Origin of the sequence: Actinoplanes missouriensis 431 (genome assembly GCF_000284295.1) — a bacterium.
Lineage (GTDB): Bacteria > Actinomycetota > Actinomycetes > Mycobacteriales > Micromonosporaceae > Actinoplanes > Actinoplanes missouriensis.
On sequence record NC_017093.1, the window covers coordinates 4,073,566 to 4,131,236 of the forward strand.

The following is a 57,671-nucleotide window of genomic DNA, read 5'->3' on the forward strand; positions in this document are numbered from 1 at the left end:
AGGACCTGCGCGAGCCGGAGAAGATCCTGGCCGGGCTGGAGATCCTCGACCTGTCGAAGCCGGTCGGGCTGATCCTGGTCGCCGTCGTGCACTTCCTGCCCTCGCAGGAGCAGGCGGTCACGGCGGTGCGCACGCTGCTCGACGCCCTGCCGCCCGGCAGTCACCTGGTGATGACGCTCGCCACCACCGACCTGCTGACGCCGGAGCTGAAGGCGAACTGGGACGAGTCGCTGCGTACCGGCCGGTCCGACGTCCATCCGCGGACTCGCGCCGAGGTCGCGCAGTTCGCCGACGGGCTGGAGCTGGTGGAGCCGGGCATCACCGCGATCAGCGAGTGGCGACCGGACCCGGCCGACGAGGAGCAGCCGAGTCCGGTGGAGGCGTCCCTGTTCGGGCTGGTGGCGCGCAAGCCCTAGCGGAACTCGTCGAGGAGCTTGTCGAGACGGACCGGCAGGTCGCGGACGCGGATCCCGGTAGCGTGCCAGATCGCGTTCACGATCGCCGCCGGTGACCCGACGATGCCGATCTCGCCGATGCCCTTGCTGCCCATCGGGTTGATCTGCTCGTCGTGCTCGTCGAGCCAGGCGGCGTCGATCTCCTCGACGTCGGCGTGCGCCGGGATGTGGTAACCGGCCAGGTCGTTGTTGACCCACTCGCCGAACGCCGGGTCGAGCACGCCCTCCTCGTGCAGCGCCATGCCCATCCCCATGATCATGCCGCCGAGGAACTGGCTACGGGCGGTGCGCGGGTTCAGGATGCGGCCGGCCGTGTACATGCCGAAGAGGCGGGACACCCGGACCTCGCCGGTGACGGCGTCCACCCGTACCTCGGCGAAGTGGGCGCCGAAGGCGTGCCGTCCGTCTTTCTCCTGCTGCTCGATGAGCTCGGTGGTGTCGAAGACGGCCTGGTCGCCGCCGTTCTCGCGGAGCGCGCGGCAGGCGCCGGTCACCGCCCAGCCCCACGACGCGCTGCCCGACGAGCCACCGGCGACCGAGGCCTGCGGAAGGCTGCTGTCGCCGATCCGGATCGCGATCCGGTCGACGCCCACGCCGAGCGCGTCCGCGGCGATCTGGGTGAGGATGGTCCGCGCGCCGGTGCCCAGGTCGGCGGCCCCGATCGCCACCTCGAACCGGCCGTCCGGCAGCGCGCTGACCCGCGCGGCCGACGGCTGCGCCATCGTCGGGTAGGTCGCCCCGGCCACCCCGGTGCCGATCCACCAGTCGCCCTCGCGGCGCTGCCGGGGCCGCGGGTCGCGACCGGCCCAGCCGAAACGTTCCGCGCCCTGCCGCAGGCAGTCGACGTAGTGCCGGCTGGTGAACGGGGTGCCGCTCTCCGGCTCGGCGGACGGCTCGTTGCGGATCCGCAGCTCGATCGGGTCCATGCCGAGTTCGGCGGCGAGCTCGTCGACGGCGCATTCGAGGGCGAACATGCCGGGCGCCTCGCCGGGCGCGCGCATCCAGCGCGGCGTCGGCATGTCGAGACGGACCAGGTGGTGACCGGTGCGGCGGTTCGGGGCCGCGTACATGTGCCGGGTCGACACCGCGGTCTGCTCGGCGAACTCGAGAAGACGGCTGCTCTGGGAGTACGCCTGGTGATCGATCACGGTCATCGTGCCGTCGCGGTCAGCGCCCAGGCGGATCCGCTGGACGGTCGGCGTGCGGTGCCCGACGATGCTGAACATCTGCTGCCGGGTGACCACCACTTTCACCGGGCGCCCGGTCACCTTCGCGGCCAGAGCGGCGAGGACGGCGTTCGGCCGGGCGGTGCCCTTGGAGCCGAAACCGCCGCCGACGTGCTCGGTGATGACCCGGACGTTCTCCACGCCGAAGACCTGGCCGAGGGTGGCGGCGATCCCGGACGGATGCTGGTTGGAGTCGAAAACGGTCAGCTGGTCGCCGTCCCAGCGGGCGATCGTGGCGTGCGGCTCCATCGGGTTGTTGTGCAGAGCCGGAGTGGAATAGACGACGTCGACGAGCACCTCCTGATCCGGGTCGCCCATCATGCTCTCCGCAGGGAACGCGGGATTCACCTTCTCCGGCGTGTACAGATCGGGATGATCGATCCGGAGCACGGCGTCGTGCTCCTCCGCCTCGATCTCCAGCCGCAGCGTCCGCGCCGCATACCGCGCCGCCTCCAGCGTGTCCGCCACGACGAGCGCCACCGGCTGGCCGCGATAGCTGATCCGCTCCGACTGCAGAACCGCCAGCTCCGGGTCGTCGGCCGCGGCGATCTCCGGCGCGTTGCCGTGCCACAGCACCGCGACGGCGTCATCGGTCGGATCGGTGATCACGTCGATCAGCCGCCCGCGCGGCACCGGCGACGGGACGATCCACCCGTACGCGATGTCGTCCTGCGGATACTCGGCGGCGTACTTCGCCGCCCCGGTCACCTTCAGCGGCCCTTCGAGCCGCGCCAGGGGCGAGCCGACGGCACTCGGCACGGTCGCGCTCATCGGGTCACCCCCGCCAGCTTTTCCAGCATCCAGGCGGTCAGGTTGCGCATCAGACCGATTTTGTACGCGTTGTCGCGCAGCACCCGGGAGTCCTCCAACTCGATGTCCGCCGCCGCCAGGAACGACTCCCGGGTCGCCGGCCGTCCGCGCAGCTGCTCTTCGGCGAGCCGGGCGCGCCACGGTTTCGGCGCCACCGCTCCCCACGCCAGCCGGACGTCACGGACCACCCCGTCCTCGACGTCCAGCGCGGCCGCCACCGAGCCGACCGCGAACGCGTAGGAGGCCCGGTCCCGCGCCTTGCGGTAACCCGAGGTCGCGGCCATCGGCAGGGCCGGCAGCGTCACCGCGGTGATCAGCTCGCCGTGGTCGAGAACCGTGTCGCGTTCCGGGGCGTCACCGGGCAGCCGGTGCAGGCCGGTGAGCGGGATCCGGCGGGCGCTCGTCTCCACGACGGCGTCCAGGGCGGCCAGCGCGACCGCCATGTCCGACGGGTGGGTGGCGATGCACGCGTCCGAGCCGCCGAGGATCGCCAGGTTACGGTGGTCGCCCTCGCGCGCCGGGCAGCCGCTGCCCGGCGTGTGCTTGTTGCACGGCTTGGTGGCGTCCATGAAGTACCGGCACCGGGTGCGCTGCAGCAGGTTCCCGCCGGTGGTGGCCATGTTCCGCAGCTGACCGGACGCGCCGGCGAGCAGCGCCTCACTGAGAACCGGGTACCGGGTCCGCACCCGCGGGTCGGCGGCGAGGTCGCTGTTGCGCACCCCGGCGCCGATCCGCAGCCCGCCGTCCGGCAACTCGGTGATCTCGTCCGGGACCAGCCCGCGCACGTCGACGAGGACGTCCGGGGTGGCGATGCCGAGTTTCATCAGGTCGACCAGGTTCGTGCCGCCGGCCAGGAACATCGCGCCCGGCTCCAGCCCGTCGCCCACACCCGTCGCGGCGCGGTACTCGAAGGTCTTCATCGGCCGGCCGCCTGCCGGATCGCCGGGACCATGTTCGGATAGGCGCCGCAGCGGCACAGGTTCCCGCTCATCCGCTCCCGGATCTCCGCGTCGCTGAGCAGGTCGCCGTCGCCGGTCACCGCGCTCGGCCGGCCCTGCGCCACCTCGTCCAGCATCCCGACCGCCGAGCAGATCTGGCCGGGCGTGCAGTAACCGCACTGGAACCCGTCATGGTCCAGGAATCCGCGCTGCACCGGATGGTCGCCGAGGCCCTCGATCGTGGTGATCCGGGCGTCCTGGCAGGCGACCGCGAGCAGCAGGCAGCTGTTCACCCGGCGGCCGTCGAGCAGCACCGTGCAGGCGCCGCACTGCCCGTGGTCGCAGCCCTTCTTGGCGCCGGTCAGGTCGAGGTGCTCACGCAGCGCGTCCAGCACGGTGGTCCGGGGATCGAGGTCAAGCTCGTGTTCGACCTCGTTGACGGTGAGACGCATGTGCGCCCGGTACCCGGAGCCGGAGTGATCAATCCTCGGAGTTTCCGGCCCGGATCGGGTCGGGTCCGGGTTTCCAATTCGGGTCGCGGCCGATGAAGCCGAGCAACTTCGTCTGCGCGTCGGCGTCGTCCGGGACGGCCACCCGCGGACCGTACTGCCCCGACGAGCGGATGATCTGTTCCATCGACTCCATCCCGCCGAACAGCTGCGCGCTGAACTCCGGGTCGAGCCGGTCGTCCTGGCCGGTTGCCCGGGCCAGGTCCCAGGTGTGCATGAAGACGTCGGAGGTGTAGAACCGGTCGATCGCGTACGCCAGCGGCATCTCGCCGATGTGCGGGTTGGTGAACGTGCGCTGCGCCGCAGCCGGGTCGTCGAGCAGCGCCTGCACCCCGCCGGCGTGCGCCTGCCAGGCGCCGGCCGGGTCGTCGTCCACGCTCGGGCCCGGCGGCAGGGTGGCCGACGAGCCGAGGAACCCGGGCAGCCACTCGACCAGGTGGCGGACCACGTCACGCGCGGTCCAGCCGTCGACGGGCGCGGGGGAGTTCCAGTCCTTCGCGCCCTGGACGCGGGCGGTGAACCCGCCGGCGATCTGCCGGTGGCGGTCGGCGGGCGTCAGATCGGAAAGCGGCATCGGTGGCGTCCTTCCAGGGCGGGCTGCACGGTTTTCGCTCTCGAAGGACTGTAGCGATGCCAGCAGCCGGGTGACCGGGGATGAACGGCGCCGCCATTCCGGCGCCCGATCGGGAGTGGGAGGAGGCTGCGGCCCACTCGTCAATCGAGGCGTTCGGGACGGTCGGGGAGCAGCAGCAACAGTGACGCCACGAGCATCGCCCCGAGCGACACCACATTGCCGACCTTGTCAACGGTGGGGAAGACGTCCAGGTGCAGCGCATGCCAGACGAGATGCTCCGCCGTGAAGATCAGCCACGCGCCTCCGGTCATCCGCAGCACCGCCGGCGACGGCCGGCGGATCGCCCACACCGTCATGACCAGCAGCGCCAGGAACAATCCGCCGACGTCGCGGGTCAGGTGTTCGTTGTACGGCCCGAGCGCCGACACCCAGTTCCGCCCCGGAAACGGGAAGTCACGGTAGAACGACAGCGGGAACGCCGCCGCCCACACTCCGATGACCGCGGCGGCGACCGCGAGCAGCGCGGCCACCGCACGCTTGGCGGAGAGCGTCACGGCTTCGCCAGCCACTGATCAAAAGTGGTCGTGCCCCGCGGCCCGGGACCCGTCGGCAGCAGCCCGCCGCCCGCCATGGCCCGTCCCGTGGCACCCGGGAGCGGCAACCCGATCACCAGCTTCCGCGGCCCGTGCGCCTTCGCGACACGGCGGGCCATCGCGGACATCTCCAGCACCTCCGGGCCCGCCATCTGCGGGGCCAGACCCCGCGCCGGACCGGCCGCCAGCCGTACCAGCTCGGCTGCCACCTCGGCGGCCGCGACCGGCTGGCCGGACATCCGCGGCACCACGGCGACCGGTCCCGGCACCCGGGCCAGCGACTGGCCGGCGAACTCGAAGAACTGGGTGGCGCGCAGCACCGTCGCCGGCACCCGGCCGGCCAGAGCGAGCTGCTCCTGGCGGAGTTTCCCCTGGTAGTACCCGAATCCGACCCGATCGACGCCGACGATCGACAGCACCACGTGGTGGGCGACCCCGGCGCGTTCCCCGGCGTCGGCGAGGGTACGGGTGACCCGCTCGAAGAACTCCACCGACACCCTGCGGCTCAGCGTATCCACGTTCGTCACGTCGATCACCACCTCGGTCCCGCGCAGGGCATCGCCCAGGCCCGCGCCGGTCGTCAGGTCCACCCCGTGCGAGCGGGACAGGATCACCACCTCGTGCCCGGCCGCGCGCGCCTGCTCCACGATCAGCCGGCCGATCAGCCCGGTTCCTCCAGCAACGGCCACTCGCATGTGTCAGCCCTCGTTTCGTCGTGGCGTACCGTGTCGTGGTCTTGGACTACCGACGCCCGTGAGATGTGACAGCGGGTGACCTACGCAACAGGGGATCTTGTGGAGCTCGCTTCGCTGCCGTACGCGAAATACCTGCAGCCGTTCACCGCAGAGCTGGAGATCGGCGAGGACTACAGCGAGGCGCACGTCGACGGCGCCGAGTTCGACGGGGTGCAGGCCGGCGGGATCCGGTTCTCCGAGAGCGCGCTCACCTCGGTCACCTTCACCGGCGGCAATTTCGATCGGGTACGGCTGGACGACGTCTACGTGTCACGCTGCCGCTGGATCGGCGGCAGCTGGGGCGAGACGTCCTTCCTCAACGTCTCCGTGCTGGACAGCGTTCTCGCCGGCGTCCAGTCTTACGGGGCGCAGTGGCGTCGCGTGGTGCTCAAGGACTGCAAGATCGACAGTTTGAACCTGCGGGGCGCCCGGCTGCAGGACGTCGAGTTCCGCGACTGCGACCTGACCGAGGTCGATTTCTCCGACGCCACCCTGGTCGGCGTCACCTTCCCGGGTACCGCGATCCGCCGCGCCCGATTCGCGAAGGCGACCGTGAAGAAACTGGACTTCCGCACCGCCCGCGAACTGGACGTGGCTCTCGGCTGGGAGTCGCTGCGCGGCGCCGTGATCGGCGGCGATCAGCTGGCGGAGGCGGCGCCCGCCCTGGCGCAGACCCTGGGACTCGTCGTCCGGTAACGCCCGGCGGTTCACCGGAGCGGCTCACGTCACACAATCCCCGGTTCGCCGGAAAAGATCGAATCGGGTCGGTAGCGTCCTTCGGCTGTGCCCGTCGACCGTACCCGAAGAATCTCCCGCCGAAGGCTGGGCCTCGTCCTCGCCGCCGTTGTCGCGGTGCTGGTCGCGGTCAACGTGGCGACCAAATTCGGCCCGGCCGGCACCGGTCTGGTCGCCGGCCCGGTCGTCGCGATCGGGCTGTTGCTGCTCGGCCGCCGCGCGGGGCTGACCTGGCACGACCTGGGGCTCGCGCCGCACACGCTGACCCGGGGCATCAGGTACGCGGTGGGCGCCGTGCTCGCCGTCGCGGTCGTCTACGCGATCGCCGCCGCCATCCCGGCGACCCGGCCGGCGTTCCAGGACGGCCGGTACGACCTGCACCTGAGCGCCGTGCTGCAGACCGCCTTCGTGGTGATCCCGTTCGGGACCGTGCTGCTCGAGGAGATCGCCTTCCGTGGCGTGCTGCACGGCCTGGTGAACCGGCATCGCGGCGCGGTCTGGGCCAGCGTCGTGTCGTCGGTGCTGTTCGGGCTCTGGCACATCCTGCCGTCGCTGCGGCTCGCCGAGGCGAACCGGGCGGTCGGTGACGCGGTGGGCGGCGGCACCACCGGGCAGGTCCTGGCCGTGGCCGGTGCGGTCGGGTTCACCGCGCTGGCCGGACTGCTCCTCTGCGAGCTGCGGCGGCGCAGCGGCAGCCTGCTGGCGGCGGCCGCGCTGCACTGGGCGACGAACGGGATGGGCCTGCTGGTCGGCGCGGCCCTGGCCACCGTGCACTTCGCCTGAGCGCCCCGCCGTCATGATGGGATGTCTCCATGACGTTGGTGACTGGTACGGAGATCACGGCGGCGGACACGACCCATCTGGAACGGTCCGTCGCGCTGGCCTGGGACGCCCGCAACCGGGGAGACCACCCGTTCGGCTCACTGCTGGTCACGCCGGACGGCACGGTGCTGGAAGCGGTGAACACGGTGGTGACCGCATCGGATCCGACCGGGCACGCCGAGACCAACCTGGTGCGGCTCGCCGGCCGGCTCGACCTCGCGACACGGGCCGGCAGCGTGCTCTACACCAGCACCGAGCCGTGCGCCATGTGCGCGGGCGCGATCTACTGGGCCGGCATCGGGCGAGTGGTGTTCGCGTTCTCCTCCGAGGAACTCAGCAAGCTGGTCGACGAGGAGGAAGGGGTGCCGCCGCTGAACCTGGCGTCCCGTGAGGTGTTCGCGCGCGGCGGCCGCCCGATCGTGGTCGACGGGCCGGCGCCGCTGCCCAGCGCGGCAGCGGTCCACCACGGGTTCTGGGACTAGTATTCGCTGGTCGTGGCGGTGTGGGCGGGGATCAGATCGAGGAACGCCCGGACCGCCCGGCTCGGCGGGATCGCGGCCGGCCGGGCGACCGCGAGGGTCCACGGGGTGGCGGGCGGGTCCAGGTCGACCGGGACCACGCGGGCCCCGGCCTCCGCGCGCAGCGGCGGGACCACGGCCACGCCCAGGCCGGCCGCCACGTAACTGGGCACCGTCGTCAGGTCGGTGACCTCGACGACTATCGAGCGGGTCAGGCCGGCTCGGCGGAAGTCGTTGTCGGACCGTACCCGATTGCAGTAACCGGCCGGCAGATCGATGAATTGCTCGTCGGCGAGCGCGCCCGGGTCCACCGTCGCGGCGCCGGCGAGGGGATGATTCTCGGACACGAGCAGCCGTGGCTGGAACGTGGCGAGGGGCGTCAGGTCGATCCCGTCGACGGCCGCGGTGTCCACCCCCACGAAAGCGACGTCGAGCTGGTGGGAGCGGAGCTTCTCCAGCAGGCCGGAGCTGCCCTCGGCTGCCACGGTCATCGTCAGCCGTACCCCCGGATGGCGCTCGCGGAAGTCACCGACCAGCCCCGGCAGATCGACGGCCGTCAGGCCGGAGAGGGTGCCGACGCGCAGGCTGCCGCGCAGGCCGAGGCCGGCGCTCCCGACCGCGGCCCGCGCGAGATCCAGCGATTCCAGGGCGTTCTTCGCCTCCGGCAGCAGCGCCCGGCCGGCGTCGGTGAGCGTGACGCGGGTGGTGCTGCGGTCGAACAGCGGCGTTCCGAGATCGCGCTCGAGCGCGCGGATGCTCGCCGAGACCGTGGACTGGACGGCGTGGGTGCGTTTCGCGGCGCGGGTGAAGTTGAGCTCCTCGGCGACCGCGACGAAGAACTCCAGCTGGCGCTGTTCCATACGCCGACCTTATCGCCATCGCCGATTGCCCTTATGAACAGCATTCGTTGGACACGATCGCCGGGTGGGGAGAAGCTTTCCCCGTGAAGATCTTTCTTACCGGTGCGACCGGTTACATCGGCTCCGCTGTCCGCTCCGCCCTGATCGCCGGCGGACATTCGGTCACTGCGCTCGTACGGGCGGAGAGCGCCGGCCGGGTGACCGGCGACGGGCTCGACGTGATGATCGGCGACATGCGGGACGCGGCTCTGGTGCGCGACCTCGCCGCCACCAGCGATGCCGTGATCCACACCGCCAGCCCGGGTGACGCCTCCAGCGCGGCCGCGGAGGCCGAGTTCGCGGACGCGGTCCTGGCCGGGCGACCGAAAGCGTTCATCCGGACCGGTGGTGTCTGGGTGCACGGGGCGGGCGCCGACATCACCGAGGAGACACCGATCGCCGCGCCCGCGCTCGTGGCCTGGCGCGACGAGATCGACAAGCGGGTGCTGGGCGCGTCCGGCATCCGGTCCGTGCTGATCGAGCCGGGGATCGTCTACGGCCACGGTGCTGGGATCGCGCGGATGGTGGTGTCCGCGCCACAGGTTGATGGTGCACTGCAGTTGATCGGTGATGGACGTCAGCACTGGACGACCGTCCATGTTGACGACCTGGCGGCGCTGTATGTGCTGGCGCTGGAGAAGGGGGATGCCGGGTCGGTGTTCCTGGGTGTCGGTGGGGAGAACCCCACCGTTCGGGAGTTGGGGGAGGCGGCCAGCCGGCGGCTGGGGCTCGGTGGGCGGGTCGTTCCGGAGGAGCCGTCGGAAACGGTCGCGCGGCTCGGGGATTTCGGGGCTGCGCTGCTGGTGGATCAGCAGGCTTCGGGGGAGAAGGCGCGGCGGGTGCTCGGGTGGAAGCCGGAGCGGGCGTCGCTGCTCGCCGAGATCGCCGCGGGCGGGTATGACGGTGGGGGCCGTTCCGCATGAGGTGACGGTCGGGCCAGCCGTAGCTCAGGCAGGTTGTTTGGCTGGTTTGGCTGCGTGGGCTACGGCTCGGGGTCCCGGGCCGTCGGTCAGGCAGGTTATTCGAGCCGGGTTGCCTGTGCGGGCTACGGCTCGCGCCCGCGGCCCGCCCGCCGCCCGCCGCGCGGCCCGCCCGCCGGGCCGCACCGCGCCGGGCGCACCGCGCCGCGCCGGCCGCACCGCACCGCGCCGCGTCGGCTGGTGGGCCGCGGAGTGGCTCAACCTCTCGGAAACAGTTGTGGTGTGTGTCGTGGAGATTGCAGGATGTCATGGGAGCGCTCCCGAGTCCCCGATCCCCGCGCTCAAGGAGTCCACCGTGCACACCCACCGAGCAAGAAGACGCATCCTGGCCGCAGCAGCCGGCCTGGCCCTGGCGATCACCGGCGCCGGCATCCCCACCGCCACCAGTGCCGCCCCACCCCAGAACACCAGCGCCACCACCCAAGCGCAGGCCACCACCCGCGCACAGGCCGCCGCCCCGGCCACCGACTGGCTGCACGTCGACGGGAACCAGATCGTGGACTCCGCCGGCAACCCCGTCTGGCTCACCGGCGCCAACTGGTTCGGCTTCAACGCCTCCGAACGTGTCTTCCACGGCCTCTGGTCGGCCAACATCACCGAGATCACCCGCTCGATGGCCCAGCGCGGCATCAACATCGTCCGCGTCCCGATATCCACTCAACTGCTGCTGGAGTGGAAAGCCGGCACGTTCAACACGGTCAACGTCAACACGTACGCCAACCCCGAACTAGCCGGCAAGAACAGCCTGCAGATCTTCGACTTCTGGCTGGCGCTCTGTGAGCAGTACGGCATCAAGGTCCTCCTCGACGTGCACAGCGCCGAGGCCGACAACTCCGGCCACATCCACCCGGTCTGGTACAAGGGAACGATCACCCCGGAGCTGTATTACCAGGCTTGGGAGTGGGTGACGGCCCGCTACAAGGCGAACGACACGATCGTCGCGATGGACCTGAAGAACGAGCCGCACGGCACGCCCGGCACCACCCCGCGCGCCAAGTGGGACAACTCCACCGACGTGGACAACTGGAAGCACACGGCGGAGACCGCGGCGAAGCGCATCCTGGCGATCAACCCGGAGGTGCTGGTCCTGGTCGAGGGGCAGGAGGTCTACCCGCGCGAGGGTGAGACCTGGAACTCGCCGAACACCGACCCGGACCTGTCGCCGAACTACTACTACAACTGGTGGGGCGGCAACCTGCGCGGCGTCCGCGACTACCCGATCAACCTGGGCGCGAACCAGGATCAGCTGGTCTACTCGCCGCACGACTACGGGCCGCTGGTCTTCAACCAGCCGTGGTTCGACAAGCCGTTCGACAAGACCACATTGACCAACGACGTGTGGCGGCCGAACTGGCTCTACATCCACGAGAACGACACCGCGCCGCTGCTGATCGGCGAGTGGGGTGGCCGGCTCGGCCAGGACGAGCGGCAGGACCGCTGGATGACCGCGCTGCGCGACCTGATCGTGGAGCACCGGCTGCACCAGACGTTCTGGGTGCTGAACCCGAACTCGGGCGACACCGGCGGTCTGCTGCTGGACGACTGGAAGACCTGGGACGAGCAGAAGTACGCCCTGCTCAAGCCCGCGCTGTGGCAGCAGGGCGGCAAGTTCGTCAGCCTGGACCACCAGGTGCCGCTGGGCGGGGCGGGCAGCACCACCGGGATCAGCCTGAGCGCGGCCTTCGGCGAGTCGGACACGGTCGCGCCGACCGTTCCGGGCCAGCCGTCGGCGAGCGGCGTCACCGCCACCGGTGTCACGCTGAGCTGGACGGCGTCCACCGACGCCGTGGGCGTGACCTCGTATGACGTTCTGCGCAACGGCACGGTGGTGGCGACGGTCTCCGGGACGAGCTACATCGCGAGCGGGTTGACGGCGTCCACCACGTACACCTTCAGTGTCCGGGCCAGGGACGCCGCCGGGAACGTCTCCGCGGCGTCGGCGGGACGCAGCGTGACGACGGCGGCGACCGGTGGCGACACGGGTGGCGGGTGCACCGCCACCTACAAGACGACCGGTTCCTGGTCCGGGGGTTTCCAGGCCGAGGTCGCGGTACGCAACACCGGCACCGCGGCGAGCACCGGCTGGGTCGTGAACTGGACCTATCCGAGCGGGACCACCGTGGCGTCGCTGTGGAACGGCGTGCAGGCCACACCGCCGGTGACCGTCCGCAACGCCGAGCACAACGGCGCCCTGGCGGCCGGAGCGTCCACCACATTCGGCCTGGTCGGCTCCGGCCCGTCGGCGACTCCCGCCACGGTGAGCTGCACGCTCTCCTGACGGACCACCGCCCGATCTTGGCAGTTCGTGCACGGACGGTGCGCACGAAATCGTCAGGATCGGGCGGTTACACGGCACCGGCGAACCCGTTTATCCCTATGCCACCGGGTACATCACGTTCGACCCGACGTGAAGGGAACGTGCTGTGACCCGTACCGGAAAGGTGTTGATGTTCGCCGTGCCGCTCGCGGCCGCCGCCGCTGCCACCGTCGCAGCGAAGAGCCGCGCGAAGCAGCCGGATCATCAGCGCCGTCACGTGATAACGATCTACCGCCCGCTGTCCGAACTGGAGTCCGAGCAGCTCCCCGGCTCGCTCCGGGAGATCACCGGCGACGTCGAGATCACCCTGCGCCCCGCACCGGGCGACCGGGGTACCGAGATCGCCGTCCGCATCCCCGAGGGCTCCACGATCACCGAGGGCCAGGTCCGGGCGGCGCTGCGCGAGACCCGCTCGCTGCTGGAGACCGGTGACGTGCTGCTGCCGTCCGGCCCGCCGACAACGGTGACAACGTTGACGAACCGGCCGCTTCAGGCGGCCACCCGGCACGGCCGCGAGGGAGGACTGCTGTGAAGGCGCTGCAGTGGCAGGGCGTCAACAAGCTCGCCGTCGGCACCGTGCCCGACCCGGAGCTCCGCAACCCCGGCGACATCATCGTCCGGGTGACCAAGTCCGTGACCTGCGGTTCCGACCTGCACCTGCTCGGCGGATACATCCCGTTCATGGAGAAGGGCGACGTCCTCGGCCACGAGTTCCTCGGCGAGGTCGTCGAGGTGGGCCCGGACGTGCGCACCCACCGGATCGGCGACCGGGTGGTGGTGTCGTCGTTCATCTCGTGCGGAAACTGCTGGTACTGCGACCAGAAGCTCTACTCGCTCTGCGACAACGGCAACACCAATCCGGCGATCACCGAAACCCTGTGGGGTCACGCGCCGAGCGGCTGCTTCGGCTACTCGCACGCGATGGGCGGCAACGCCGGAAGTCACGCCGAGTTCATCCGCGTCCCGTTCGCCGACGTCGGGGCGTTCGCGGTGCCCGAGGGTGTCAGCGACGAGCGCGCGCTGTTCGCCTCGGACGCCGCGTCGACCGGCTGGATGGGCGCTGACCTGGGCGGCGTCCAGCCCGGTGACGTCGTCGCGGTCTGGGGCGCCGGTGGAGTCGGCCAGATGGCGGCCCGCGCCGCGATGCTGCTCGGCGCCGGCCGGGTGATCGTCATCGACCGCCTGCCGAACCGTCTGGCGCAGGTCGAACGCCACATCGGCGCCGAGACGCTCAACTTCGAGACCACCGACGTCTCCGCCGAACTGCGCGAACGCAGCGGCGGCCGCGGTCCCGACGTCTGCATCGAGGCAGTCGGGATGGAGGCCCACTCCCGCGGCTACGACCAGCTCAAACAGCAGCTGCGCCTGCAGACCGACCGCCCGGTCGCGGTCCGCGACGCCATCCACGCCTGCCGCAAGGGCGGTTCCGTCTTCGTCCTCGGCGTCTACGCCGGATTCGTCGACAAGTTTCCCCTCGGCGCCCTGATGAACAAGGGCCTCACCGTCCGCGGCGCCCAGATGCACGGCCAGCGCTACATCCCGATGCTCCTCGATCGAATGGCGAAGGGTGAGCTGGTCACCGAGCATCTCGCCACGCACGTGATGCCGCTCGACCAGGCGCCCGAGGGCTACCGCATGTTCAAGGAGAAGGACGACGATTGCGTCCGGGCCGTTTTCTGTCCCTGACCTTTCCGGGTACGCGTCCGATCCGTCCCCAACCGCACGTCAGGCCCGTTCCGGGCCTGACGTCGCGACCACGGGTGTGCCGTCCAGGCCGTAGCGCGGCCATCGCTACGGGTGCGCCCCCACGCCCCGAGCCGTCCCGCCCGCGCCGTGGTCCTGGGTCGGGCCCGCATGGAGCCCGGGCGCTGCCCGCCCTGCTCCTGTCCCGGCCCGCTCCTGTCCCGCCCTGCTCTCGGCCTGCCCTGCTCCCGTCAAGCCCGGCCAGCCTCGCCAGCACGGGCAACGCAGTGCCAAAGTCGGACAAATATGACAAAGTGACGTCTGGGCGGGCCCGCAGGTTCGCAGATCTTGGAAATGCCGGTCCCGGCTGGCGCCCAGTGCGGACAAACCGGGCACCCGACAGCACTGATAACCAGCCGGCCGAGACGAGCTGGTTACCAGTGCTGTTTCTAGCGTCTCGGACAGCACTGTGAACCAGCCGGACCAACTGGTTCACAGTGCTCCCCAGCAGCTGTGATCACGCGAACGGGTGTCGCTGGCATACGGCCGTGTCGCCAGCATCCGGCCGCGATGTTCAGCGAAGCGTTACGCATCCGCCGGTCGCCCCGTATCCGCGTGATCAGGAGCCCTGCCCGGCGCCGCTCTGCCCAGCGCCGCCTTGCCCCGAGCCGCCCGCGTCGCTCGGCCGGTAGAGCGCAATCGCCAGCTCAGCAGCCGGGGAGCCGTCAGTGGCGCGGGCGGCGAACTCCCGCGTCAGCGCATCGAGCCGTGTAGCGAACTCATAGAACGTCGCATCATCCAGTGGAACCCGCCGAACCTCCGCAAGCCGGGGCCCGAGATCAGTGCCTACACCAGCTCCCACCTCAAACGGAAAAACCGGCTCAGCCCCGCCAACCATCGAGGGCCTCCCTCCGCCACCCTGACGAGGAACCGCCGCAGCAGACATCCCAACATCGCCGGCCCCGTCACCGGAATCTCGTTCGTCCCGCCCCTGCGTCGTCGCAGCAGGTGACAACCCAAAGTCTTGCGAGTCCCCAGCCGGCGAAGCCAGTGCGGCTTCGAACCCCGGCGGGTTCCCGGCCGGCGCACCAGCGGCGGACATCTCCGGTCGAGCCGGCACCGATCCGGACGCGCCGATCTCGGAATGGGCCGGCGCGGATCCGGACGCGCCGATCTCGGGCTGGGCCGGCGCGGAACCGGATGCTCCGATCTCGGGCTGGGCCGGCGCGGATCCCGATGCGCCGATCGCCGCGTCCGGTCCACGGTCAGCACCGACCGTCCACACCGGAATCGGGAATTGGCCCGTCCCGGTCCAGGTGAGTCCCGGCAGCGGTGCCGGGATCCGCAGCGGCGGTGACGCGACCGCGGCCGTACTGACATACCGCAGAACCGCCACTCCCTGCACCATTCGGGGAAGGCCCGCGCGCACCAGCCCACCCTGCTCCAAGATCTTGAGGTGATAGTTGACGACCCCGCCCGGCAACCCGAGCCGCGCGGAGAGACCCGCCACCGTGGCGGGGCCGGCATGCAGCAGCCCGAGAATGCGATCACGAACGTCGTCAGTCATGGCACACATTGTCGACCTTGACCCGGCGTGACAGAAACCGACCGTCCGAGCGAACAACAGCTGGATTCTTGCAAGGTGGTCAACACATGCGAGTTGCCGGTCTGGCCAGGCGCAGTCCATGCGAAAGGGCCGCCACTCCAGCAGGAGTGACGGCCCATATCGGTCGACTCACACAGCGCGACTCATACAGCGCGGATCGAACAGTGCGTGTTGACTAGAGCAATCAACGCGTCAGTCTGTCGACGCTTCGTGTTGAGTTGTCACTTCAACATGTCAACTCAACGTGCCGGATCAATGCGTTGTGGTGTCAGCGTTGCTTCGTGGATGTGCCGCCGTCGACCTGATCGATCGGCGGGGCGCCGTCGATCGCGTCGGCCGCCACGGCTGCCGCCTTCAACTCGGCGGGCAGATCAAGGCTGTCGCGGAGCGTCACCTGCTTCAACATGAGCGCAGCCACCACCCCGACGATGCCGATGAGCGCCGACAACAGGAAGATGTGACCGGTGGCGTCACCGTATGCGGCCCGCACGATGTGCTGGATCGCCTCCGGCAGCGCGCCCAGATTCAAGCTGCTGCTCCCGCCGCTGCTCGATGCGGGCACCCCGGCCGCCGCCAGATCATGGGTGATCTGGTCGGTGACTTGACGGGCCAGCACGGCGCCGAGAACCGACACGCCGATCGTGCCACCGAGCGATCGGAAGAACGCGACGGTCGAGCTTGCCGCGCCGATGTCCTTGAGCGCGACCGTGTTCTGCACGGCGAGCACCAGGTTCTGCATCGACATGCCGACACCGGCGCCGACGGCGAACATGCCGACACCGACGTACCAGAGGGCTGTCGCGTGGTCGATCGTGCTCAGCATGCCGAACCCGGCGACCAGCACGATTGCGCCGGCCACGATCCACGGCTTGATCTGGCCGGTCTTGGTGATCATGCGGCCGCTGATGATCGAGGAGAGCAGCACGCCGGCCATCATCGGGATGGTCAGCAGGCCGGCCTCGGTGGGGCTGTATCCGCGGCCGATCTGGAAGTACTGGCCGAGGAACACGGCGCCGCCGAACATGGCCATGCCGACCGCGAGGCTGGCGAGGATGGCGAGCGCGGTGTTGCGTTCGCGGACGATCGGCAGCGGGACGATCGGCTCGGGCGCGCGCGACTCCACCCGGACGGCGAGGGCGAGCAGGATCAGTGTGCCGCCGACCATGCTGCACGTCTGCCAGGACAGCCACGCGAACGTGTCGTCCACGAACGAGATCCAGATCAGCAACAGGCTGACTCCGGCGGCGATCAATGTAGCGCCCAGGTAGTCAATCTTGACGTTCTCCCGCCGTACCGTCGGAAGGTGAAGAGTGATCTGGAGCAGCACCAATGCGACGATCGCGACCGGCACGCCGACGAAGAAGCACCAGCGCCAGCCGAGCCATGACGTGTCGACGATGAGGCCGCCGAGCAGCGGACCGCCGACCGTGGCGAGGGCCATCACGCCGCCGAGGTAGCCGTTGTACCGGCCGCGCTCGCGGGGCGGGATCATCGCGGCGATCGCCACCTGCACGAGGGCCTGCAGGCCGCCGACGCCGATGCCCTGGAAGGCGCGTGCCGCGATCAGCTCACCGGCGTTCTGCGCCATGCCGGCCACCACGGATCCGACCACGAACACCACGATCGAGATCTGGATCAGCAGCTTCTTGCTGAACAGGTCGGCGAGCTTGCCCCAGATCGGGGTGGTCGCGGTGGCGGTGAGCAGGGTGGCGGTGACCACCCAGGTGTACTGGGTCTGCGACCCGTTCAGCGATCCGATGATCTTCGGCAGTGCCGTGGAGACCACGGTGCTGCTCAGCATGGCGACGAAGAGGACCAGCAGCAGACCGCTGAGTGCCTCCAGGGTCTGCCGGTGGTTCATCTGCCCGGGTGGGGATGCGCTCACTGCGCCGCCTCCATGAGAGTGTCGTTGGTGGAGAGTGCGGTATCGATGGCCTCGGTGAACCGGCCGAGTCCGCGGCTGAACGCGGCGAGCTCGTCCGGGCTCCAGTCGGCGAGCGCCCGGGCGAGCGTGCGTTCGTACCACTGGAGGGTGTCGGCGAGGGCGGCCTTGCCGGTGGCGGTGACGACCAGGACCGTCGCGCGCCCGTCGTGCGGGTCCGGCTCGCGCGTCACCAGGCCGTGGGAGACGAGGGCGGCGACGGCACGGCTCACCGTCGACGGGTCGAGTCCGCTCTGGATCGCCAGTTCACGGGCGTGTGACCCGGTGGGGAGACGGTCGATCTCTGAGAGCAGGACGAAGAGTCCGATCGGGATCGCCGACCGTTCCGCCGACCGGCGCTGTTTGAGCATCCGGCTGACCCTGATCAGATCGTGCAGACGGGTGCCGATCTCGGGCACGGCGCCGTCCATGGCATGCCTCCTGAGGCCACTGTTGGTTGCCACAGACAAGTATCCGCAAAGCTTGCTCAGTGGGCAAGTTTGCGCAAAGCGAAGGGGAGGCGTGCGGAGAGTGACGCTCGGCTATTCCGTCACTGTGGACAGTCCGGCGAGCGCGAGATTCACCATGCGGGCACAGTCAGCATCGGTCGCGGGCGTGCCGCGGTTCTGCTCCCACATCACGATGCCGGCATAGGCGAGATGTGCCGCGATCCCGGCCAAGGCCCGATCGCCGATCTCACCGCGCGCCGCCGCCCGCTCGGCGGCACGATCAAAAGGCGCCAGGGTACGGGCACCGGCCCGTACCGCGATCTCCCGCAGCTCGGCCGCGCTGGATTTGACGGCGTCGCCGAGCGCCCGGCCTTCGGGTCGCGCGGCGTTGTCCCGTAGCCGTCGCATGAGCACCAGCAGGTCGCCACGGAACGACCCGGTCCCGGGATCGGCGTCGAACTCCGCGAGCAGCGGCTCGACGGCCGCGCCGAGCAGGTCGGCCTTCGTCGGCCAGCGGCGGTAGATCGTGGTCCGGTTGACCCCGGCGGCCCGGGCCACCCCGTCGATCGTGATGCCGGCGAACCCGTGCCGGGTGATCTCGGAGAGAACCGCGGCACGGACCCGCTCGACCACCTGGGTGCTGCGCGGACCGTGCCGCACGCCGGTGGTTCGTCGAGGGGCCGCGGTCACCGGTTCACCCTAAGGCATCGTCCCGTTATGGCATCACAGTGTTGCCGTATGATCCGCGCCGTGAGTCTCGACTGGATCTATAACGCCATCTCGTGGATCCTCCTGCGCTGGCACGAGCGGTGGGAGGCGGCCGGGGTTCCGGACGGTCTCGTGCTCGGCACCAACTGGACGTGGATCCTGGCGATCGTCTTCCTGGTCGTCACGTTGCGGGCGCTGCTCTTCCCGGTGTTCGTGAAGCAGATCAAGTCGCAGCGGGCCATGCAGGCGCTCGCGCCGAAGATCCGGGAACTGCAGGAGCAGCACAAGAGCGATCCGCAGAAGCTCCAGGCCGAGATGATGGAGCTGTATCGGGCGGAGAAGGCCAACCCTCTGATGGGGTGCCTGCCCATGCTCGTACAAATCCCGGTTTTTCTTGGTCTGTTCCACGTGCTCAATAGGTTGAGCCCGGACAATCAAGGCACCACACGGTACGGGTGGACCACTGAGCAGTTCGCCGGCGCCACCCACGCGACGCTGTTCGACTCACCGCTCCCGGCGAAGTTCGGCTCCACGGCGTCCGAGCTGGCCGCGTTCGGGGCGAGCAGCGGCACCGTGAAGGTCGTCGCCGGGGTGCTCGTGCTGGTCATGATGTTGACGACGTATCTGACCAGCCGTCAGATGATCCTCAAAACCGGGTGGGCCGAGGACCCGCAGCAGAAGGTGGTGCAACGGCTGATGCTGTACGGCATTCCGGCGTCACTGTTGATCTCCGGTGCGCTGTTCCCGATCGGTGTGGTCATCTACTGGGTGACCAACAACCTGGTGACTCTGGCGCAGCAGCAGTGGGTGTTGCGCAAGTTCCCGCCGCGGCCGATGACGAAGGGCCCGGAACAGCCGGCCGTGGAGGCGCCTGCCTCGTGAGATCACGGCGTTGAGCGGACGTGTTGACTGCCCAGCCACGCAGTCAACACGTCGACTTGATTTGTACAGTCAACACGTCAAGTGAAGCTGTCTCGCTGAGTTGGCCGATCAGCCTTGATCAGGCGCGTTCGGCTGTCTTCTCGTAGTCGATGGCGTCGGGGGCGCCGCCGAACTCGTCGGCCATCTCGCCCGCCACCTCGTCGGCCGCCTCGCCCGCCACCTTGTCCGCCGTGCCGTGCGCGCCACCCGCTGCCAGCTCCGCGTCCGCCGCGGCGAGTGGCTTGCGGCCGGTCGTCAGCACCGCGACGCCGAGCAGGATCGCCGCCGCGCCGACCACGAACGGGACGTGCATGTTCCAGTGGTCGACCATCTTGCCCGCCGCGAACGGGGCGAGGCCCCCGCCGATGAAGCGGACGAACCCGTACGCCGCGGAGGCGACCGGCCGCTCGACCGGGGCGACCAGCATGACGGCCTGGGTGGTCAGCGTGTTGTTGATGCCGGCCGCGACACCCGACGCGATCACGCAGGTGATCACCACCCAGCGGGTGTCGGTGAAGACGCCGATCAGGAGCACCAGCACGGCGAAGACGGTCAGTGCCCCGTACAGGGATGGCGCTGTTCCGAATCTGCGCTGCAACCACGGGGCTCCGGTGATCGAGAAGAAGGCCAGCAGCAGTCCCCAGGCGCAGAAGACGAAGCCGAGCTGGATCTCGTTGAGCTCCATCGGGTACGGCGCGTATCCCAGCATCGTGAAGAAGCCCCAGTTGTAGAGCAGCGCGGTGATGCCCATGGTGAGCAGGGCCCGGTGACGCAGCGCCTTGATCGGGGCGAGCAGGGGAGTGGGCCGTTCCGGCTTCGGCGTCGGCTCGACCAGTGCGACCGTCGCGAGCAGGGCGATCGCCATCAGCACCGCGACGCCGAAGAACGGGCCGCGCCAGCTGATCTCGCCGAGCAGGCCGCCGATCAGCGGGCCGGCCGCGATGCCGAGGCCGAGCGCGGCCTCGTAGAGCACGATCGCGCCGGCGAAGCCGCCGGTGGCGGAGGCGACGATGACGGCCAGGGAGGTCGCGATGAACAGGGCGTTGCCGAGTCCCCAGCCGGCCCGGAAGCCGACGATCCCGTTGATCGAGCCGGACAGCCCGGCCAGGGCGGCGAACACGACGATCAGGGCGAGGCCGGTGATCAGGGTGGCTTTGGCGCCGATCCGGCTGGCCACCCAGCCGGTGAACAGCATGGCCACGGCGGTGACCAGCAGGTAGCTGGTGAAGAGCAGGCTGACCTGGCTGGGTGTGGCGTTCAGCTTGGTGGAGAGCGCTGGAAGGATCGGGTCGACGAGACCGATGCCCATGAAGCTGACGACACAGGCGAATGCGACGGCGAAGACCGCTTTGGGTTGTTTGAACAATGACTGGCTGCTCACGGTGACAACTCTAGATACATAATGAGGTTATGCAAATGGCGGGCGGGGAGAGTCGTGGGTCACAGCTGCTGCCGGTGCTCGGGCGGCTGGTGCGGTTCCTGCGGCAGATCGAAGGCGCGGAGTACCCGAGCTCGGTCGCGTCGGCGGTGCTCCGGCAGCTGACCGACCACGGGCCGGGGCGGATCACCGATCTCGCCCGGATGACCCGGGCCTCGCAGCCCGGCATGACCCAGCTGGTCGGCCGGATGGAGAAGTCCGGCCTGGTCCGCCGGGTCGCCGACCCCAACGACGGCCGCAGCGTGCTCGTCGAGGTCACGCAGGAGGGGCGGGATCTTCTGGTACGCACGTACGCCCACTACGCCGCCACGATCGACGAGCTCTTCGACCGGCTGAGCCCGGAGGACACCGACGCGATCGTGCGGGCCTTGCCGGCGCTGAACCGTCTCGCCGAGGCGGCCGAGGATCCGCAGTAGAGCCCGGGGTCCGGACCAGGGCCGGTCCCTGGGGTGCCCGGCGGCGTCCGGCGGCGTCCGGCGGAAGAATGTGAGGCCGGGCACCGGGGGTGGGAGGCTGCTGGCACGAGCCCATCAGGTGTACGGGGAATGGCTGCGCTGATCTACTCGGTGCTGGGCTGGCGATCTTCGTGGGCCCGATCGTCATCGACTTCCAGAGACTGCGCCGGTCGTCGGACGTGGAGTCGGCGCCGTTGCTGGCCGCCTCCATCTTCCTGGACATCCTGAACGTCTTCCTGTTCTTCCTACAGATCTTCTCCGGCGGCCGCGACAACCGCTGACCGCGGCGGCAGCGTCCCCTCGGACGGCCGGCAGGTGGGACAGAAGCCCACGCAGACCGGTGCCGGCCCGGGCGGGCGGGGGCACACGGTGAGCCGGCGCGGGCTGGGGCGGGGGCACACGGTGAGCCCGCGCACGCCGGGGCGAGGGCACACCGAAGCGGTGCGTGTGCCGGCATCCCGGCCCTGGCGTTGATGAGGGCACACGCAGCTGTTGCGTGTGCCCTCACCCGCGCTGCCGGGGCGCTCCGGGGCGCTGACCTCGTGACCCCGCAACCTCGTGACCCCGCAACCTCGTGACTCCGTGACCTCGTGACCCCGCGGGGTCGTGACCTCGTGACCTCGTGACCTCGTGACCTCGTGACGTCGTGACGTCGTGACGTCGTGACTGTCCGGGCGTCGCCGATCCGGGGCCACCGGCCCGTGGGCTCGCCGTCAGGGGTATATCGACTGGGGGACGGTAGCGTGCGCAGAAGCGGAGACCGCCGCCGGACAACCGCTCTTGAGTGATCATTTCAGTCCTCCGATCGTTGGGCTGTCATCGACGATCGCGAGGGTTTAGGGTGGTCGCGCCAGGGTCGGATACGGGCGGTCAAGGCCGGTGTCGCCTCGGTGTTGCCGATCACAACGAACTTTCCGCTTTCGTCAGCGTCGTCTCCAGCGGACGGATATCGATGCCGATTAAGCGGTAGGAGCGGAAAAATGGCGATTTTTGAGGAATTGGCGGGTACGTTGAGCGGGGCGTCGAGTGACCAGCCGCCACTGCTCCTGCTGCACGGGCTGACCTTCGACCGCCGCCAGTGGGCGCCGCTGCTCGCCGAGCTGCCGGGCCGCCGCGTTCTCACGCTCGATCTGCCGGGGCACGGGCAGTCGCCGAGTCAGAAGTCGTACCGGATGCCCGTGGTCGTCGACCTCATCCAGCGGGCGGTCGACGCGGCGGGACTCGACGCGCCGATCATCGTCGGTCACTCGATCGGCGGACTGATCGCGACGACGTATGCCGCCCGGTTCCCCGCCCGTGGCGTCGTCAACCTGGACCAGCCCCTGCTGCCCGGCCCGTTCGGCCGGGTGATCCGGGACGCCGAGTCCACGCTGCGCGGCCCCGGCTGGCGTGCCGTCTGGGAGGGTCTGCTCGACGGGATGGGCGTCGAGGCGCTGCCCACCGCCGCCTGGTCCCTCGTCGAGCGCACCTCCCGGCCCCGCGCCGACCTGCTGCTCGGGTACTGGGAGGAGATCCTGCGCAGCAGCGACGAGGAGATCGAGGAGCAGCGCCGCAAGGACCTGACCGCCCTCGCGGACAAGCAGGTCGGCTATCGCTGGGTGACCGCCCGGCAGCCCGCTCCGGAGTACGAGCAGTGGCTGCGCGGCCTGCTGCCGGACGTCGACGTCATCGTGATGGAGGGCGGGCACTTCCCGCACCTGGCGTACCCGGAAGAGGTCGCCAAGCTCTTATGAGAATCGGTCAGGGCAGGACGACGCAGCGGCGGCAGCGCGCCTCGTAGGTGTAGGTGCCGTCGTCCGGCAGCGCGGTCGACGGCGCGAGCTCCCGGATGAACGGCTTCCCGTGTTCGAGGACCTGCGTGTGCGTGGCGTCCAGCGAGCGGCAGACGTCACACACCGCCCGGCGGTAGATCACCTTCTCCGGCGCCAGCTCGAACAGCGCCCGGACCGGCGCGAACAGCTGCCCCCGATGGTCCAGGTCGATCCCGGCGACGACCACCTTGATCCCGGCGCGCACCGCGACGCCGAGTTCGGCGATGTCGTCGACCGTGAACATGTGGATCTCGTCGACGCCGATCCACTCGACGTCCCCGGTGGCCGCGCCGGCCAGCGAGTGGACCTTCACCGTCTGCAGGCTGCCGCCGGACCGCGACGTGACCAGGGTGTCCCGGCCGTGCCGCGCCGACTGGTAGATCCGGTGCGGGATCCCGGCGTGCTGCAGCGGCGACAGCAGGCTGATCATCTCGAGGGACTTGCCGCCCTTCATCGGGCCGACGATCACGGTGAGGTCCATGGCGAAACCGTGCCACCAGCGGATCACCGCCCGGCCGCCACCCCCTGCCCGCCACGCGGGGTTCATCTGCTAGCGGCGGGCGCTGATCCTGTGCGACCCGGCCGGGATCGGGAAAACCCGATTGCGGGGGTACGCGCGGAGCAACGCCCCGGCGTACCGGGAAGGGTTGTCGCCGGTGCATCGCACCGCGCTCGGGCTCGCCTCCGGTCAGGCGCCGGACAGCACCTGCCGGACCTCGGCCTCGGTGGGCATGGCGTCGGCGCAGGCCAGCCGGGAGGCGACCAGGGCGCCGGCGGCGTTGCCGAACCGCATGATCGACTCCAGGTCCCACCCGGCGAGCAGGCCGTGGCAGAGCGCGCCGCCGAACGCGTCACCGGCTCCGAGCCCATTGACGACCTTCACGGGTACGGGTGGGACCCGCACCCGCTCCCCGCTGGACCGCCGGGAGGCGACCACGCCGTCCGGGCCGAGCTTGACCACCGCCAGGTCCACCCCGGCGGCGTGCAGCGCCGTGATCGCCGCGTCCGGGGAGCCGGCGCCGACGGCCGTCCGGCACTCGTCCAGGTTGCCGACCGCGACCGTGGCATACGGGAGCGCCTCGGCGTACCGGCGCCGGGCCTCGTCGCGGGACGGCCAGAACATCGGCCGATAGTCGAGGTCGAAAACGGTCACGCCGGCCTTCGCCCGGGCCCGGAGCGCGTGTTCGGTGGCGGAGCGGGACGGTTCCTGCGACAGGCCGGTCCCGGTGACCCAGAAGACGCCCGCGGCCCGGATCGCCGCGAGATCCAGCTCCTCGGCGTGGATCTCCAGGTCGGGCGCCTTCGGGTAGCGGTAGAACACCAGCGGGAAGTCGTCCGGCGGGAAGATCTCACAGAACGTGAGCGGCGTCGGCAGGCCGGGCACGGCCGTGACGAACCGGTCGGACACCTCGAAGTCCCGCAACGCCTCGTGCAGGTACTCACCGAACGCGTCCGCGCCGGTCCGGCTGATGATCGCGGCCCGGCGACCGAAACGGGCGGCAGCCACGGCCACGTTGGCCGGGCTGCCGCCCAGGAACTTCGCGAACGTCCGGACCGACCGCAGTGGCACCCCCACCTGCTCGGGATAGAGATCCACCCCGAGCCGCCCGATCGTCAGCACCTCGTCAGCGGCCATCCCTCATGGAAGCACGTGACTCTCAACGAAGCACACGACGTGGTGATCGTTAGTACCCCTCACGCGGCGAAGTCGGTCGAGCGGCTCAGGTCCGCCCACTTCTCGGCCTCGGCGTTACGGGCGGCGCCGGCGGTCGTCAGTGGTCCTTGCTCAGATCTTCCTTGTACGTGGCGCCGCCGTCGGACTCCCTGCCCAGCGGGCGGGCGCCGCCCTCGGGCGGACCGGCCAGGGACTGCTCGCCGGCCGCCAGGTGCGGGAACTTCTCGTCGAAGGCGGGGCGCTCGGAGCGGATCCGCGGCATCCGGTCGAAGTTGCGCAGCGGCGGGGGAGTGGTGGTGGCCCACTCCAGGGAGTTGCCGTGGCCCCACGGGTCGTTCGCGGTCACGACCACGCCGACCTTGTAGGACTTCCAGACGTTGTAGACGAACGGCAGCGTGGCGATGCCCAGCACGAAGGAGCCGATCGAGGAGAACGTGTTCAGGAACGTGAATCCATCACTGGGCAGGTAGTCGGCGTACCGGCGGGGCATGCCCTCGGTGCCGAGCCAGTGCTGGACCAGGAACGTGCTGTGGAAGCCGATCATCGTGAGCCAGAAGTGAATCTTGGCGAGGCGCTCGTCCAGGTAGCGGCCGAACATCTTCGGGAACCAGAAGTAGATGCCGGAGAAGACCGCGAACACGATCGTGCCGAAGAGCACGTAGTGGAAGTGCGCGATCACGAAGTACGAGTCGGAGACGTGGAAGTCGATCGGCGGCGCGGCGAGCAGCACACCGGAGAGACCACCGAACAGGAACGTCACCATGAAGCCGGCCGCCCACAGCATCGGTGACTCGAAGCTGATCTGGCCGCGCCACATGGTCCCGATCCAGACGAAGAACTTCATGCCGGTGGGTACGGCGATCATGAAGCTGAGGAAGCTGAAGAACGGCAGCAGCACCTGGCCGGTGGCGAACATGTGGTGCGCCCAGACGCTCATCGACAGCGCGCCGATCAGCATGGTCGCGGCGACCAGCCCCTTGTAGCCGAAGACCGGCTTGCGGCTGAAGACCGGGACGACCTCGGTGATGATGCCGAAGAACGGGAGTGCGATGACGTACACCTCGGGATGGCCGAAGAACCAGAAGAGGTGCTGCCAGAGCATCGGCCCGCCGGTCTCCACGTCGAAGACGTGCGCCCCGACCACCCGGTCGGCGGCGAGGGCGAAGAGCGCGGCCGCCAGGAACGGGAAGATCAGGATCACCAGGAGGCTGGTGACGAGCATGTTCCAGGTCAGGATCGGCATCCGGAACATGGTCATGCCGGGCGCGCGCAGGGTCAGGATCGTGGTGATCAGGTTGACCGCGCCGAGGATCGAGCCGAGACCACCGATCGCCAGGCCGACCACCCAGGCGTTGCCGCCGATGCCGGGGGAGTGCAGCGAGTCGCTCAGCGGCGTGTACGCGAACCAGCCGAAGTCGGCGGCCCCGCCCGGCAGGATGAAGCCGCTCATCGCGGTCAGCGTGCCGAACAGGTAGAGCCAGTACGCGAACGCGTTCAGCCGGGGGAACGCCACGTCCGGCGCGCCGATCTGGATCGGCACCACGTAGTTGGCGAACGCGAACACGATGGGTGTCGCGAAGAACAGCAGCATGGCGGTGCCGTGCATGGTGAACAGCTGGTTGAACTGCTCCGGCGAGAGAATCTGCATGCCGGGGCGGGCCAGTTCCGCCCGCATCAGCAGGGCCATCAGCCCGCCGACCATGTAGAAGATGATCGACGTGATCATGTACATGATCCCGATTTGCTTCGCGTCGGTGGTGCGCAGGATCCGGGTCAGTGCCGAACCCTTCACCTGCCGGCGGACCGGGTGGGGCCGGGTAACGCTCGGCCTCGGGGCGACGGTGGTCATGCAGGCTCCTCAGATCAGTTGCTCACCCCCTGTTATAGGCTTCAAAAACCGTATTTCGTGCTAGATCAGCGCATCACCCACATTTCCGGGCTTGCGATGGTAGGGCTAGAGCCATGCTGGAGGAGAAGGACCGCCGCGCGCTCGCGGAGATCGAGCAGCACCTGGCTGCCGGCGACCCGGCCTTCGCCGCACGGATGACCGCGCCACCGGCGACACCCGGCCGCCCGTTCCCGATCCTGTCGGTGCTCGGCGTCGTGGTGTTCCTGACGATGCCGTTCGTCGGGCTGTTCCTCGGCCCGACCGCGGCCCTGATCGTCGCCGACCTGGCCGCGGTCACCGCCGTGGTGGTCCTGGTGCTGCGCCACCGGCGCGGCGGCTGACGGCCGCCTGGCAGCATGGCGGTGTGACCGTTCAGGTGGCTGTCTGCGGGCCCGGGGAGTGCTCCGACGAGGACGCCGCGGCGGCCCGGCGGGTGGGTGAGCTGCTCGCCGCCCGCGGGGCCGTGGTGATCTGCGGTGGCGGCGGCGGGGTGATGACCGCGGTGGCCGCCGGCGCGCGGGCCGCGGGTGGGCTGGTGATCGGGGTGTGGCCCGGTGACAGCCGGGAGGGCGCCTCGCCGGACCTGTCCGCGACGATCGTGACCGGGATGGGCGAGGCGCGCAACGCGGTGATCGTGCGGAGCGCCGATGCGGTGATCAGCGTGGGTGGTTCGTGGGGGACGCTCAGCGAGGTCGCTCTCGCCATGCGGCGGGGTGGGATCCCGGTGGTGGCCCTCGGCGGCTGGCGTGTGGTGGGTGCGGGCGGCGGTGACGTGCCGGGCGTGCGGCACGTCGCGACGCCGGAGGAAGCGGTGGCGGCGGCCCTGGGGTGACCGCCCTCGCCGGCGCGCCTTTTCCGCGCGCCTTCCGCGCCCTTTCCCGTACGCCTCCGCGCCCTTTCCCGTACGCCTTTCCGGGCCGTGCGGGGCTGCCTCAGAGCTGGGCGGCCACCGCGTTCGCCACCTCGGCGCGCATCGGGTCCGGGTCGGCCCAGCTCCAGTTCGGGTGGGCGCGGTTCGTCAGCAGCGCCAGCACCAGCTTGTGCCCCGGATGGACCAGCAGCGAGGTTCCGGTGAAACCGGTGTGGCCGAACGTGGCCGCCGAGGAGAGCCTGCCCATGAACCACGGCTGGCGCAGCGTGACACCGAGGCCGTGGTCGGACGGGCGGCCGGGGCGTTCCGGGTCGATCGCGGGCTTGCCCTTGTTCTGGTTGGTCAGCATCTGCTTCACGGTCGCCGCGGCGAGGATCCGCTTGCCGTTGTAGACGCCGCCGCCCAGCAGCAGCTGTCCGATCACGGCCACCTCGTGGGCGGTGCCGAAGACACCGGCGCTGCCGATCACGCCGCCCAGCTTCGCGGCGACGTCGTCGTGCACGATGCCGCGCAGCAGTCCCCGCGAGCTGCGGGCGTCGGTGGCGACCAGGCGCTTGGCCTGATCAGCTTTGGACAGCCATTTCAGCGGGGTGAAGCCGGTGGTGGTCAGCCCGAGGGGGCCGGTGACGCCGGTCTTGAGGGCGACGGCGAGGTTCTTGCCGGTGACCTTCTCGACGATCTCGGCGGCCACCATGAGCCCGGTGCTGGAGTAGCGGAACGTCGTGCCGGGGACGGCGCCCGCGAGCAGCGGGGTGCCCAGCACGTTCTTCACGTTCGCCCCGACCGGCAGGCCACTCGTGTGAGTGAGCAACATCCGTACCGTAATCGTGTTCTTGCCCTTGCCGGTGAAGGCCGGAAGGTAGCGCACGACCGGGGTGTCGAGGTCGACGGCGCCGCGCTCGACCTGCTGCAGCAGCAGGATCGCGGTGTAGACCTTGGTGAGCGACGCGAGGTCGAAGATCGAATCGGTGCGCATCGCCACCCGTTTGGCGGCCGGGAGCTCGACCGGGCCGGCCTGGTAGCGCAGGGCATGCCCGACGGCGATCTTCGCGGCCACCCTGCCGTCGCGCAGGACGACCGCGACAGCTCCGGCGTACGTGGGATGTCTCGGGTTGGCCTTGGTGGGTTTCAGGTATTTGGTGAGCACGTTCTTGAGGGGTGCGGGGTCGAAGGCCGGCACTACGCTGAATGACTGCGGCACTTCCGGAATTTCGGAAATGTTCGGAATGGCCCGCGCCTCGGACGACGGCTTGGCGCATCCGGCCAGCAGCGCGGTGGCGGCGACACCCAGGGCCCCTCGGCGACTCATCGGCACGCTGACCGATACTGCCATAGCGCCATCGATAATTGTCGCGCCAATAGTCCTACCTTTCCGGCAGAATCCCGCCCATGCTCCGCGAAATCCTGCCCGAGCGCCGTGAAGCGCGCTGGCTTCTGGCCGGCGTCCTGGTGTCGTCCCTCGGGCGTGGCCTTACCCTGCCGTTCCTGTTCATCTATCTGACCGAGGTGCGCGGGTTCAGCGACGCCGCGGCCGGCCTCGCGGTCGGCTGGTTCGGCGCGGTGCTGCTGATCTGCTCGCCGATCGGCGGCACCCTGATGGACCGGTTCGGCACCCGGCGCGTGATGCTCCCCGGATACCTCGCGCAGGCCGCCGGATCCACCGTGCTGGCGCTCGTGCACCACCCGGCCGCGATCCTCGCCGCGCTCGCCGTGATGGCGGCCGGTGGCGCGCCGACCTGGCCCGGCGGCGCCACCCTGCTCGCCTCGCTGACCCGTGAACCGGAACGTCAGCGCACGTTCGGTCTGCAGTTCGCGCTGCTCAACCTGGGGATCGGCATCGGCGGCCTGATCGCCGGCGCGGTGGTCGACTCGTCCCGGCCGGTCACGTTCCAGATCGTCTATCTCGCCGACGCGGTGACGTTCCTGATCCCGTTCGCGATCCTGCTGGCGATGCGCGGCGTCGGGCACGCGCCACCGCCACGCGCCGAGTCCGGGCCGCGCGGTGGCTACCTGACGGTGCTGCGCAACCGGCCGTTCCGGCGCCTCCTGCTGTTCGCGCTCTTCCTCTCCACCTGCGGCTACGCCCAGATCGAGGTCGGCTTCGCCGCCTATGCGGTACGGGTGGCCGAAGTGCCCCCGAGAGTCGTGGCGTGGGCCCTCGCCGCCAACACGGTGACCATCGTGGCAGCACAGCTACTGGTCGTGAAACGCCTCGAAGGACGCAGCCGGACCGGTGCCCTGGCCCTGGTCGGCGCCGTCTTCGCGGCATCCTGGCTGATCCTCGGCGCGGGCGGGCTGGCCGGCGACGGATCCGTGGCCGCCGCGCTCTGCGTGATCGGCTGCGCGACCGTTTTCGCCTGCGGCGAGACGCTGCTGCAACCGGTCATGCCGGCCGTGACGAACCTGCTCGCCACCGACGACCTGCGAGCGCGGTACAACTCCTCGATCACCATGCTGATGGGCATCGCCTCGGTGCTCGGCCCGGTGACCGCCGGCCCGCTGATCGGCGCCGGTCTCGGCACGCTCTGGGTGGTCGCCATGGTGATCGGCTGCCTGCTCGCGTCGGTGCTCGCCCTGTCCCTGCGCCGGCTGCTGACGATCGCTCAGGACGGCCGGTCAGGCGCTGTTCTGCTGGATCCAGCCGTAGAGCACCGCGGCGCCGATCAGCACCAGTAGGGCGACGAAGCGGAACAGCGCGAAGGACGCGCCGCGCGCCTTCTTCCGCGCGCCGGGCAGATCCGTGTTGGCCTTCTTGTAGCCCGCTTTCGCACCCTTGCTGCCGTCGATCAGGCGGGCCAGCCGCATCCCGATGAAGAGCGCGATGGCCACACCGAGGATGAAGCCGCCCATCCGCGCCTCCCCGGAAAGTCGGTCACCAGCCTCGCGCCCTCGGCTTACCACTGTCAATGCATCGTTGGGGTTGCTGTCGCATCGCACCGCACGCTTTACGATGCGCCGATGCGTCGACTGCACATGCTGATCTGTGGGCTGACCGTGGCGGCGTTCTTCGGCGTCGCCGGATCGTGGCTGGGCTGGCGGGCCGACGGGGAACTGCCGACCGACGACCAGATGCGGTCCATCGTGGCGGTTCTCGGCGTGGCCGGGCAGGTCCATCGGGACGAGGCGGTGACCACGGATTCGGCGTACGGCGGGCCCACCCCGGTGGACGGGCTCATCGACACGAGCGAGGACATCGGGTACGGGTACGTGCGGTTCCAGGCCTCGGAGCCGCTGATCGATGTGGCGCCGCTGCTGGCTGAGCTGCGGGAGCGTGGCTGGCGGGTCGGTGATGACGGGACGGCGGCCCGGGGTGGCTGGCGTCTCAGCGCCGTGACCGATGCGAACTCGATGGAGGAGTTCGGTGAGGTTCGGGTGGAGCGGGCGGCCCCGCTGTCCGGGGTTCTGCTGACGCTCGGGTTCTGGGTGGTGGGGGCGGTGGCCGGTGCCTGGCTTGGACGCCGGCCTCTCGGGCTGACGTGGTCGTTCGTCGTGGTCGGCGCGATGGTGTTGCTGTCGTGGAGCACCGTGATGGTGACGACGGCGGTGGCCGGCACGGTGCTCGCGGTGTTCGGGACCAGCGGGTTTCCGGTGGTGTGGGCGGGGTTGCCTTACACGTTGATGCCGCTCGCGTTGTACCCGCTGGTCGGGGTGGCGCTGCTGCTGACCCGGGGAGTGGTCGAGTGGCGGCGCCAGGCGGCCTCCGAGGCGCGACCCCGTAAGCGCGTGTGAAGCCGAACCAGCTGGCCTGGCTCGTTTAGCCGGCCCAGCTGGTCCTCAGCGCGGTCGGCAGCGGCTCAGCGGGATAGAAGCACACGTAACGTCATCGTGGACCCTGACCTACGCCATAGCCGGTACCCGAGCACACGCAAGCGAAAGGTGTGCTCCTGTCCACGCCGTGCCAGCCGTCCGTGTGCTGCCGTCCCGGCCGCGGGTCAATGCCGTGCAGTGGCATTTCAAGGTCCCGAGCGGAGTTTCGCGGTCCACGAGCGGCGTTTCGCGGTTCCCAGCAGCAGCTCGAACAGCACTGTGAACCAGCCGGACCGGCCGGCTCACAGTGTCGGCCCGGCGGGTTTGATCACGCGAGCCGGCGTTGCCGAGATGCTCAATCGCCGCGCCGAGCGGTCACCGTGTGCCCGCGCCCTCCGGGGTTGAGCGGTCACCGTGTGCCCGCGCCCTCCGGGGTTGAGCGGTCACCGTGTGCCCCGGCCACGCCCGCCGCCTACCGCCCGCCGCGCACCGCCCGCCGCGCACCGCCCACCGCCCCGCCGGCCCCTCACCGCGCCGACAACAGATGACTCACCTCAGCCGGCCCCTCCGCCAACCCCACCGCCCGCTCCTCAGCCTCCTGATCAGACCCGGTCAGCCGCCCCTCATGCTGCCGCACGTGCTCCCCCCAGCTGGGCACCACATAGGCCTCCACGAACACCCCCGGCGCCTCCCCGTCCCGGAACAACCCCCACCGCACCGCCCCGGTACGTAACCGGCTCAGCCGTACCCTCTCCATCGCCTCCACGAAGGCCTCCGCCCGAGCATCCGCCACCGCATAGCGGGCCGTGATCAGAACCGGCCCGTCCCGGTCCGACGGGTCAAGCGTCAGGTGTGGTTCGGGCCAGAACACGGCGGGGTCGCGGTTCATCCCGCTGGTGTCCCGCAACGGCCACCACCGCAGGGTCACCGTCCCGGCCAGCATCAGCCCGGCGGCTATCACATGGGTCGGGCCCAGGCCCCACAGATCGGACAGCACACCCCAGACCAGCGCCCCCGCGGCCTGCGCCCCGGCGAAGACGATCTGGTATACGGCCAGGCCCCGGGCACGCACCCAGTTCGGCAGGAACAGCTGCATCGACGCGTTCACACTCGACAGGACCATCACCCACGCGACGCCGGCGGGCAGCAGAACCACCACCACGGCAGCCTCCGACGGCACCGCCACCAGCAGCAACAGCACGATGGTGAACGTGACGCCGGCGATCAGCAGCAGCCGGTTCAGTGACCACCGCGCCCGCAGCCGGGGCAGCAGCAACGCCCCGAACACCGCACCGATGCCGACGGCGGCGAGCAGCACGCCGTACCCGCCCGAGCCGAGACCGAGACGCCGGCTGGCGACCAGCGGCAGCAGTGCCCAGAGCGCGCTCCCGGGGATCAGAAACAGTCCGGCGCGCAGCAGGATGCGCCGCACGACGGGGGAGTGGCGGACGTACCGGCTGCCGGACCGCACGGCCGCGGCGAACCGTTCCGGGGCGTCGCCGTTGCCCGTCGTCGCCGGCCGCCAGCGGAACAGCACCAGGGCGAACACGGCGAACGAGAGGGTGTTCAGCCCGAAGACCACGCCGGTGCCGGCCCGGGCGATGAGCAGGCCGGCGATGGCCGGTCCGACGGCGCGGGCCAGGTTCATGCTGATCGCGCCGAGCGCGGACGCCTGCGGGAGCTGCGGGCGTGGCACCAGCTCGGGGATGACCGACTGCCAGGTCGGCGCGGTCACCGCCTGCCCTGCGCCGAGCACGAACGTGAGGGTGAGCAACAGCTCCGGCGGCATGTGATCGGTAACGGTCAGGGCGGTGAGCAGCACACCCACGGCGGTGAGGAACATCTGCACCCCGAGCAGCAGCCGCCGCCGGTCGAACGTGTCGGCGAGCGCCCCGGCCGGCAGCGCGAGCAGCACGATCGGGAGGGTGCTGGCGGTCTGCACCACCGCGACGAGGGTGTCACTTCCGGACTCCTCGACGAGCAGCCACTGGGCGCCGACGGTCTGCATCCAGGTGCCGATGTTGCTCGCCAGCAGCGCAAGCCACAGGCTCCGGAAGGCTGTCACACGCAGCGGCGCCCATGCCGTTTCGGTCGTCACTCCCCATGGCTACCACCGCTGGGTCACGCTAATCGGCCCGCCTGCGCCTTTTATCGGGTACGCGCGACAACCGCCCACAACCGCACATGAGCCTTCCCGCCCCCTCCGGCCGCGACCACCCATGCCCGCTCACGGCCGCAGCGCGACCGCCGGCTCAGCGGCGGCCTCCGTGGTCGCCACCGCCTCCGTGGTCGCCACCGGCTCCGCACCGGCGGCCTCACGCCGCCGGGCCAGCCAGAGCACCACCACCGCGTAACCCAGGATCATCACGATGTCCGTCGCCGCCATGGCCCATCCCAGGTCGGCAGCCGTCTCGTCGACGGTCAGCTCGCCGTGGGCCGCCGCGACCACGCTGCCGATCAGGTTGTTGCAGACGTGCAGCGCGATGGCGGCCTCCAGCCCACCGGTGCGAACCGTCACCCAGCCCAGCACCACGCCGAAGACGAGCAGGTCGGCGAACCCCCACGGCGTACCCCAGCCGTGCAGCGCCGCGAACACCACCGCCTGCGCCAGGATCGGAACCCACGGGCTGCGCAGCCACGTGCCGATGCCCTGCAGCAGCCAGCCGCGGGTCACGTACTCCTCGGCCGCGGCCTGTATCGGCACCACCGCGACCAGCACGACGAGCCCGGTCAGGAACGGTCCCCAGCCGGCGAACGACGCCTCAGCGGCGACCGGTTCAGCGCCGGGAAGCGAAGTGGGCAACGAGGTGATGACGGCGACCAGCAGGACCCCGACGGCCGCCACCCCGAGACAGATCAGCAGCCATTGGACCCGCAGCCGCCCCGCGACCGAGGAGAGCGTGCCGGCCGGCCGGCGCTGGATCCACCGGGCCGCCAGCAGCGTCACGGGCAGGAAGGCGGCGATCGCCAGGAAGAGCATGGCCAGATCGATGAGCGGCCCGAAGCTGGGGTAGCCGTCGGCCCCCTCCGGCCGCCCCGCGATCGCAGCCGCGAGCGTGACCACCAGGAACCCGCCGATCCCGAGCACCGTCCCGGTGACGACGATGAACAGGGTGCCGAGCAGCGTGCGCCACCAGGCGGCCGGCCGGGCCAGGTGATGATAGGAAGTCATGGCCGACATCCTGTCCGGCGGGGACCTCCCCGGACATCCGGCCGGGGTCGGAAACCGGCCCCTAACCATGGATAGAGATATGGCCTCTACTGTGAGGCCACCATGTTCATCCTGCCCGCCCTGCTCGCCGCCGCCCAGCTCCTCCTCTGGCCGATCCTGCCGCTGGTCCGGGACGCCGGCGACGTCGCGGCCGGCACCGGCGTCGCGCCGGGCGCCGCGGTCGTGGTCGTCCTCGCGACACTCGCCGCCGCCGCCGGCCTCACCCAGCGCCGCCGCCGTCCGGTGCACGCCCTCGTCGTCGTGGCCGCCGCGATCACCGCCGCCACCCTCGCGGTGCCGGCCGGCCAGTACGTTCTGGTGCCCGGCGACGCGATCCTGGTCCTGGCCCTCACCGACCTGGTGGCGCTCTACTCGGTGGCCGTGCACCGCCCGGCGCGGACCGTGCTCGTGCCCCTCGGCGGCGTGGTGCTCTGGCAGACGGCGCTGACCACCGTCACCGACGGATTCGCGGTGACCGACGTGGTGCTGCTCACGGCCGTCTACGTGGTCGCCGCCGCGCTCGGCCGGGCCCGCGCCCGGTGGAACGCCGAGCGTGCCGCCGCCGCCCGCCGTCTCGAGGCGGCCCGTAAGGCGCACGCCGAGGCCGCCGACGCGGAACGTCGCCGTCTCGCCCGGGAGCTGCACGACGTGACCGCCCATCACCTGACATCCGTGGTGGTCAACGCGCAGGCCGCGCAGCTGCTCGGCGACAGCCGCCCGGAGCTGCGGGCCGAGGCGCTCGCCTTCGCCGCGCGCACCGGGCGGGACACCCTGGCCGCGCTGCGCCGGCTGGTCGCGATCATGCCGCTGGACGAGCCGCGCGCCGAGGAGGTCCCGTCGCTGGCGGCGCTCGCTGAGGACTTCGGCACGCTCGGCCAGCGGGTCACCCTCAGCCTCCCGGACGGTGAGCCGGCTCCGGCGATCGCCGAGGCGATCCACGGCATCGCGCGCGAGGCGCTCACCAACACCCTGCGATATGCGCCGGGCGGTGCGGTCACGCTTCTTTTCCGGTACGGGGTGAGCGGCGCGGAACTGGTCGTCGAGGATCACGGCGGGGACCCGGGAACGGCCGCGGCGACCGGGCTCGGCGGCGGCCGGGGCGTCACCGGCATGCGGGAACGGGCAGGCGCCCTCGGTGGGACGGTGGAGGCCGGTCCCCGTACCCAGGGAGGTTGGGTTGTGCGGGCGCTGGTGCCGCAGACCGCTCCCGGCGGCGCGGGACGCCGTCTGCGCCGGTGGGCGGGGAGTCGCGCGGTGCTTGACTTCTGCCTGATCCTGCTGGTCCTGGCCCTGCCGCTGGCCGGTCTCGGCTCGGCCGAACTGACCACGGCGGCCTGGTGGGCGGTGACCGCCGCGATGATCGTGCACGCGGCGCCGCTCTGGTGGCGGCGGCGGCATCCCTGGCCGGTACTGGCCGTGGTGGCGGCGACCGGCTGGATCGGCCCGCTGCTGTGCCTGACCCGGGTGGCGCCGGCCGACGCGGGCTGGCTGTTCCTGTTCGGCACGCTGTCCGAGCTGGTCGCGGTGCATGCCGCCGGCAGCTTCGCCGGACCGCCGCGCCGCACCTGGCCCGCCCCGCTGGTGACGCTCTCCCCGGCGCTCGCGCTGGCGGCGACCATGGGGTTCGAGCCGGGTACAGCCGGGAGCGTCCCGATGGCGGTGCTGCTCACCGGCGTCTTCACGGTGCTGTTCGGCGTGGTGCTGATCCCGGCGGCGTACGCGTCGTGGTGGGCCGGCGTCACCGCCCGCGCCCGCCGGGACGGCCGCCGCGAGCGTGAGGAGGGCCGGGTGGCGGCCGTGCTGGCCGGCGCCGAGGCCCGGGCCGCAGCCGAGCGGGCCAGGATCGCCGACGGGCTGCGCGCGGAGGTGCTGCGGCACGCCGCCGACCTGCCGGAGGCAGCCGAACGGGGCGACCTCACGGGGGTGCTCGGCGCGGCCCGGCACGCCCTCACCGCGATGCGGTCCCTGCTGGACGGCCTGACCGGCCCGTCCCGCCGCGACGACCAGCCCGCAGCCGGCCACGCCGCCCACCGGCCCGCAGCCGGCCACGCCGCCCACCGGCCCGCAGCCGGCCACGCCGCCCACCGGCCCGCAGCCGGCCACGCCGCCCACCAGCCCGCAGCCGGCCACGCCGGCCGGCAGCCCGATGACGTGGAGGTGCCGTCATTCCGATCCGTGTCCTGATCGTCGACGACCAGCTGATGGTCCGCGCCGGTCTCGCCGCCATCGTCGGCTCGCAACCGGACATGGAGGTGGTGGGGGAGGCCGGTGACGGCGCCGCCGGGGTCGCCCTCGCCGCAGCCCTGTCGCCGGACGTGATCCTGATGGACGTCCGGATGCCCGGCGTGGACGGTCTGACCGCCACCGCGCGCCTGACCGCCGGCCCGAACCCGCCGCGGGTGCTCGTGCTCACCACGTTCCACCAGGACGCCTACGTGTTCCAGGCCCTGCGGGCCGGCGCCTCGGGTTTCCTGCTGAAGGACTCGGAGCCGGCCGAGCTGGTCGCCGGGATCCGCACCGTCGCGGCGGGCGAGGCCATGCTGAGCCCGGCGGTGACCCGCCGGCTGATCGACGCGTTCGCCACCGGCGCCGTCGCCGAGACGCCCGAACCCGATCCGCGCCTCGGCGCCCTCACCCCGCGGGAGCGGGACGTGCTGGCCGGCATCGCGCGGGGCCGCTCCAACGCGGAGATCGGCGAGGAGCTCGGCATCGGCGTCGGCACGGTCAAGACCCACGTCAACGCGCTGCTCGCGAAACTCGGCGTCCGCGACCGGGTGCAGGCCACCATCGTCGCCTACGACGTAGGCCTGGTCCGCCCCCGCTGAACCCGCCCGCCGGGCCGTGCGTCCGGCCTTTGCGACGCCGCTGTCAGGCCGTGAGCGCGGTCGACCGGACAGAATCGAGCGGGTTCCTCAGCCGGCGGTCCAGCGGCGCTCGATGGTGACCAGGGTTCCGGTGGCGGTCGTGGTGACGCGGACGTCGCCGTACGCGTTCATCAGGATCGCGCCCCGGCCCCGGTCACGGGCCGGTGGGCGGGCCCGCCAGCCGCCGAAGTCCTGGACCTCGATCCGGACCAGGCCGCCGGAGACCCGCAGGCGCAGGTGCACCTCCGGGCGGCTCGGCCGCTGGGCGTGCTCGACCGCGTTGTTGATCGCCTCGGTGGCGGCCACCTGCAGGTCGTAGAGCAGGTCCTCGTCGACGGCGTCGCCCTGCAGCGCGGCCTGCAGGTCCCGGCGGGCGGCGGCGGACGCCCCCGGGCCCAGCGGGTAGGTCCACGCGGTCTCCACCTCCGGCAGGCTGACGTCGCCCGCGGCGGCAACCGGGTCCCGGCGGATCACCACCACCGCTATGTCGTCGTGCTGCGGGCGCGGCACGTCGCCGAGCACCGCGTCGACCAGAGCGGTCAGCGGGGTGCCCGCGGTGAACTCCCGATGCACGCGCGCGCCCAGCCGGGTGAGGCCCTCGTCGATCGACTTCGGGAAGTCCTCCACCAGCCCGTCGGTGAAGAGCAGCAACTGACCACCGGGTTCCAGGCTGCCGGTGTTCTGCCGGTAGTGGGCCCGGGTGAGGCCGAGCGGCGGCCCGATCAGGCCGGTGAGCTGGCTGGTCGGTGCGCCGGGCGCGGAGGCCACAGGTGTCGGGTGACCGGCGCTGCACCACGTGAAAGCGCCGGTCCGCGGGTCGATCCGGATCACCAGCAGGGTCGCGAAGAGCGGCGTGTGCAGGCGGCCCACGAGCGTGGCCACCCGTCCGATCACGTGCGCCGGCGCCGGGTTCTCGACCAGGTACGCCCGGACCGCGTTACGGATCTGCCCGGTGGTGACGGCCGCGCCGAGACCGTGCCCGGCCACGTCGCCGATGCTCACCACGAGCGAGCCGTCGGCGGCCTCGGCCACGTCGTACCAGTCGCCGCCGACCCGGCCGGACGCCGGCCGGTACGCGGTGTGCACGTCCCACCCGTCCAGGGCCGGCACGCTCTCCGGCAGCACGGCCTGCTGCAGCGTGACGGTCATCTGCTGCTCGTGCTCCAGCTGCCAGCTGCTCTGGGTGAGCGACGCCAGCATGTCGGCCAGCGGGGTGAGGATGCTGCGGGCCTGCTCACTGGGCGGGTTGGCCGGGTCGATCCGCACGGTGATGGTGCCCAGGACCGTACCCTCGTGGGCGGTGATCTCGACCTCGACGGACTCGCCCGGCGCGCCCTCGTCGTCGTCGCCGTCGGCGGCGGCGAACCGCAGCTCCGGGCGGCGGCGGCCACCCCGCAGCACGGTGACCGCCGACAGGCCGCCCAGCATCGCGCGTGCCTGATCGGTAGCGGTCTGGAACGCCTCCTCCAGGGCACGGCCGGACGCGATCACGGCGGCCGTGTCGGCGAGCGCGGTCATCTGCCGGCTGTGCGTGGCCCGGACGCTCGCCATCTCCAGCAGGTTACGGATCCGGGCGATCAGCTCCTGGGCGTGGAACGGCTTGACCACGTAGTCGTCCGCGCCCGCGGCCAGGCCCTCCACCCCGGACTCCTGACCGGCCCGGGCGGAGAGCATCACCACCGGCAGGCCGCGAGTCGCCTCGTCCCCGCGCAGCTTGCGGACCAGGGCGAACCCGTCCAGGCGCGGCATCATCACGTCGGTGATCAGCAGATGCGGCCGGTCCCGGCGGATCGCGCGCAGGGCGGCCTCGCCGTCCGCGGCGGTCAGCACCTGCCAGCCCTCGGCGGTCAGCAGTCGGGACAGGTAGGCGCGCATGTCGCTGTTGTCGTCGGCGACCAGGATCCGGATCCCACCGGCCGGCGTCACGTCGTCGTCGCCGCCCTCGTCGGCCAGCCAGCCGGCGGTCTCCACGGCGGCGGCCCGCGCGGCGGCGAGCGGCTCCGGCGCGGGCTCCAGCGGCGGGGCGCCGGCCGGCCGCACCGCGCTCCACGGCAGCACCACGGTGAACGTGGTGCCCTCGCCGGGCGCGCTCGTCACCTCCACGTCGCCGCCGGCCAGCCGGGTCAGCTCGCGGACCAGGGCCAGGCCGATGCCGGTGCCCTCGTGGCTGCGCGAACGCGCGCCGCGGATCCGGTGGAACCTGTCGAACAGGCGGGGCAGCTCGGCCGCGTCGATGCCGATGCCGGTGTCCGCCACGGACAGCCGGACCGCGGTGGCGTCCGACGACAGGGTCACCCGGATCTCGCCGACGAAGGTGAACTTGAGGGCGTTGGAGAGCAGGTTCGTGACGATCCGCTCCCAGTGGCCGGGGTCCACCGCGACCGGTCCGGGCAGCGCCGCGCAGTCCACCACCAGGCGCAGACCGGTGCGCTCGATCGCCGCCCGGAACACGCCGGCCAGGTCCCGGGTGTACCGGGCCAGGTCCAGCGTGCGCGGCTGGGTGCCGGACCGTCCCGAGCCGATGCTGGAGAACGTGAGCAGCTCGTTGACCAGGGAGAGCAGCCGGGTGGCGCTGCGCCAGGCGGTGTCGACGCGGTCGCGCTGCGCGGGCCCGAGCGGTTGGTCGCGGTCGGCGAGCGCGTCGGCCAGGGGGCCGAGCATCAACGTCAGCGGGGTACGGAACTCGTGGCTCACGTTCGTGAAGAAGTCCGTCTTCACCCGGTCCAGCTCGACCAGCGCCGCCGCCCGGTCACGTTCCTCCTGGTACGCCTGCGCGGTGCGGAGGGCGACCCCGATCTGCTGGGCCAGCAGAGTCAGGAACGACCGGTACGTGTCGTCGAGCGCCCGGCTCGGACTGACCCCGGTGAGCAGCACCCCACCGGGCAGGGGTTGAGCGAGCGACGCCCGTACCGGATCGCCGAAGGCGCCACCGGTGAGCGTGAGCCGGTCGCCCAGGTCTCCCACCACGGTGATCTCCCCGCCGGCCGCGGCACGCAGCCCCCAGGGATCGCCGGCATCGCCGTTCAGCGCGACCTGGCCGTCCAGCGCGACCTGGCCGTCCAGCGCGACCTGCGCCGGCAGGTCCACGGCGGCCGCGCCGACCAGCGTCTGCCGCCGCAGCACACCGCCGTCCCGCAGGTAGATCGCGGCGAACGGAACGTCCAGCTGATGCCTGCCGAGCACCTCGCCGAGCCGCGCGCAGGTCTGCTCGACGCCGGCCGTCCCGTCCCCGCCGGGCAGCGCGAGATCGTGCAGCAGCCGCAGCCGGCGCTCACCGACGACCTGCTCGGTCACCTCGCTGCACACGGTCAGCACACCGACCGTGACGCCGTCGTCGTCGCGGGCCGGCGCGTGCGAGACGCTGAAATACGCCTCCTCGCGGTACCCGGAGCGGTCCAGCAGCAGCTGCAGCGCCGGCACCCAGCTCGCCACGCCGGTGGCCATCGCCTCCTCGATCAGCGGCCGCAGCACGTCCCAGCCCTCGGCCAGGGTCACCCGCACGTCCCGGCCGAGCGCCGCCGGATGCTTGTCGCCGATCAGTCCCGAGTACGCGTCGTTGTAGAGCTGGACCAGGTCCGGCCCCCAGAGCAGCAGCATCGGGTACCGCGACGAGAGCACGATCCGGACAGCCGCCCGCAGGCTCTGCGGCCAGCGTCCGATCGGCCCCAGATCCGTCGCCGCCCAGTCGATCCGCGCCATCAGGCGGCCGGTCTCGCCGCCGCCGGCGAACACGTCGTCAGCCGGGGTCATCTCACCGCTCAAAGTCGTGCCATTCCCATCCCCGCCCGTTACCCCGTGGCTGGACTCTCGCACACCACTGCGCGATAGTGCCTCGCCAGGGTCGTACCTCGTCCACCAGCCGGGTATGTTGCCCCGGAGCAACGAGACCACGGCTGGAAGGAATGCATGGCGGACGACGACGGGCAGCGGCTCGCCGCACTGCTGCGTACCGGTCTGGATGCGGTGGCAGATCCGATGTTCGACAGGTTCGCGTCCATGGTGCGGACCGTGCTCGGCGTGCCGGTGGCGCTCGTCTCACTCGTCGACGCGGACCGGCAGTTCTTCCCCGGAGCCTGCGGGCTCGGCGACCCCTGGGCGCAGAAGCGCGAGACCCCGCTGAGCCACTCGTTCTGCAAGCACGTGGTGGACGCCGCGCAGCCGCTGATCGTCACCGACGCCCGGGTCGACCCGCGGGTGCGGGACAACCTCGCCATCGAGGACCTGGGCGTGGTCGGCTACGCCGGAATGCCGGTCGTCGACGCCGACGGGCAGGTGCTCGGGTCGCTCTGCGCGATCGACCACGAGCCGCGCCGGTGGACCGAGCAGGAGCTGTCGGCGCTCTCCGACCTGGCGGCCGCCTGCTCCGACAGCCTCCAGCTGCGGATCGCGTCGTACCAGGCGTCGGACCGCGCCGAACTGGTCGCCGAGCGGAGCCGCCTGCTGCTGCGGGCCAGCATCGCGCTCGGCGCCGCGGCCACCTCCGACCAGGTGGTCGACACGGTACGGGATCTGGTCATCGGCACGCTGGACCCGGCGTACGTCGGGGTCTCCTGGCTGGAGACCGGCGGCCTGATCCAGCTGGCGTCCGGCCGGCTGCTCCCGCCCGACCTCGCGGAACACTGGGCGACGTACGGCACCGAGGTCCGCACCCCCTCCGGGCTGGCCGCGCGCAGCGGGCGCACCGTTGTCCTGCCCGACCTTGCCGCGGTGGCCGAGCAGACGCCGGACGCGCTGGACACGTTCCACCGGATGCAGTGGCAGGCCGCGGTCAGCGTGCCGCTGCCCGGAGCGGGTGGCCCGATCGGGGCGCTGACGTTCTGCTGGAAACAGCGGTACACCCCCGGCGACGCCGAGCACGCCGTGCTGACGGCGCTCGCCGGGTACGTCTCTCAGGCGCTGCAGCGGGCCAGTGCATACGACGACCGGCGCACCGCCGCAGAGACGATGCAGAAGGCACTGCTCAGCCCGCTGCCCGCGCTCGACCACGTGCGGCTGGTGGCACGGTACGCCCCGGCGAACCGCGCCGACCTGGTCGGCGGGGACTGGTACGACGCGGTCCGCCTCGACGACACCCGGATGGCCGTGGTGATCGGCGACGTGGCGGGACACGGCGTGACGGCGGCCGCGACCATGGGCCACTACCGGAGCATGCTGCGGGCGCTGCTGGTCGACAGGTACGACTACCCGTCCGTGCTGCTGTCCCGTTTCGAGCGGGCGGCAAAACTGCTCGGGGTGGGTGGGATGGCCACCGTGCTGGTCGCCTACCTCACCGCCGAGCCGGACGGGGGGCACACGCTGACCTGGGCTAACGCCGGACACATCCCGCCGACGCTGGTGCTGCCGGACGGGACGGTCAGCCAGCTGCCCAACGGGGGGCCGCTGCTCGGCGGGCTGCGCGGGGTGACGCGGCGGACACATACCCGGGCGCTGCCCGCGGGGAGCCGGTTGGTGCTCTACACCGACGGGCTGATCGAGACCCGGACGTTCCCCATCGACGACGGCATCGACCACCTGCATCGCGTGATCACGGATCGTCCGGGGGCGGGCCTGGACGAGCTGGCCGACGCGTCGATGGCGATCATCGCACCGGGCGAGCGCGAGGACGACGCCTCCCTCCTACTGATCGAAACCCTGACCCCACAGCCCCCTGGGTGACGGTCCCGCCCCTCGCCCCCGTCCGCAGTTCGCCAGCCAGCGCGCGCAGTCGACTTCTGTGGATCAGCTGGTCCGGCCGGCTCTCAGCGCTGTCCAAGGTGCTGCCGACAGCACTGTCAACCAGCTCGTGTCGTCCGGCTGGTCAACAATGCTGTCGGCCGTCCGTTTTGTGAACGCTGAGAACCAGCCCGCCCCGCCCATTCCAAGATCTGGCGACGCGAATGCCGCCGATCATCCGGCGGCGCGGGTGCCGCGCCGATCTCGTCGCCGGCGGCGCGAGTGTCCGCGCCGATCTCGTTCACGGCGGCGAGCGTGCCCGCGCCGATCTCGCCGCCTCCCGGGTGGTGACGGCTAGCGGAAGTGACCGGCGGGGAGGAACTGCTCGGGGCGCAGTGCCCGAGCCGTAATCCTGGTGTCGCCGATCCACCCGTAGAACCCCTGGTCGTACGCCAGATCGAACGACGTCCCACCGAGCGTGAACGGCCTCCCCACCGTCGCCACCCCGCGCGCCGCCTGTGACGGATTACGGGCGATCTTCGAGCCGTTCACCCACACGACGCTGCGCTTCCCGTCGTTGACGATCGCCACGTGATGCCAGACGCCGACCGGCAGGGCGTGGCTCCACGATGTCGGATTGTGATCACCCTCGGCGGTGTAGAGCACATACTGCAGGAACCGCTCCGGCGACAGGTTCAGGCTGCACGTCGGCTCCAGCGGCGACCACCCACTGTGTTTGCCCGCGTCCCCGGCGCGGCCCTCCCAGCTGAAGACGCCCATCCAGGAATGGTTCCCGGTGAACGGCGACGGCAGCTTCAGGAACGTCTCGAACGTGTACCCGTTCATGAAGGTGGCGCTGTTCAGCGGCGCCCCCGGGGCGGTCTGCAGCAGCGCGCCCCGGTTCGGGCCGCCGTCGAAGCGGAGACTCGCGTGGGCCGGCGCGCCCCGATGGTGGTCGGCTGCCACGGTGAGCACGTCGGCGCCGCTGCCCGCGAGACGCCGTACCACGAGGTCGTTGCCCTTGCCGGAGAGATCGGCCACGACGGCGCCGTCGCTGACCGCCTGGCCTGCCGTGTCGAACCGCCAGTAGGCGGCGGTGTGCCGGTCGACCACGCGGGCCGCCGGGCGCGGCGCGGGAAGCGCCGGTGGCGCGAAGGCGGCGAACCGCTTCTCGAAGTCGATCTCCAGGCTGAACCGGTCGACATCGCCGGTCAGCTCGATCGTCTCCTCGGCGAGGGGGGACTTGCGCTGCAGGAACCACGGCGCGAACGTCTCCACGTCGATCCGGTTGCGCACCAGGTCGAAGCGGTACAGCCGGATCATGGCGGCGCCGCCGTAGTACCGGTCCTGATAGTTGGTGATGTGCACGTGGACGTCGTTGCCGGCGGTGTTGCGCAGCACGGTCCGCCCGGGCGGCCAGTAGTGGCCGTTGAGGGTCAGAAAAATCTGGTCGTTGTCCTTGATCAGCTGGTCCCAAAGGCGCTGACCGTTACTGGACAGGTACGCCTTGCCCGCGTCGTCCCCGTAGGCGAGGTCGTGCGTGGTGACGATCGCGGGCAGCGTGGGGTTCGCCGCCAGGATCGAGCGGGCCCAGGTCAGCCCGCCGTCGGAGATCCGCCAGTCCAGCGCGAGGATCAGCCATTGCCGGCCGCCCGCGGTCAGCCGGTGCGCGCTGTTGTAGCCGTCGGCGGAGGCCCCGAGGTACGTCGCCGCACCGCGGAACCGGTCCGGGCCGAAGACCTTCAGGTACGCCGTGCTGCCCCGCTGATCGTTCGTGCTGGAGCTGACGTCGTGATTGCCGGCGAGCACGCTGTACGGCAGCCGCCCGTCGATCGCCCGGAACGTCGAGCCGGCCAGCGTGATCTCCCGCTCGGTGCCGTGCTCGGTGATGTCGCCGAGGTGCGTCAGGAACGCGACGTTGTCCTCGGCGCGCTGGTCGAGCAGGTACCGGAAGGTGGCCTTCAGCGGCGCCGGGTCGGCGCTGTCGGCGTCGAACAGATACTGGGTGTCCGGCAGCACCGCGATCGAGAACCGGGGGTCGGCCTTGTCGAAACCCCTGGTCGATGCGGTGGCCGGGCTCATGTCGAGGGTGGCGGCGGCGGGCGCGGCGAGCGCGGCCGCGAGCAGGTTCCTTCGTTCCACGAGCAAAGATCATTTATGGGGTGCGGGGACGGCAGGCGACCGCCGGACAAGGAGCAGACAAACGTTCAGAAACCGCTCACCACGGTCTTGCCGATGGCGCTGCCCGCCTCCACGATCGCGTGCGCCTCGCGCATCCCGGCCGCGGTGATGCCGTCGATGCGGCGGGTCATCGTGGTGTGCAGCACGCCCTTGTCGACAAGCGCGGCGACCTGCCGCAGGATCTCGTGCTGCGCGGTGCTCGCCGGGTCGTGCAGCGCCCGGGTGAACATCAGCTCCCAGTGCCAGGCGATGCTCTTCGACTTCAGCGGCAGCAGGTCGAGGTGCGGCGGCTCGTCGATCGCGACCACCTCGCCGTACGGTCGCAGGATCTTCGCGAACGCCGGGATCATGCCGGCCGAGTGCGGGGTGAAGATGTAGTCCACGCCGCCGGGCAGATCGTCGTGGCCGGCCACCCGGTGCGCGCCGCGCCCGAGGACCCACTGCCGGGACTCCGGCCGGGACGCGGTGCCGATCACCTCCAGGCCGGTGAGCTGCCGGGCCAGCTGGACCAGGATCGAGCCGACCCCGCCGGCCGCGCCCAGGACCAGCAGCGTCCCGGTGCTCGCCGAGGTCAGCCGCAGCCGGTCGAAGAGCGTCTCCCACGCGGTGAGCGAAGTCAGGGGCAGGGCCGCGGCCTCGGCGAACGACAGCGAGAACGGCTTCGGCCCGGCGAGCCGCTCGTCGACCAGGTGCAGTTCGGCGTTCGTGCCGGAGCGGGTGATCGAACCGGCGTACCAGACCTCGTCGCCCGGCCGGAACAGGGTGACCGCGCTGCCCACCCGCTCGACGATGCCGGCCGCGTCCCAGCCCAGCACCCGGGGCTTGCCGTGCGGGTTGCTGCCGGCCCGCTGCTTCACGTCGACCGGGTTCACCGAGACGGCTTCCACCCGTACCAGGAGGTCGTGGTCTCCCGGCTCGGGAACGGGCAGGCTCAGGTCCAGCAGGGATTCGGGGTCGGTGATCGGCAGGTTCCGTCGGTAACCCACCGCGCGCATCAGCTCGGTCATGCCCCCACGGTCGGTTGCGCGGCGCGGGCCGCACAAGCGCTTGCGGGGGTACGGGCAACGCAGCGTGCCCGTCTGCTCCGGAGAACGGCGGGCCGCCGGTCATGCGACGCAGGCGCGCCGGGTCAGGACAGGCGATCCTCGAGCGCCCCGGCGAGCTGGGCGCGGCTGGTGACGCCCAGTTTCGGGAACGCGCGGTAGAGGTGCACGGCGACCGTGCGGGGGGAGAGGTGCAGGTGTCCGGCGATCTCCCGGTTGCTCAGCCCGCTCGCCGCGAGCCGGGCGATGTGCGCCTCCTGCGCGGTCAGCCGGACGCCGTCCCGGACCGCCGGCACCGTCACCCCGGCCGCCCGCAGCTCGCGCAGGGCCCGTCCGGCCAGGGCCGCGGCGCCGCACCGGCGGAACTCGCGCAGAGCCGCGCCGAGCGGCTCCCGGGCCTGCACGATGCGTCGCCGCCGGCGCAGCCACTCGCCGTACACGAGCTCGCCCCGCGCCACCTCGAAGGCGTTGCCGGCGTGCCGGGCGCTGCCGATCGACAGCAGGTGCCGCTCCTCGGCGTCCGCCTCCGGCGCGAGGACGGCGGCCGCCCGGTGCACGAGCGCATCGAGGTGCGCCGACCCGAACGCGGCGGCCTGCTCCTCGGCGGCCGTCACGTGCTCGCGGGCGGCGCCGGTGTTGCCGCTGCGGGCGCCGGCCTCGGCCAGGTCGGCGACCGCCCACAGCGCGGTGACCGGGTGCGCGGCGACGTGCCGCAACTCGCGCCACGCGTCGTCGGGCCGGCCGGCGTCGAGGGCGAGCAGCCCACCGGCCCAGCGGGCCCGGGAGGTGATCAGCGCGTAGGGGCGGTGGTCGGCGTACCGGGCGCTGTCCGTGATCCGGCGGGCCGCCTCGGCCGGCTCGCCGCGCAGAGCGTGCCCCAGCGCGGAGATCGCGGCGGCCTGCCCGGCGATCCGGGTGAGCCGGCTGTCGTCGGCGAGCCGCAACGCCTGCTCGCTGTCGGCGAGAGCGGCGCCCGGGTCACCGGCGAGCAGTCTGATCATGGCCCGGCCCTGCAGCGCGATCGCCTCGTCGCTGGTGGAACCGGCCCGATGGTGGAACCGCAGCAGCGCCTCCCAGCCGGCCAGCGCCGCGCCGAGCTGCTGCACCGACTCGGCCGCCCGTGCGTAGATCAGCAGCCAGTGGCTGGAACCCACGTCGCGCTCGGCGTCGCCGTCGAAGGCCTGGGCGAGCGCGGTGTCCAGGATCTCCGGCAGCCGGGGCCGCAGCCCGGCGGCCTGGCCGGCCGGGTCCACCATGGCGAGTCCGAGGTCGCGCTGCCAGGACGCCGGTCCGGGGACGGCACGGGCCGCGGCGGCCAGCCGGCCGGCGGTCTCCGGGGTGGCGCCCACCGACCACACCCAGCCGATCGCGCCGTTGAGCAGCCGGATCCGGTTCGCCAGGGCGTCCTCGTCGTCCCGGCCGGCGCCCAGCCGGGCGGAGAGGTCGAGGAACTCCTCGATCGGGCGGGTCGGCGTGCCGTAGGTGAGCGACAGCAGGATCTCGGTGGCGGCCAGGGCCGTCACGTCCGCAGGCCGGACCGCGAGCGGGACCGCCTCGCCGGCCAGGATGTGCGCCTGGTCGGCGAGCCCGGCCTGCCGGGCCGCCTCGGCCGCGAGCGCCAGCCGGTGCACGCGCGCCTCGGCACCCGGGGTGAGCTCGGCGGCCCGGCGCAGCGCGGCGACCGCCTCCCGCCGGGCGCCTCGGCGGGCGGCCTGGTGCGCGGCCGCCTCCAGGTCGGCGGCGACCGTCTCGTCGAGCCGCAGCGTCGCCGAGGCCCGGTGCCACGCCGCCCGGACCGGATCGCTCACCACCGCGGCCAGACGCTGGTGGGCGCGGGCCCGCTCGGAGGCGGTGGCGGCGCCGTACACCGCGGAGCGCACCAGCGGATGCGTGAAGACCAGGCGGTCCCGGCGCAGGCCGGCGAGCCGGCCACGCTCCAGCGGTTCGAGATCGTCCGGTCCGGCGCCGGCCTCCGCCCCGGCAGCGAGGATCTCCGGTACGGAGGTGGAGTCGTCCCCGGCCGCCGCGAGCAGCAGCAGCGTCCGGCTGGCGGCCGGCAGATCGTCGAGGTCACCGAGGAACGCGTGTTCCAGCCGCCGGCTCACCGGCAGTCGCTCCGGAACCGCTGCCGGGTTCTCCCGGGCGAGGCGGTGCGCCGCCGTCGCGTACTCCCGCAGGGCCAGCGGGTTGCCCTCGGCCTCGGCCATCACCCGTTCCCGGAGCAGTCCGTCGAGCTGCGGCGCCGTCTCCCGGACCAGCCGTTCGGCGTCGGCGTCACCGAGCGCGGTCAGGGTGAGGCGGGTCGCCGGGGACCCGGCGAAGAGCGGCGCGGCGAGCGTCCCGGCACGGACCGCGGCCAGCAGGGTCACCGGGAGCGCGCCGATCCGGCGGGCCAGGAAGTCGAGGACGGCGAGGCTGGACGGGTCGAGCCACTGCGCGTCGTCGGCGACCAGCAGCAACCGGCCGGCGGCGGACGCCTCCTCGAGAAGGCCGAGCGCGGCCAGGCCGATCAGCAGCGGGTCCGGCGGTGGCCCGTCGAGCACGCCGATCGCGGTGCGGATCGCGTCCCGCTGCCGGTGCGGCAGGCCGCCGGCGGCCGGCAGCACCGGGTGCAGCAGCTCGTGCAGGCCGGCGTAGCTGGTCACGGACTGGCTCTCGATGCCCAGGCACTCCAGCACGCGTAGGCCGCGGTCCTCGGCGGCCCGGATCGCCGCGGCGACAAGCGTGGTCTTGCCGATGCCGGCCTGGCCGTCGAGGACGACGAGCGTGCCGGCGGGGGAGTCCAGGGAGTCGAGGACCACCTGCAGTTCCGCCCGCCTCCCGATCACCGTCCGAGCCTAGATGACCTGGCTCGTGGCCGAGAACTAGGTCAGGTGACGGGTACCCGGCGGCCGGCCCGGACGCCACGATGGGACACGACGTGAGAGGGGTGCCGGTGCTCGTCGGCAGGGAAACGGAGCTCGCCCGGCTGCGGGACGCCGTGGACGCGGCGCCCGGCGGGGGCAGCGCGATAGCCGTCACCGGCGACGCCGGGTCCGGCATCACGGCCGTCCTCGATCACATCGCCGGGTACGCGGCCCGGCGCGGTCACCTGGTGCTGCGCTGCTCCGGCCTGCGGTGCGAGTCCGCCGAACCGGGCGCCGGCCTGCACGAGCTGCTGCACACCGTCCTGGACCGGGCGGCCGGGCTGCCCGAACCCCGGCGCAGGGCCCTGCTCGGCAGCCTCGGGTTCACCGGCGAGCGCCCGGAGCGGCTGGCCGCCGGCCTGGCCGTGCTGAGCCTGCTCGAGACCGTCGCCCGGGACCGCCCGGTGCTCGTGCTGGCCGACGGCTGGCAGTGGCTCGACCCGCTGACCGCCGAGGTGCTCACGTTCCTGTCCCGGCGGCTGCGCACCGCGCCGATCCTGCTGGTCGCCGGCCTGCGCGCCGGGCCGGCGACCGATCGCGGACTGCCCTGGCCGGTGGAACGGATCGACCTGGAGCCGTTGCCGGCCGCCGAGGCGTCCCGGCTGCTCGACACGGTCGCGCCGGCGCTCGGGGCCGGGATCCGGCGCCGGATCCTGGAGGCGGCGGCCGGTAACCCGCTCGCTCTGCGGGAGTTCGCGTCGGCCGTACCCCGCAATCGGGAGGCCGGGTGGCAACCAGCCGGCGGCGAGCCGCTGCCTCTCACCCCGCGCCTGGAGACCAGCCTGCTCGCTGAGGTCCGGACGCTGCCGCGGGCGACCCGGCGGTTCCTGACGCTGCTCGCGGCGGCCGACCGGGACCTGCTCCCCGAGCTGGTGCCGGCCGCGCTGCGCGCCGGTCTGCGGCCGGAGGACCTGGACCCCGCCGAGCGTGCGGGCCTGGTGACGGTGACCGGTGACCGGGTGCGGTTCCGGCAGCCGCTGCTGCGTGCGGCCGTGCACGGGGCCGCCACCTGGTCCGAACGGCGGGAGGCTCACGACGCGCTGGCCGCCACCGCGGAGGACGCCGGCGCCGCGGCCTGGCACCGGTCAGCGCTGGTCACCGACCCGGACGAACCCGCGGCCGCCGGTCTGGACAGCGGCGCCGACCGGGCGGCACTGCCCGAAGCGGTCCGCCTGCTGCACCGCGCCGCCACCCTGTCACCCGGCGCCGACCAGCGGATCATCCGGCTCGCGGGGGCGGCCGAACTGGCCCGGCAGGCCGGCGAGTACGACCGGGCGCACACCCTGATCGACGAGGCGATGGCGCTGTCACCGCAGGGCGCGGCGCTCGGCCACCTGATCGTCACCCGGACCGTGCTCGGCCTGACCACCGGGCTGCCGGATCGCTCGGTGGCCGCGATCGTGGAGTCGGCCGCGTCGGTCCGGTCGCTGATCGTGGCCGGGTCGCTGGCCTGGAACCATGACCCGCCGGCCGGCACCCGCGAGGCCCTGATGCGCCGGATCGACGAGACGCTCGCCGGGCGGGTCGCCGACGACGAGCTGATCCACGTCGACCTGCTGGCGCTCAGCCGGGCGTGGATCGACCCGCGTGCCGGTGCTGACGCGCGGGAGCGGTTTCCGCGGGTCATGGCGACGCTGCGGGAGCGGGCACGGGTGGATCGTGGCATGCGGCGCAACGAGACCCGGCACATGATCGTCGTCGCGGCCCGGATCGCCGAGGCGCTGCATGATCCGCAGACGGCGGCCGCCTGCTGGAAGCTGCTCGCCGGGGTGTTCGCCGGGGGTGGCTCCGATGCCGGGCGGCGCGCTGCGGGCGGGCCGGGGGTCTTCGCAGGTGGGGCGCGGCCGGAGGCGGACGACGTGCGGCGGCTTGCTGAGCAGGCGCGGACCCGGATCCTGCAGGGCCGGCTCAGTGACGCGCTGGCGCAGAGCGCGACCGCCCGGCGGTTCAGTGGCGACATGCCGGTGGTGCGGGCGCTCGCGACCGCTACTCACCATCTCGCGCTGGCCTGGACGTCGCCCGCCCTCGCTGCTGTGCCTGCTCCCGCTGACGCGCCCGCTTTCGCGGAAGCGATTGCCGATTGGGCGCGAGGGCTGGTCGCCGTGCGGGAGCGCCGGTTCCTGGACGCCTGGAACGCGCTCACCTGCACCCGGCAGCACCCGGCCACGGCCCGCAACGCGGTCGCCGACCTGGCCGAGGCGGCCGCGGGCACCGGCGATCCGGAACTCATCCGCCTGGCTCGCGCGCGCGTCGGCGAGGCCGAGGGCGTGGCCCGCGTGATCGGCTCCGACCACCTGCTCGCGGTCGCCGCCCGCGGACGGGCGATCCTCGACGGCGGCGACGCGGACTTCCTGCTGTCGGCGGCCGCCGCGCGCCGCGCCGGAACACCCCTCGACCTGGCCCGCACGCTGCTCGCGCACGGCGGCCGGCTGCGGCGGCAGGGACGGATCGTCCAGGCGCGGGCGCAGCTTGCCGAGGCCCGGTTCCTCTTCGACGGGGCGGGCGCGGGTCCGTGGGCCGAGCTGGCGGCCGCCGAGCTGCGGGCGGCGGGTGGCGCGTCCGGCTCGTCCGTCTCGGGGGAGTTGTCGGCCCAGGAGCTGCGGATCGCCCGGCTGGCCGCGGAAGGGCTCACCAACCGGGAGATCGCGGAACTGCTCGGGTGTTCGCCACGGACCGTCGGCTCGTACCTCTATCGGATCTTTCCGAAGCTGGGGATCTCGGGGCGGGTGCACCTGCGCGTGGCGCTGGACGCGTCAGCGGTCCCGCAGTGCGGCGGCGAGCTGGGACCGGGACGAGAGGCCGAGCTTCGCGAACACCCTGCTCAGGTGCTCGGCCACGGTCCGGTGCGACAGGTAGACCTGGTCGGCGATCTCCCGGTTGGTCAGGCCCTGCGCCGCGAGACGCGCGACCTCCAGCTCCCGCGACGTCAGGATCCGCTTGTCGTCTCGTCCGCCGGGCGGGCGGGCGGTGCCGCCACCGGCCGCCGCCAGCCCGGACTCGGCCTGAGCGGCCCAGTGCGCCGCCCCGGCCTCGCGCAGCAGGACGGCGGCGCGTTCCAGGTGGGTGCGGGCGGCGGTGATGTCACGTTCCCGGCGCAGCCACTCGCCGTACCGCAGGTGGGTCCGGCCGAGCTCGAGGCCGGCGCCGGCGCGGACGCCGTGCTCCAGCGCGGACTCGAAATGAGCCCGCGCGTCACCCGCCGGGCCGGCCTCCGAGCCGGTGCCGGCGGAAAGCTTGGTGCCCGCGAAGACAGCGCCGGAGGAGAGCAGGGCGAGCGAGCGCTCCCGGGCGAGCAGCAGACGCTCCGGGAACGCGGCGACGCCGATCGCCGCCTCGACCGTCGTGAGCCAGGGCGCGGCGGCCTCCGGGCGGCCGGACCGGACCGCGGCCTCGACCAGGTCGGCGCCGGCCCAGAGCGCGATCGGCTCGTTGACCGCCGTCGCCTCCAGCGCCCGCAGTGCGTCCAGGTGCCGGCCCTGATTGAGGGCGAGCACACCGGCCGCCCACGACGTCATGGCGTGCACCCGGGCGAACGGGGCCGCCCCGATCAGCGTCCGGGCCTGCTCGACGGCGTCGCCGGCGGCCGCGTCCTCACCGCGGACGGCCCGGGCGAGCGCCACGCTGGCGGCGGCGATCGCGCCGACCACCGGCAGGTCGAAGTCGAGGGAGAGCCGCAGTGCCCGCTCGGCGTCGGCCAGCCCGCCGGCGATGTCACCGGACGCGACCCGTTCGGTGGCCCGCCCGCACAGGGTGACCGCCTCGTCGCCGATCCGGCCGGACGCGTGGTGATGCTCGATCGCGGCCGTCCAGCACCGGTCCGCGGTCGCGAAGTCCTGCACGCCCTCGGCCGTGAACGCCAGCACGTTGACGATCTCGGCGTGGCGTTCCAGCAGGCCGGGGACGATCTCGGGCAGGTTCTCGCGCAGAGTGGTCAGGCCCCGGCGCGGATCGAGCAGGGTCACGCCGATCTCGTGCAGGGCGTCCCGCCGGTCCGCCGGCACCTCGTCCAGCGCGGCGCGGATCACGGCGCGGACCTCGTCGTTCTCCTGCAGGATGAACGCCTTCGTGGCGGCCCAGAGCAGGATCTCCGCCGGATCGGCGTATCCGGCCGCGAGCCCGGTCAGGTCCAGGGCGCTCCGGCCGGGCACGTCGGATGTCATGCTGAGCAGCCATTCGGTGCGCGCGAGGGCCCGTACCTCGTCCGGCGCCCCCGCCATCGGCATGGCCTGGCGCAGCACCTCGGCGGCCTCGGCCGTCAGACCGCCGCGCCGGGCCGCCTCGGCTGCCTCGGCCAGGCGGCGCACCCGGTCGGCGACCAGCGGCGACAGCTCGCTGGACCGCTGGTACGCGATCATCGCCTCATGGTTGGCGCCCCGGCGCGCGGCGGCGTCCGCGGTGGCCTCCAGCGCGGTGGCCACCTCCTCGTCCCAGCCGTAGGTGGCGGCGGCCCGGTGCCGCGCGGCCCGGCTCGGATCGGCCGCCACGGCGGCGAGAGCACGGTGTGCCTGCGCCCGGGCCGGCGACGACGCGGCGCCCAGGATCGCCGAGGTCAGCAGCGGGTGACGGAAGACCACCCGTCCGCCGGTCACCCGGACCAGCCCGGCACGCTCGGCCGCGTCCAGGCCGGCCGTGTCCAGGCCCGCCGTGCCGATCGCCGCGACCAGCTCGGTCGCCGGGACGTCCTCACCGGCCGCCGCGACCAGCAGCACCCGCCGGCCGGCGTCCGGGAGCTGGGCGACCTCGGCGAGGAACGCCTGCTCCAGGCGCTCGGTCATCGGCATCGGGTCGGGGAGCAGGGTCTCGCTGTCCCGCAGCGCCTCCGGCAGCTCGCGCAGGGCCAGCGGGTTGCCGGCCGAGATCTCCAGGACCTGGTCCCGGGCGCGCGGGCGCAGCGCGGGCGCGACCTGGGCGAGCAGGCGCGCGGAGTCCTCCCCGGACAGCGGGGACAGCGGCAGGAGCTGCGGGAACGCGGCGCTCCAGTCGGCGTACGCGCCGTCGGTACGGGTCGTCGCCAGCAGCAGCGCGGGGGTGGCCCGCAACCGCCTCGCCAGGAACGCCACGACCTCGGCGCTGGACCGGTCCAGCCAGTGCAGGTCCTCGACCGTCAGCAGCACCGGCCCGGCCGTGGCGGTCTCCTCCAGCAGTCCGAGCGTGGCCAGGCTGATCAGCAGCCGGTCCGACGCCGGGCCGTCCTCCTCACCGAACGCCACCATCAGGGCGGACCGCTGCCGTGACGGCAGCGACGCCATCCGGTCCAGCACCGGGTGCAGCATCTCGTGCAGACCCGTGAACCCGGCCGCGCCGGCGCCCTGCACGCCGCGCGCGTGCAGCTCCCGGAATCCCCGGCGGCCGGCCCGGCGGGCGGCGTCGCGCAGCAGCGCGGTCTTGCCGATACCGGCCGCGCCCTGCAGCAGCACGGCGGTGCCGGAGGTCTCGGCCCGGCGCAGCGCCTCGTCGAGAAAGGCCTGCTCAACGGCGCGGCCGAGGAGTGGCCCGGGTAAGTCCTGCGAGATCACGCCGCACACCGTAATCGGATCTCCGCCCGGCCGGGCGCGGGTGTGACAGCGCTCGCTCACCGGACTGCCGTCAACGTGCTTATGGGCATGATCGCCATGGTCGTGACAGTGAGGGCCATGGAGACCATGCTCAAGGGCCGGGCCGCGGAAGAGGCCGCGATCCGTGCCGCCATCGCGACGAACACCTTCCTCGTCCTCACCGGTGACACCGGCGCCGGCACGTCAGCGCTGCTCGGCCGCGGCGTCGAGATCGCGCGGGCCGAGGGCTTCCAGATCGCCCGGCTCGGCGCGCTGCTGGCCGCCGTGCACCGCGTCCCCGGAAGCGGCGGCGATCCGCTGCGGCTGCGGATGGCGGTGCTCGCCGTCGTGGAGAGCCTGTGCCGGCGGGGCCCGGTGCTGATCGCGGTGGACGACGTGCCGGAGGACGACCGGGAGCCGGTCGCCCTGCTGCTGTTCGTCGCGCGGCGGCTACGGGAGCACCGGCTGTCGGTCCTGCTCGCCGCGAGCGGCCCGCGCGCGTGCGCTGTCGCCGGCCCCGGGCTCACCGTGCTGCCGGTCCCGCCGCTGAGCCCGGCGGCCGCGGCGGGCCTGGTCGACAGCCTGCCCGGCGCGCCCACCGGCTGGGCGCGGGCGGAGGTTCTGCGGTATGCCGGCGGCAACCCGCGAGCCCTGATCGAGCTGACCCGCGCGGTGGTGCCGGCGGCGGGTGCGGCACGGCCGTCGTTCCGGCTGAGCGGCGAGCTCACCGCCGGCCTCCCGGAGAAGACCAGGCAGTTCCTCCGGTACGCGTCACTGGCCGCCCCCGAGGACATGGGGACCGTCCTCGCCGCCGCCGGCGCGGGCCTCGCCGACTGCCGCCCGGCGGAGGACGCGGGCCTGATCACCGTGCCGGCCGGCCGGATCGTCTTCCGGCACCCGATGGTGCGGGCGATCAGCGTGTTCAGCGCGACGCCAGAGCAGCGGCGGGAGGCGCACCGCAGGCTCGCCGAGGTGCTCCCGCCGGGCTCACCGAGCCGGCCCTGGCACAGGTTGCACGCCGCCGACCCCGACGCCCACGCTGCATCGGCTGGAGACCCGGCTGCGGGGCTGGGCGCAAGCGCCGCCGCCGTCGAAGGGGTCGCGCGCCTGGCCACCGGACTGGAGGCCGCCGGCCTGTGGGAGCGTGCCGCCGAACTGAGCAGCCGGCCCGCCGACGCCGCCCGCCGGTACGGCCGGGCCGCCACCGAGGCCGACCGCTGCGGTGACGTCCGCTGGGCCGCCCACCTCTGGCAGCGGATGACGGCCACGACCGGGGACGCCGCGATGCTGAGCACGGCCTACGCGGACCTCGGCAACATGGCGATGTTCCGCCCGGCCGCCCCGGTCCTGGACGTGGTCGACCGGCTGCTCAACACCGGCGGTGACGATCCCGGACTGCTCGCCCAGGCCGCCCGGGCCGTGCTGACCGACGGCGACCCGGCCGACGTACGCCGGTTGTCCACCCTCCTGGCGGGCGCGGCGCCGACGGCCGATGGGATCGGGCAGGTCCGTCTCGCGTTCGCCCGCGCCGTCGCCGACCCGGCGGGCTGGACCGGCCGGCACGTCCCGCTGCGCGACTCGGCGCTGCTGCGCCCGCTGCCCCCGGCCGCGGAACGCATCCGCCTGCTCTGCGTGGCGGGCATCGCGTGGGTGCTCGACGACGCGGACATCGCCGTGGACCATTACCGGCGGGCGCTGGACATGGTGAGCCGCGACGAGTCCCTCGGCGTCTCCGCGATCGCCGCTGTGGCGCTCACCGAGGTGCTGTTCGACCTCGGCATGTTCGACGAGGCCGCGATCCGGCTGCGGGACGCCGCCGACCTGGTCGGCGGCAACCCGGACAGCCCGGTCCGGCGCGCCGTCACCGCACAGCGGGTGACCCTGCTGACCCGGCGCGGCGACCTGGACGCGGCCCGCGCCCTGCTGGACACCGTGCGGGCGGATCGGCCGGACAGCCGGCTGGTCCGGTGCCTGCTGCACCGGGCGTCCGGGCAGCTCGCGGCGGCCACCGGGAATCACGGGGACGCTCTCGACGCGTACCTGAAGCTCTTCGAACCTGGCGGGAGACCGCTGCACTACCTGTTGTCGCAGCGGTCCGTCGTGGAGCTGGCGATCGCGGCCGCCGAGTCGGACCGCCGCGCCGAGGCGCACGCCGTGCTGGTCGCGGCCCACGCCCGGGCGGTGCGTGTCAGCCCGCGCCGAGCCTGGTCGTGGACCGTCGCGCTGGCCCTGACCAGCGACGGTCCGGAGGCGGAGGAACGGTTGCGCGCCGCCCTGGCCGACCCGGACGCCGTTAACCGCCGGCCGTACGAGTACGCCCGGGCCGAGCTCTGTCACGCCGACCTGCTCCGATCCCGGCGCCGGCCGATCCGTGCCCGGCCGATGCTGGAACACGCCCTGGACGCCTTCGTCCGTCTCGGCGCCGGCCACGACGCCGCCGCGGTGCGCGAGCGGCTGCGCGCCGTCGGCATCCGTGCCCAGGGCGCCGCCGACGCGACGTTCACGACGCTGACCCCGCAGCGGCAGCTCATCGCCCGGCTGGCCGCCGGTGGGCTGTCCAACCGGGACATCGCCGGGCGGCTCGGGCTGTCCCCGCGCACAGTGGGCTTCCACCTCTACCAGATCTATCCGGCGCTCGGCGTCGCCCGCCGCGCCCAGCTGCGCGAGGTCGTGCCGGCGTGACGCTCACCCAGCTTCTGGACCGCGGCCGGGGCGCCGCCGCCGTGGTCGCCACCCCCGGCCTCGGCATCTCCACGGTGCTCGACGCGACGGCGGCGGAGGCGGCCCGCCGCGGTGTCCGGGTGGTCCGGGCGACCGGTCACGCCGACGAGACCGACCTCGCCGGGCTCGGCGTGCACCAGCTGCTCCAGCCGGTGCGTGAGCGGGCCGGCGTGCTGCCCGGGCCGCTGCGGGCGGTCGCGACCGCGGCCCTGGCCCTGCGCCCGCACGCCGGCCACGACCTGGAGACGACCCTGCTCACCGGCGCGCGAGCCCTGC

Annotated in this window: 46 protein-coding genes and 2 pseudogenes (2 of these 48 only partly in view); 23 read left to right on the forward strand and 25 right to left on the reverse strand. The window is 72.3% G+C overall.

Annotated features, from left to right (window positions below; translation table 11 throughout):
- A protein-coding gene (locus tag AMIS_RS19125; protein ID WP_014444001.1) for an SAM-dependent methyltransferase crosses the window boundary here: on the forward strand, nt 1-416 show its 3' portion. The gene continues 379 nt to the left of window position 1, outside the view; only the last 416 of its 795 coding nucleotides appear in the window; its start codon lies off the left edge, out of view; its stop codon occupies nt 414-416.
- On the opposite strand, the gene AMIS_RS19130 is transcribed toward AMIS_RS19125, so the two are convergent.
- From AMIS_RS19130 to AMIS_RS19155, 6 genes are all read right to left on the reverse strand, one after another.
- The gene (locus AMIS_RS19130) at nt 413-2,452 is read right to left on the reverse strand and encodes a xanthine dehydrogenase family protein molybdopterin-binding subunit (RefSeq protein WP_014444002.1); all 2,040 of its coding nucleotides are present in this window, start codon (nt 2,450-2,452) and stop codon (nt 413-415) included. The genes AMIS_RS19125 and AMIS_RS19130 overlap by 4 nt on opposite strands.
- Nucleotides 2,449-3,411: an FAD binding domain-containing protein gene (locus AMIS_RS19135; RefSeq protein WP_014444003.1), complete on the reverse strand. Its 963-nt coding sequence runs from the start codon at nt 3,409-3,411 to the stop codon at nt 2,449-2,451. The genes AMIS_RS19130 and AMIS_RS19135 overlap by 4 nt, the downstream gene beginning before the upstream one ends.
- Nucleotides 3,408-3,881, reverse strand: coding sequence for a 2Fe-2S iron-sulfur cluster-binding protein (locus tag AMIS_RS19140; protein WP_014444004.1), 474 nt, complete (start codon nt 3,879-3,881; stop codon nt 3,408-3,410). The genes AMIS_RS19135 and AMIS_RS19140 overlap by 4 nt, the downstream gene beginning before the upstream one ends.
- A 28-nt stretch (nt 3,882-3,909) precedes the next feature.
- Nucleotides 3,910-4,512, reverse strand: coding sequence for a TIGR03086 family metal-binding protein (locus AMIS_RS19145; protein WP_014444005.1), 603 nt, complete (start codon nt 4,510-4,512; stop codon nt 3,910-3,912).
- A gap of 140 nt (nt 4,513-4,652) precedes the next feature.
- A complete protein-coding gene (locus AMIS_RS19150; RefSeq protein ID WP_231859345.1) occupies nt 4,653-5,081 on the reverse strand; it encodes a hypothetical protein in 429 nt (142 codons plus the stop codon).
- A complete protein-coding gene (locus tag AMIS_RS19155; protein WP_014444007.1) occupies nt 5,063-5,800 on the reverse strand; it encodes an SDR family oxidoreductase in 738 nt (245 codons plus the stop codon). The genes AMIS_RS19150 and AMIS_RS19155 overlap by 19 nt, the downstream gene beginning before the upstream one ends.
- A 75-nt stretch (nt 5,801-5,875) precedes the next feature.
- Here AMIS_RS19155 and AMIS_RS19160 point away from each other — a divergent pair, with 75 nt between their 5' ends.
- The 3 genes from AMIS_RS19160 to AMIS_RS19170 all read left to right on the forward strand — a co-directional run bounded on the left by AMIS_RS19160 (nt 5,876) and on the right by AMIS_RS19170 (nt 7,878).
- On the forward strand, nt 5,876-6,535 hold the full coding sequence (locus AMIS_RS19160; RefSeq protein ID WP_014444008.1) for a pentapeptide repeat-containing protein: 660 nt from the start codon (nt 5,876-5,878) through the stop codon (nt 6,533-6,535).
- A gap of 87 nt (nt 6,536-6,622) precedes the next feature.
- On the forward strand, nt 6,623-7,357 hold the full coding sequence (locus AMIS_RS19165) for a CPBP family intramembrane glutamic endopeptidase (RefSeq protein WP_014444009.1): 735 nt from the start codon (nt 6,623-6,625) through the stop codon (nt 7,355-7,357).
- A gap of 29 nt (nt 7,358-7,386) precedes the next feature.
- A complete protein-coding gene (locus AMIS_RS19170) occupies nt 7,387-7,878 on the forward strand; it encodes a nucleoside deaminase (RefSeq protein ID WP_014444010.1) in 492 nt (163 codons plus the stop codon).
- Here the strand turns inward: AMIS_RS19170 and AMIS_RS19175 are convergent.
- A complete protein-coding gene (locus tag AMIS_RS19175; RefSeq protein ID WP_014444011.1) occupies nt 7,875-8,774 on the reverse strand; it encodes a LysR family transcriptional regulator in 900 nt (299 codons plus the stop codon). The two genes, AMIS_RS19170 and AMIS_RS19175, sit on opposite strands and share 4 nt — an antisense overlap.
- A gap of 83 nt (nt 8,775-8,857) precedes the next feature.
- On the opposite strand from AMIS_RS19175, the gene AMIS_RS19180 reads away from it, so the two are divergent.
- The 4 genes from AMIS_RS19180 (at nt 8,858) to AMIS_RS19195 (ending at nt 13,796) form a co-directional block, all read left to right on the forward strand.
- Complete coding sequence (locus AMIS_RS19180) at nt 8,858-9,736, forward strand: NAD-dependent epimerase/dehydratase family protein (RefSeq protein ID WP_014444012.1); 879 nt, start codon at nt 8,858-8,860, stop codon at nt 9,734-9,736.
- A 382-nt stretch (nt 9,737-10,118) separates the two neighbouring features.
- Complete coding sequence (locus AMIS_RS19185) at nt 10,119-12,071, forward strand: cellulase family glycosylhydrolase (RefSeq protein WP_051042502.1); 1,953 nt, start codon at nt 10,119-10,121, stop codon at nt 12,069-12,071.
- 145 nt (nt 12,072-12,216) lie between these two features.
- Nucleotides 12,217-12,642 carry a hypothetical protein gene (locus AMIS_RS19190; protein WP_014444014.1) on the forward strand — a complete coding sequence of 142 codons (426 nt, stop codon included), beginning with the start codon at nt 12,217-12,219 and terminating at the stop codon, nt 12,640-12,642.
- Nucleotides 12,639-13,796 (forward strand): zinc-dependent alcohol dehydrogenase, encoded by a 1,158-nt coding sequence (locus tag AMIS_RS19195; RefSeq protein WP_014444015.1) that lies wholly within the window; start codon nt 12,639-12,641, stop codon nt 13,794-13,796. Before AMIS_RS19190 ends, AMIS_RS19195 begins: the two co-directional genes overlap by 4 nt.
- Before the next feature lie 616 nt (nt 13,797-14,412).
- Here AMIS_RS19195 and AMIS_RS41750 read toward each other — a convergent pair.
- The 4 genes from AMIS_RS41750 to AMIS_RS19210 form a co-directional block, all read right to left on the reverse strand.
- A complete protein-coding gene (locus tag AMIS_RS41750) occupies nt 14,413-15,360 on the reverse strand; it encodes a winged helix-turn-helix domain-containing protein (protein ID WP_172666605.1) in 948 nt (315 codons plus the stop codon).
- A 307-nt stretch (nt 15,361-15,667) separates the two neighbouring features.
- Nucleotides 15,668-17,260 (reverse strand): MFS transporter, encoded by a 1,593-nt coding sequence (locus tag AMIS_RS19200; RefSeq protein WP_051042064.1) that lies wholly within the window; start codon nt 17,258-17,260, stop codon nt 15,668-15,670.
- A gap of 20 nt (nt 17,261-17,280) precedes the next feature.
- A complete protein-coding gene (locus AMIS_RS19205; protein ID WP_014444018.1) occupies nt 17,281-17,751 on the reverse strand; it encodes a MarR family winged helix-turn-helix transcriptional regulator in 471 nt (156 codons plus the stop codon).
- Between the two features lie 111 nt (nt 17,752-17,862).
- A complete protein-coding gene (locus AMIS_RS19210) occupies nt 17,863-18,459 on the reverse strand; it encodes a TetR/AcrR family transcriptional regulator (RefSeq protein WP_014444019.1) in 597 nt (198 codons plus the stop codon).
- A gap of 60 nt (nt 18,460-18,519) precedes the next feature.
- Between AMIS_RS19210 and yidC the strand changes: the two genes are divergently transcribed.
- Nucleotides 18,520-19,359, forward strand: a complete 840-nt coding sequence (gene yidC, locus AMIS_RS19215) for a membrane protein insertase YidC (RefSeq protein ID WP_157434931.1) — start codon at nt 18,520-18,522, stop codon at nt 19,357-19,359.
- 118 nt (nt 19,360-19,477) lie between these two features.
- Here the strand turns inward: yidC and AMIS_RS19220 are convergent, their stop codons facing one another.
- On the reverse strand, nt 19,478-20,779 hold the full coding sequence (locus AMIS_RS19220; protein ID WP_014444021.1) for an MFS transporter: 1,302 nt from the start codon (nt 20,777-20,779) through the stop codon (nt 19,478-19,480).
- A gap of 29 nt (nt 20,780-20,808) precedes the next feature.
- Between AMIS_RS19220 and AMIS_RS19225 the strand changes: the two genes are divergently transcribed.
- From AMIS_RS19225 to AMIS_RS19230, 3 genes are all read left to right on the forward strand, one after another.
- Complete coding sequence (locus tag AMIS_RS19225) at nt 20,809-21,252, forward strand: MarR family winged helix-turn-helix transcriptional regulator (protein ID WP_157434932.1); 444 nt, start codon at nt 20,809-20,811, stop codon at nt 21,250-21,252.
- Between the two features lie 170 nt (nt 21,253-21,422).
- A complete protein-coding gene (locus AMIS_RS42765; RefSeq protein ID WP_231859347.1) occupies nt 21,423-21,572 on the forward strand; it encodes a hypothetical protein in 150 nt (49 codons plus the stop codon).
- Nucleotides 21,573-22,271: 699 nt separating this feature from the next.
- Entirely contained in the window at nt 22,272-23,024 is a 753-nt protein-coding gene (locus AMIS_RS19230) for an alpha/beta fold hydrolase (RefSeq protein ID WP_014444024.1), read from the forward strand.
- A 7-nt stretch (nt 23,025-23,031) separates the two neighbouring features.
- Here AMIS_RS19230 and AMIS_RS19235 read toward each other — a convergent pair whose 3' ends face one another.
- From AMIS_RS19235 to ctaD, 3 genes are all read right to left on the reverse strand, one after another.
- Entirely contained in the window at nt 23,032-23,583 is a 552-nt protein-coding gene (locus AMIS_RS19235) for a thymidine kinase (RefSeq protein WP_157434933.1), read from the reverse strand.
- 207 nt (nt 23,584-23,790) lie between these two features.
- On the reverse strand, nt 23,791-24,738 hold the full coding sequence (gene iolC, locus AMIS_RS19240; protein ID WP_014444026.1) for a 5-dehydro-2-deoxygluconokinase: 948 nt from the start codon (nt 24,736-24,738) through the stop codon (nt 23,791-23,793).
- Nucleotides 24,739-24,874: 136 nt separating this feature from the next.
- Nucleotides 24,875-26,626, reverse strand: coding sequence for an aa3-type cytochrome oxidase subunit I (gene ctaD / locus AMIS_RS19245; RefSeq protein WP_014444027.1), 1,752 nt, complete (start codon nt 26,624-26,626; stop codon nt 24,875-24,877).
- A 113-nt stretch (nt 26,627-26,739) separates the two neighbouring features.
- On the opposite strand from ctaD, the gene AMIS_RS19250 reads away from it, so the two are divergent.
- Both AMIS_RS19250 and AMIS_RS19255 read left to right on the forward strand, forming a co-directional pair.
- Complete coding sequence (locus AMIS_RS19250; RefSeq protein ID WP_014444028.1) at nt 26,740-27,006, forward strand: DUF3040 domain-containing protein; 267 nt, start codon at nt 26,740-26,742, stop codon at nt 27,004-27,006.
- Between the two features lie 23 nt (nt 27,007-27,029).
- On the forward strand, nt 27,030-27,497 hold the full coding sequence (locus AMIS_RS19255; protein ID WP_014444029.1) for a TIGR00725 family protein: 468 nt from the start codon (nt 27,030-27,032) through the stop codon (nt 27,495-27,497).
- A 100-nt stretch (nt 27,498-27,597) separates the two neighbouring features.
- Here AMIS_RS19255 and AMIS_RS19260 read toward each other — a convergent pair whose 3' ends face one another.
- A complete protein-coding gene (locus tag AMIS_RS19260; protein WP_014444030.1) occupies nt 27,598-28,869 on the reverse strand; it encodes a serine hydrolase domain-containing protein in 1,272 nt (423 codons plus the stop codon).
- A gap of 56 nt (nt 28,870-28,925) precedes the next feature.
- Between AMIS_RS19260 and AMIS_RS19265 the strand changes: the two genes are divergently transcribed.
- Nucleotides 28,926-30,212, forward strand: coding sequence for an MFS transporter (locus AMIS_RS19265; protein WP_014444031.1), 1,287 nt, complete (start codon nt 28,926-28,928; stop codon nt 30,210-30,212).
- On the opposite strand, the gene AMIS_RS19270 is transcribed toward AMIS_RS19265, so the two are convergent.
- Nucleotides 30,153-30,386 (reverse strand): hypothetical protein, encoded by a 234-nt coding sequence (locus AMIS_RS19270; RefSeq protein WP_014444032.1) that lies wholly within the window; start codon nt 30,384-30,386, stop codon nt 30,153-30,155. The genes AMIS_RS19265 and AMIS_RS19270 overlap by 60 nt on opposite strands.
- Nucleotides 30,387-30,494: 108 nt before the next feature.
- Between AMIS_RS19270 and AMIS_RS19275 the strand changes: the two genes are divergently transcribed.
- Nucleotides 30,495-31,265 carry a hypothetical protein gene (locus AMIS_RS19275; RefSeq protein ID WP_014444033.1) on the forward strand — a complete coding sequence of 257 codons (771 nt, stop codon included), beginning with the start codon at nt 30,495-30,497 and terminating at the stop codon, nt 31,263-31,265.
- Between the two features lie 544 nt (nt 31,266-31,809).
- Here the strand turns inward: AMIS_RS19275 and AMIS_RS19280 are convergent.
- Both AMIS_RS19280 and AMIS_RS19285 read right to left on the reverse strand, forming a co-directional pair.
- On the reverse strand, nt 31,810-33,381 hold the full coding sequence (locus tag AMIS_RS19280; protein ID WP_014444034.1) for an MFS transporter: 1,572 nt from the start codon (nt 33,379-33,381) through the stop codon (nt 31,810-31,812).
- A gap of 129 nt (nt 33,382-33,510) precedes the next feature.
- A complete protein-coding gene (locus tag AMIS_RS19285; RefSeq protein ID WP_051042066.1) occupies nt 33,511-34,455 on the reverse strand; it encodes a CPBP family intramembrane glutamic endopeptidase in 945 nt (314 codons plus the stop codon).
- Nucleotides 34,456-34,557: 102 nt separating this feature from the next.
- On the opposite strand from AMIS_RS19285, the gene AMIS_RS19290 reads away from it, so the two are divergent.
- Both AMIS_RS19290 and AMIS_RS19295 read left to right on the forward strand, forming a co-directional pair.
- Nucleotides 34,558-36,678: a sensor histidine kinase gene (locus AMIS_RS19290; RefSeq protein ID WP_014444036.1), complete on the forward strand. Its 2,121-nt coding sequence runs from the start codon at nt 34,558-34,560 to the stop codon at nt 36,676-36,678.
- Between the two features lie 17 nt (nt 36,679-36,695).
- Nucleotides 36,696-37,319 carry a response regulator gene (locus AMIS_RS19295; RefSeq protein ID WP_014444037.1) on the forward strand — a complete coding sequence of 208 codons (624 nt, stop codon included), beginning with the start codon at nt 36,696-36,698 and terminating at the stop codon, nt 37,317-37,319.
- Nucleotides 37,320-37,406: 87 nt separating this feature from the next.
- Here the strand turns inward: AMIS_RS19295 and AMIS_RS19300 are convergent, their stop codons facing one another.
- The gene (locus tag AMIS_RS19300) at nt 37,407-41,108 is read right to left on the reverse strand and encodes a SpoIIE family protein phosphatase (RefSeq protein ID WP_014444038.1); all 3,702 of its coding nucleotides are present in this window, start codon (nt 41,106-41,108) and stop codon (nt 37,407-37,409) included.
- 156 nt (nt 41,109-41,264) lie between these two features.
- Between AMIS_RS19300 and AMIS_RS19305 the strand changes: the two genes are divergently transcribed.
- Nucleotides 41,265-43,013: a SpoIIE family protein phosphatase gene (locus AMIS_RS19305; protein ID WP_014444039.1), complete on the forward strand. Its 1,749-nt coding sequence runs from the start codon at nt 41,265-41,267 to the stop codon at nt 43,011-43,013.
- 351 nt (nt 43,014-43,364) lie between these two features.
- Here the strand turns inward: AMIS_RS19305 and AMIS_RS19310 are convergent, their stop codons facing one another.
- The 3 genes from AMIS_RS19310 to AMIS_RS19320 form a co-directional block, all read right to left on the reverse strand.
- Complete coding sequence (locus tag AMIS_RS19310; RefSeq protein WP_014444040.1) at nt 43,365-45,152, reverse strand: LamG-like jellyroll fold domain-containing protein; 1,788 nt, start codon at nt 45,150-45,152, stop codon at nt 43,365-43,367.
- A gap of 65 nt (nt 45,153-45,217) precedes the next feature.
- Entirely contained in the window at nt 45,218-46,198 is a 981-nt protein-coding gene (locus AMIS_RS19315) for a zinc-binding alcohol dehydrogenase family protein (RefSeq protein ID WP_063711159.1), read from the reverse strand.
- 122 nt (nt 46,199-46,320) lie between these two features.
- Nucleotides 46,321-49,062, reverse strand: a complete 2,742-nt coding sequence (locus tag AMIS_RS19320) for an ATP-binding protein (protein WP_014444042.1) — start codon at nt 49,060-49,062, stop codon at nt 46,321-46,323.
- An 80-nt stretch (nt 49,063-49,142) separates the two neighbouring features.
- Between AMIS_RS19320 and AMIS_RS44985 the strand changes: the two are divergent.
- A pseudogene (locus AMIS_RS44985) lies at nt 49,143-49,586 on the forward strand (ATP-binding protein); the annotation flags it as partial.
- Nucleotides 49,587-50,447: 861 nt separating this feature from the next.
- Here AMIS_RS44985 and AMIS_RS44160 read toward each other — a convergent pair.
- Nucleotides 50,448-51,560 (reverse strand): hypothetical protein, encoded by a 1,113-nt coding sequence (locus AMIS_RS44160; protein WP_231859349.1) that lies wholly within the window; start codon nt 51,558-51,560, stop codon nt 50,448-50,450.
- Between the two features lie 162 nt (nt 51,561-51,722).
- Between AMIS_RS44160 and AMIS_RS44990 the strand changes: the two are divergent.
- Nucleotides 51,723-51,863, forward strand: a pseudogene (locus tag AMIS_RS44990) (helix-turn-helix domain-containing protein); the annotation flags it as partial.
- 30 nt (nt 51,864-51,893) lie between these two features.
- On the opposite strand, the gene AMIS_RS19335 reads toward AMIS_RS44990, so the two are convergent.
- A complete protein-coding gene (locus AMIS_RS19335; RefSeq protein WP_172666606.1) occupies nt 51,894-54,656 on the reverse strand; it encodes an AAA family ATPase in 2,763 nt (920 codons plus the stop codon).
- 117 nt (nt 54,657-54,773) lie between these two features.
- Here AMIS_RS19335 and AMIS_RS19340 point away from each other — a divergent pair, with 117 nt between their 5' ends.
- The gene (locus tag AMIS_RS19340) at nt 54,774-57,356 is read left to right on the forward strand and encodes a LuxR C-terminal-related transcriptional regulator (RefSeq protein ID WP_041829907.1); all 2,583 of its coding nucleotides are present in this window, start codon (nt 54,774-54,776) and stop codon (nt 57,354-57,356) included.
- On the forward strand, nt 57,353-57,671 hold the beginning of the coding sequence (locus AMIS_RS19345; protein WP_014444046.1) for a LuxR C-terminal-related transcriptional regulator. Its footprint extends 2,228 nt past the window's final position; the window shows 319 of its 2,547 coding nt (coding positions 1-319); its start codon is at nt 57,353-57,355; its stop codon lies off the right edge, out of view. Before AMIS_RS19340 ends, AMIS_RS19345 begins: the two co-directional genes overlap by 4 nt.

Coding starts and splice junctions, on each gene's coding strand:
- AMIS_RS41750 (WP_172666605.1), bottom strand. CDS start 15,360: ATGACTGACGACGTTCGTGATCGCATTCTCGGGCTGCTGCATGCCGGC.
- AMIS_RS19225 (WP_157434932.1), top strand. CDS start 20,809: ATGCAAATGGCGGGCGGGGAGAGTCGTGGGTCACAGCTGCTGCCGGTG.
- AMIS_RS19260 (WP_014444030.1), bottom strand. CDS start 28,869: ATGGCAGTATCGGTCAGCGTGCCGATGAGTCGCCGAGGGGCCCTGGGT.
- AMIS_RS19295 (WP_014444037.1), top strand. CDS start 36,696: ATGGTCCGCGCCGGTCTCGCCGCCATCGTCGGCTCGCAACCGGACATG.
- AMIS_RS19135 (WP_014444003.1), bottom strand. CDS start 3,411: ATGAAGACCTTCGAGTACCGCGCCGCGACGGGTGTGGGCGACGGGCTG.
- AMIS_RS19340 (WP_041829907.1), top strand. CDS start 54,774: ATGGAGACCATGCTCAAGGGCCGGGCCGCGGAAGAGGCCGCGATCCGT.
- AMIS_RS19290 (WP_014444036.1), top strand. CDS start 34,558: ATGTTCATCCTGCCCGCCCTGCTCGCCGCCGCCCAGCTCCTCCTCTGG.
- AMIS_RS19200 (WP_051042064.1), bottom strand. CDS start 17,260: ATGAACCACCGGCAGACCCTGGAGGCACTCAGCGGTCTGCTGCTGGTC.
- AMIS_RS19305 (WP_014444039.1), top strand. CDS start 41,265: ATGGCGGACGACGACGGGCAGCGGCTCGCCGCACTGCTGCGTACCGGT.
- AMIS_RS19285 (WP_051042066.1), bottom strand. CDS start 34,455: ATGACTTCCTATCATCACCTGGCCCGGCCGGCCGCCTGGTGGCGCACG.
- AMIS_RS19250 (WP_014444028.1), top strand. CDS start 26,740: ATGCTGGAGGAGAAGGACCGCCGCGCGCTCGCGGAGATCGAGCAGCAC.
- AMIS_RS19270 (WP_014444032.1), bottom strand. CDS start 30,386: ATGGGCGGCTTCATCCTCGGTGTGGCCATCGCGCTCTTCATCGGGATG.
- AMIS_RS19300 (WP_014444038.1), bottom strand. CDS start 41,108: ATGACCCCGGCTGACGACGTGTTCGCCGGCGGCGGCGAGACCGGCCGC.
- AMIS_RS19170 (WP_014444010.1), top strand. CDS start 7,387: ATGACGTTGGTGACTGGTACGGAGATCACGGCGGCGGACACGACCCAT.
- AMIS_RS19275 (WP_014444033.1), top strand. CDS start 30,495: ATGCGTCGACTGCACATGCTGATCTGTGGGCTGACCGTGGCGGCGTTC.
- AMIS_RS19315 (WP_063711159.1), bottom strand. CDS start 46,198: ATGACCGAGCTGATGCGCGCGGTGGGTTACCGACGGAACCTGCCGATC.
- AMIS_RS19175 (WP_014444011.1), bottom strand. CDS start 8,774: ATGGAACAGCGCCAGCTGGAGTTCTTCGTCGCGGTCGCCGAGGAGCTC.
- AMIS_RS19145 (WP_014444005.1), bottom strand. CDS start 4,512: ATGCCGCTTTCCGATCTGACGCCCGCCGACCGCCACCGGCAGATCGCC.
- AMIS_RS19155 (WP_014444007.1), bottom strand. CDS start 5,800: ATGCGAGTGGCCGTTGCTGGAGGAACCGGGCTGATCGGCCGGCTGATC.
- ctaD (WP_014444027.1), bottom strand. CDS start 26,626: ATGACCACCGTCGCCCCGAGGCCGAGCGTTACCCGGCCCCACCCGGTC.
- AMIS_RS19230 (WP_014444024.1), top strand. CDS start 22,272: ATGGCGATTTTTGAGGAATTGGCGGGTACGTTGAGCGGGGCGTCGAGT.
- AMIS_RS19140 (WP_014444004.1), bottom strand. CDS start 3,881: ATGCGTCTCACCGTCAACGAGGTCGAACACGAGCTTGACCTCGATCCC.
- AMIS_RS19235 (WP_157434933.1), bottom strand. CDS start 23,583: ATGGACCTCACCGTGATCGTCGGCCCGATGAAGGGCGGCAAGTCCCTC.
- AMIS_RS19205 (WP_014444018.1), bottom strand. CDS start 17,751: ATGGACGGCGCCGTGCCCGAGATCGGCACCCGTCTGCACGATCTGATC.
- AMIS_RS19130 (WP_014444002.1), bottom strand. CDS start 2,452: ATGAGCGCGACCGTGCCGAGTGCCGTCGGCTCGCCCCTGGCGCGGCTC.
- iolC (WP_014444026.1), bottom strand. CDS start 24,738: ATGGCCGCTGACGAGGTGCTGACGATCGGGCGGCTCGGGGTGGATCTC.
- AMIS_RS19265 (WP_014444031.1), top strand. CDS start 28,926: ATGCTCCGCGAAATCCTGCCCGAGCGCCGTGAAGCGCGCTGGCTTCTG.